Annotated in this window: 61 protein-coding genes and 2 tRNA genes (1 of these 63 running past the window's edge); 38 read left to right on the top strand and 25 right to left on the bottom strand. The window is 64.0% G+C overall.

From position 1 onward, the window contains the following. The first annotated feature begins 338 nt into the window (after positions 1–338). Positions 339–806: a DedA family protein gene (locus tag F0311_RS02180; protein WP_263406255.1), complete on the top strand. Its 468-nt coding sequence runs from the start codon at positions 339–341 to the stop codon at positions 804–806. Positions 807–924: 118 nt separating this feature from the next. Here F0311_RS02180 and F0311_RS02185 read toward each other — a convergent pair whose 3' ends face one another. From F0311_RS02185 to mbhE, 6 genes are read right to left on the bottom strand one after another with little or no spacing between them, the layout of a single operon-like run. Then, the gene (locus F0311_RS02185; RefSeq protein ID WP_150460333.1) at positions 925–1,305 is read right to left on the bottom strand and encodes a cation:proton antiporter; all 381 of its coding nucleotides are present in this window, start codon (positions 1,303–1,305) and stop codon (positions 925–927) included. Continuing rightward, entirely contained in the window at positions 1,302–1,634 is a 333-nt protein-coding gene (locus tag F0311_RS02190; RefSeq protein WP_150460334.1) for a monovalent cation/H+ antiporter complex subunit F, read from the bottom strand. Before F0311_RS02190 ends, F0311_RS02185 begins: the two co-directional genes overlap by 4 nt. Then, a complete protein-coding gene (locus tag F0311_RS02195) occupies positions 1,631–2,014 on the bottom strand; it encodes a Na+/H+ antiporter subunit E (RefSeq protein ID WP_150460335.1) in 384 nt (127 codons plus the stop codon). Before F0311_RS02195 ends, F0311_RS02190 begins: the two co-directional genes overlap by 4 nt. Further along, positions 2,011–3,582 (bottom strand): monovalent cation/H+ antiporter subunit D family protein, encoded by a 1,572-nt coding sequence (locus tag F0311_RS02200; RefSeq protein WP_223881077.1) that lies wholly within the window; start codon positions 3,580–3,582, stop codon positions 2,011–2,013. The genes F0311_RS02195 and F0311_RS02200 overlap by 4 nt, the downstream gene beginning before the upstream one ends. Beyond that, a complete protein-coding gene (locus tag F0311_RS02205) occupies positions 3,579–4,019 on the bottom strand; it encodes a sodium:proton antiporter (RefSeq protein WP_150460336.1) in 441 nt (146 codons plus the stop codon). Before F0311_RS02205 ends, F0311_RS02200 begins: the two co-directional genes overlap by 4 nt. Then, positions 4,016–6,850, bottom strand: a complete 2,835-nt coding sequence (gene mbhE, locus F0311_RS18670) for a hydrogen gas-evolving membrane-bound hydrogenase subunit E (protein WP_263406253.1) — start codon at positions 6,848–6,850, stop codon at positions 4,016–4,018. Before mbhE ends, F0311_RS02205 begins: the two co-directional genes overlap by 4 nt. Before the next feature lie 336 nt (positions 6,851–7,186). On the opposite strand from mbhE, the gene F0311_RS02215 reads away from it, so the two are divergent. From F0311_RS02215 to F0311_RS02255, 8 genes are all read left to right on the top strand, one after another. After that, entirely contained in the window at positions 7,187–8,572 is a 1,386-nt protein-coding gene (locus F0311_RS02215; RefSeq protein WP_150460337.1) for an MBL fold metallo-hydrolase, read from the top strand. A gap of 35 nt (positions 8,573–8,607) precedes the next feature. After that, on the top strand, positions 8,608–9,192 hold the full coding sequence (locus F0311_RS02220; RefSeq protein ID WP_150460338.1) for a rhodanese-like domain-containing protein: 585 nt from the start codon (positions 8,608–8,610) through the stop codon (positions 9,190–9,192). 5 nt (positions 9,193–9,197) lie between these two features. Continuing rightward, positions 9,198–9,962 carry a sulfite exporter TauE/SafE family protein gene (locus F0311_RS02225; protein ID WP_150460339.1) on the top strand — a complete coding sequence of 255 codons (765 nt, stop codon included), beginning with the start codon at positions 9,198–9,200 and terminating at the stop codon, positions 9,960–9,962. A 17-nt stretch (positions 9,963–9,979) separates the two neighbouring features. Then, positions 9,980–10,288 (top strand): thioredoxin family protein, encoded by a 309-nt coding sequence (locus F0311_RS02230; RefSeq protein ID WP_317982538.1) that lies wholly within the window; start codon positions 9,980–9,982, stop codon positions 10,286–10,288. A 130-nt stretch (positions 10,289–10,418) separates the two neighbouring features. Then, positions 10,419–10,697, top strand: coding sequence for a metal-sensitive transcriptional regulator (locus tag F0311_RS02235; protein WP_150460340.1), 279 nt, complete (start codon positions 10,419–10,421; stop codon positions 10,695–10,697). Between the two features lie 552 nt (positions 10,698–11,249). Beyond that, a complete protein-coding gene (locus F0311_RS18910; protein WP_396897408.1) occupies positions 11,250–11,396 on the top strand; it encodes a DUF3800 domain-containing protein in 147 nt (48 codons plus the stop codon). A 46-nt stretch (positions 11,397–11,442) separates the two neighbouring features. Then, positions 11,443–12,003: a transposase-like zinc-binding domain-containing protein gene (locus tag F0311_RS02250; RefSeq protein WP_150460341.1), complete on the top strand. Its 561-nt coding sequence runs from the start codon at positions 11,443–11,445 to the stop codon at positions 12,001–12,003. A 50-nt stretch (positions 12,004–12,053) separates the two neighbouring features. Next, a complete protein-coding gene (locus F0311_RS02255; RefSeq protein ID WP_150460342.1) occupies positions 12,054–12,251 on the top strand; it encodes a hypothetical protein in 198 nt (65 codons plus the stop codon). A 463-nt stretch (positions 12,252–12,714) separates the two neighbouring features. Here the strand turns inward: F0311_RS02255 and F0311_RS02260 are convergent. The 4 genes from F0311_RS02260 to F0311_RS02275 all read right to left on the bottom strand — a co-directional run bounded on the left by F0311_RS02260 (position 12,715) and on the right by F0311_RS02275 (position 15,403). Further along, a tRNA-Arg gene (locus tag F0311_RS02260) sits at positions 12,715–12,790 on the bottom strand. Positions 12,791–12,872: 82 nt separating this feature from the next. Further along, positions 12,873–13,187 carry an antibiotic biosynthesis monooxygenase family protein gene (locus F0311_RS02265; protein WP_150460343.1) on the bottom strand — a complete coding sequence of 105 codons (315 nt, stop codon included), beginning with the start codon at positions 13,185–13,187 and terminating at the stop codon, positions 12,873–12,875. Between the two features lie 20 nt (positions 13,188–13,207). Next, positions 13,208–14,278 (bottom strand): Rv2578c family radical SAM protein, encoded by a 1,071-nt coding sequence (locus tag F0311_RS02270; RefSeq protein ID WP_150460344.1) that lies wholly within the window; start codon positions 14,276–14,278, stop codon positions 13,208–13,210. Between the two features lie 78 nt (positions 14,279–14,356). After that, positions 14,357–15,403, bottom strand: a complete 1,047-nt coding sequence (locus F0311_RS02275; RefSeq protein WP_150460345.1) for a YeiH family protein — start codon at positions 15,401–15,403, stop codon at positions 14,357–14,359. A gap of 141 nt (positions 15,404–15,544) precedes the next feature. Between F0311_RS02275 and tgt the strand changes: the two genes are divergently transcribed. After that, positions 15,545–16,816: a tRNA guanosine(34) transglycosylase Tgt gene (gene tgt / locus F0311_RS02280; RefSeq protein ID WP_396897409.1), complete on the top strand. Its 1,272-nt coding sequence runs from the start codon at positions 15,545–15,547 to the stop codon at positions 16,814–16,816. Between the two features lie 51 nt (positions 16,817–16,867). Here the strand turns inward: tgt and F0311_RS02285 are convergent, their stop codons facing one another. After that, positions 16,868–17,836, bottom strand: a complete 969-nt coding sequence (locus F0311_RS02285) for a 2-hydroxyacid dehydrogenase (protein ID WP_150460346.1) — start codon at positions 17,834–17,836, stop codon at positions 16,868–16,870. Positions 17,837–17,953: 117 nt separating this feature from the next. Here F0311_RS02285 and F0311_RS02290 point away from each other — a divergent pair, with 117 nt between their 5' ends. The 14 genes from F0311_RS02290 (at position 17,954) to F0311_RS18915 (ending at position 32,856) form a co-directional block, all read left to right on the top strand. Beyond that, positions 17,954–18,658 carry an NUDIX hydrolase gene (locus F0311_RS02290; protein ID WP_150460347.1) on the top strand — a complete coding sequence of 235 codons (705 nt, stop codon included), beginning with the start codon at positions 17,954–17,956 and terminating at the stop codon, positions 18,656–18,658. Continuing rightward, the gene (gene nadA, locus F0311_RS02295; protein WP_150460348.1) at positions 18,655–19,929 is read left to right on the top strand and encodes a quinolinate synthase NadA; all 1,275 of its coding nucleotides are present in this window, start codon (positions 18,655–18,657) and stop codon (positions 19,927–19,929) included. Before F0311_RS02290 ends, nadA begins: the two co-directional genes overlap by 4 nt. Positions 19,930–19,976: 47 nt before the next feature. Next, the gene (nadC, locus tag F0311_RS02300) at positions 19,977–20,831 is read left to right on the top strand and encodes a carboxylating nicotinate-nucleotide diphosphorylase (RefSeq protein WP_150460409.1); all 855 of its coding nucleotides are present in this window, start codon (positions 19,977–19,979) and stop codon (positions 20,829–20,831) included. Next, positions 20,828–21,949, top strand: coding sequence for a cysteine desulfurase family protein (locus tag F0311_RS02305; RefSeq protein ID WP_150460349.1), 1,122 nt, complete (start codon positions 20,828–20,830; stop codon positions 21,947–21,949). Before nadC ends, F0311_RS02305 begins: the two co-directional genes overlap by 4 nt. 127 nt (positions 21,950–22,076) lie before the next feature. Then, entirely contained in the window at positions 22,077–24,761 is a 2,685-nt protein-coding gene (locus F0311_RS02310; protein ID WP_150460350.1) for a helix-turn-helix transcriptional regulator, read from the top strand. 129 nt (positions 24,762–24,890) lie between these two features. Next, positions 24,891–25,550 carry an LPXTG cell wall anchor domain-containing protein gene (locus F0311_RS02315; protein ID WP_150460351.1) on the top strand — a complete coding sequence of 220 codons (660 nt, stop codon included), beginning with the start codon at positions 24,891–24,893 and terminating at the stop codon, positions 25,548–25,550. 82 nt (positions 25,551–25,632) lie between these two features. Then, complete coding sequence (locus F0311_RS02320; protein ID WP_191089694.1) at positions 25,633–26,211, top strand: SipW-dependent-type signal peptide-containing protein; 579 nt, start codon at positions 25,633–25,635, stop codon at positions 26,209–26,211. Between the two features lie 129 nt (positions 26,212–26,340). Beyond that, entirely contained in the window at positions 26,341–27,795 is a 1,455-nt protein-coding gene (locus F0311_RS02325) for an RCC1 domain-containing protein (RefSeq protein ID WP_150460353.1), read from the top strand. Continuing rightward, positions 27,792–28,292, top strand: coding sequence for a signal peptidase I (locus F0311_RS02330; protein ID WP_191089695.1), 501 nt, complete (start codon positions 27,792–27,794; stop codon positions 28,290–28,292). The genes F0311_RS02325 and F0311_RS02330 overlap by 4 nt, the downstream gene beginning before the upstream one ends. Positions 28,293–28,385: 93 nt before the next feature. Further along, positions 28,386–28,682: a LuxR C-terminal-related transcriptional regulator gene (locus tag F0311_RS18770; RefSeq protein ID WP_317982539.1), complete on the top strand. Its 297-nt coding sequence runs from the start codon at positions 28,386–28,388 to the stop codon at positions 28,680–28,682. 316 nt (positions 28,683–28,998) lie between these two features. Then, positions 28,999–29,625: a TetR/AcrR family transcriptional regulator gene (locus F0311_RS02340; RefSeq protein ID WP_223881087.1), complete on the top strand. Its 627-nt coding sequence runs from the start codon at positions 28,999–29,001 to the stop codon at positions 29,623–29,625. Then, entirely contained in the window at positions 29,622–30,395 is a 774-nt protein-coding gene (locus tag F0311_RS02345; RefSeq protein ID WP_223881078.1) for an ABC transporter ATP-binding protein, read from the top strand. The genes F0311_RS02340 and F0311_RS02345 overlap by 4 nt, the downstream gene beginning before the upstream one ends. Further along, the gene (locus F0311_RS02350) at positions 30,380–32,233 is read left to right on the top strand and encodes a hypothetical protein (protein WP_150460357.1); all 1,854 of its coding nucleotides are present in this window, start codon (positions 30,380–30,382) and stop codon (positions 32,231–32,233) included. Before F0311_RS02345 ends, F0311_RS02350 begins: the two co-directional genes overlap by 16 nt. Positions 32,234–32,424: 191 nt before the next feature. Beyond that, complete coding sequence (locus F0311_RS18915; protein ID WP_223881088.1) at positions 32,425–32,856, top strand: transposase; 432 nt, start codon at positions 32,425–32,427, stop codon at positions 32,854–32,856. Positions 32,857–32,897: 41 nt separating this feature from the next. On the opposite strand, the gene F0311_RS02360 is transcribed toward F0311_RS18915, so the two are convergent. Next, positions 32,898–34,256, bottom strand: a complete 1,359-nt coding sequence (locus F0311_RS02360) for a stress response protein (RefSeq protein WP_150460358.1) — start codon at positions 34,254–34,256, stop codon at positions 32,898–32,900. Positions 34,257–34,623: 367 nt separating this feature from the next. Beyond that, positions 34,624–34,758, bottom strand: coding sequence for a hypothetical protein (locus F0311_RS18675; protein ID WP_263406254.1), 135 nt, complete (start codon positions 34,756–34,758; stop codon positions 34,624–34,626). A gap of 668 nt (positions 34,759–35,426) precedes the next feature. On the opposite strand from F0311_RS18675, the gene F0311_RS18920 reads away from it, so the two are divergent. The 4 genes from F0311_RS18920 to F0311_RS02385 all read left to right on the top strand — a co-directional run bounded on the left by F0311_RS18920 (position 35,427) and on the right by F0311_RS02385 (position 37,498). Next, the gene (locus F0311_RS18920; protein WP_150460359.1) at positions 35,427–35,891 is read left to right on the top strand and encodes a TetR family transcriptional regulator; all 465 of its coding nucleotides are present in this window, start codon (positions 35,427–35,429) and stop codon (positions 35,889–35,891) included. Next, entirely contained in the window at positions 35,794–36,126 is a 333-nt protein-coding gene (locus F0311_RS02375) for a TetR family transcriptional regulator C-terminal domain-containing protein (protein ID WP_150460360.1), read from the top strand. The genes F0311_RS18920 and F0311_RS02375 overlap by 98 nt, the downstream gene beginning before the upstream one ends. Positions 36,127–36,204: 78 nt before the next feature. Next, positions 36,205–36,855: a M23 family metallopeptidase gene (locus F0311_RS02380; RefSeq protein WP_150460361.1), complete on the top strand. Its 651-nt coding sequence runs from the start codon at positions 36,205–36,207 to the stop codon at positions 36,853–36,855. 268 nt (positions 36,856–37,123) lie between these two features. After that, entirely contained in the window at positions 37,124–37,498 is a 375-nt protein-coding gene (locus F0311_RS02385) for a SpoIIAA family protein (RefSeq protein ID WP_150460362.1), read from the top strand. A 70-nt stretch (positions 37,499–37,568) separates the two neighbouring features. Here the strand turns inward: F0311_RS02385 and F0311_RS02390 are convergent, their stop codons facing one another. Further along, positions 37,569–37,922 carry a hypothetical protein gene (locus F0311_RS02390; RefSeq protein WP_150460363.1) on the bottom strand — a complete coding sequence of 118 codons (354 nt, stop codon included), beginning with the start codon at positions 37,920–37,922 and terminating at the stop codon, positions 37,569–37,571. A 30-nt stretch (positions 37,923–37,952) separates the two neighbouring features. On the opposite strand from F0311_RS02390, the gene F0311_RS02395 reads away from it, so the two are divergent. The 7 genes from F0311_RS02395 (at position 37,953) to F0311_RS02425 (ending at position 40,604) form a co-directional block, all read left to right on the top strand. Then, entirely contained in the window at positions 37,953–38,150 is a 198-nt protein-coding gene (locus F0311_RS02395; protein ID WP_150460364.1) for a PLDc N-terminal domain-containing protein, read from the top strand. A 34-nt stretch (positions 38,151–38,184) separates the two neighbouring features. Next, positions 38,185–38,421 carry a hypothetical protein gene (locus F0311_RS02400; RefSeq protein ID WP_150460365.1) on the top strand — a complete coding sequence of 79 codons (237 nt, stop codon included), beginning with the start codon at positions 38,185–38,187 and terminating at the stop codon, positions 38,419–38,421. 264 nt (positions 38,422–38,685) lie between these two features. Next, positions 38,686–38,985 carry a hypothetical protein gene (locus tag F0311_RS02405; protein WP_150460366.1) on the top strand — a complete coding sequence of 100 codons (300 nt, stop codon included), beginning with the start codon at positions 38,686–38,688 and terminating at the stop codon, positions 38,983–38,985. A 55-nt stretch (positions 38,986–39,040) separates the two neighbouring features. Continuing rightward, the gene (locus F0311_RS02410; RefSeq protein WP_150460367.1) at positions 39,041–39,463 is read left to right on the top strand and encodes a hypothetical protein; all 423 of its coding nucleotides are present in this window, start codon (positions 39,041–39,043) and stop codon (positions 39,461–39,463) included. After that, positions 39,460–39,834, top strand: coding sequence for a P63C domain-containing protein (locus F0311_RS02415; protein WP_150460368.1), 375 nt, complete (start codon positions 39,460–39,462; stop codon positions 39,832–39,834). The genes F0311_RS02410 and F0311_RS02415 overlap by 4 nt, the downstream gene beginning before the upstream one ends. A gap of 67 nt (positions 39,835–39,901) precedes the next feature. Continuing rightward, entirely contained in the window at positions 39,902–40,159 is a 258-nt protein-coding gene (locus F0311_RS02420; RefSeq protein ID WP_150460369.1) for an ImmA/IrrE family metallo-endopeptidase, read from the top strand. A gap of 121 nt (positions 40,160–40,280) precedes the next feature. Next, entirely contained in the window at positions 40,281–40,604 is a 324-nt protein-coding gene (locus F0311_RS02425; protein ID WP_150460370.1) for a TM2 domain-containing protein, read from the top strand. A 310-nt stretch (positions 40,605–40,914) separates the two neighbouring features. On the opposite strand, the gene F0311_RS02435 is transcribed toward F0311_RS02425, so the two are convergent. Both F0311_RS02435 and F0311_RS02440 read right to left on the bottom strand, forming a co-directional pair. Continuing rightward, a complete protein-coding gene (locus F0311_RS02435) occupies positions 40,915–41,526 on the bottom strand; it encodes a tyrosine-type recombinase/integrase (protein ID WP_150460371.1) in 612 nt (203 codons plus the stop codon). Positions 41,527–41,706: 180 nt separating this feature from the next. Beyond that, a tRNA-Pro gene (locus tag F0311_RS02440) sits at positions 41,707–41,783 on the bottom strand. 219 nt (positions 41,784–42,002) lie between these two features. Between F0311_RS02440 and F0311_RS02445 the strand changes: the two genes are divergently transcribed. Together F0311_RS02445 and F0311_RS02450 are read left to right on the top strand one after the other, a co-directional pair. Then, positions 42,003–43,286 carry a serine hydrolase gene (locus F0311_RS02445; protein ID WP_150460372.1) on the top strand — a complete coding sequence of 428 codons (1,284 nt, stop codon included), beginning with the start codon at positions 42,003–42,005 and terminating at the stop codon, positions 43,284–43,286. A gap of 107 nt (positions 43,287–43,393) precedes the next feature. Continuing rightward, on the top strand, positions 43,394–45,175 hold the full coding sequence (locus F0311_RS02450) for a carbohydrate-binding protein (protein ID WP_150460373.1): 1,782 nt from the start codon (positions 43,394–43,396) through the stop codon (positions 45,173–45,175). Between the two features lie 31 nt (positions 45,176–45,206). Here F0311_RS02450 and der read toward each other — a convergent pair whose 3' ends face one another. From der to F0311_RS02495, 9 genes are all read right to left on the bottom strand, one after another. Continuing rightward, entirely contained in the window at positions 45,207–46,733 is a 1,527-nt protein-coding gene (der, locus tag F0311_RS02455; protein ID WP_150460374.1) for a ribosome biogenesis GTPase Der, read from the bottom strand. Beyond that, positions 46,733–47,458: a (d)CMP kinase gene (gene cmk / locus F0311_RS02460; RefSeq protein WP_223881079.1), complete on the bottom strand. Its 726-nt coding sequence runs from the start codon at positions 47,456–47,458 to the stop codon at positions 46,733–46,735. The genes der and cmk overlap by 1 nt, the downstream gene beginning before the upstream one ends. After that, positions 47,455–48,573, bottom strand: coding sequence for a prephenate dehydrogenase (locus F0311_RS02465; RefSeq protein ID WP_223881080.1), 1,119 nt, complete (start codon positions 48,571–48,573; stop codon positions 47,455–47,457). Before F0311_RS02465 ends, cmk begins: the two co-directional genes overlap by 4 nt. Then, positions 48,566–49,516 (bottom strand): pseudouridine synthase, encoded by a 951-nt coding sequence (locus F0311_RS02470; protein ID WP_150460377.1) that lies wholly within the window; start codon positions 49,514–49,516, stop codon positions 48,566–48,568. The genes F0311_RS02465 and F0311_RS02470 overlap by 8 nt, the downstream gene beginning before the upstream one ends. Positions 49,517–49,699: 183 nt before the next feature. Beyond that, entirely contained in the window at positions 49,700–50,347 is a 648-nt protein-coding gene (gene scpB, locus F0311_RS02475) for an SMC-Scp complex subunit ScpB (protein WP_150460378.1), read from the bottom strand. Beyond that, the gene (locus F0311_RS02480; protein ID WP_223881081.1) at positions 50,340–51,497 is read right to left on the bottom strand and encodes a segregation and condensation protein A; all 1,158 of its coding nucleotides are present in this window, start codon (positions 51,495–51,497) and stop codon (positions 50,340–50,342) included. The genes scpB and F0311_RS02480 overlap by 8 nt, the downstream gene beginning before the upstream one ends. 83 nt (positions 51,498–51,580) lie before the next feature. Continuing rightward, on the bottom strand, positions 51,581–52,468 hold the full coding sequence (locus F0311_RS02485; protein WP_150460379.1) for a ParA family protein: 888 nt from the start codon (positions 52,466–52,468) through the stop codon (positions 51,581–51,583). Between the two features lie 91 nt (positions 52,469–52,559). Further along, positions 52,560–53,360 carry a methyltransferase domain-containing protein gene (locus tag F0311_RS02490; RefSeq protein WP_150460380.1) on the bottom strand — a complete coding sequence of 267 codons (801 nt, stop codon included), beginning with the start codon at positions 53,358–53,360 and terminating at the stop codon, positions 52,560–52,562. A 24-nt stretch (positions 53,361–53,384) separates the two neighbouring features. Next, positions 53,385–54,653 (bottom strand): MFS transporter, encoded by a 1,269-nt coding sequence (locus tag F0311_RS02495; protein ID WP_150460381.1) that lies wholly within the window; start codon positions 54,651–54,653, stop codon positions 53,385–53,387. A 163-nt stretch (positions 54,654–54,816) separates the two neighbouring features. Between F0311_RS02495 and F0311_RS02500 the strand changes: the two genes are divergently transcribed. Then, positions 54,817–55,229 carry the 5' portion of an acetate--CoA ligase gene (locus F0311_RS02500; RefSeq protein ID WP_150460382.1) on the top strand. Its footprint extends 1,507 nt past the window's final position, so the window shows 413 of its 1,920 coding nt (coding positions 1–413); it begins with the start codon at positions 54,817–54,819; its stop codon lies off the right edge, out of view.

The raw sequence follows: 55,229 nt of genomic DNA on the forward strand, positions 1-55,229 counted from the left end.
ACCGGGAAGGGCCGAGCACGCTGGGCCACCCGCTGGAAGCCAGCCCTAAACGCCTTCGCCATCACCTTCGAAGGACGCCTCAACTAAAAAAGCGCCAGACCAGATACACCGTTAATCAGACACTCCCCACTGGCGCGCTGACTATGATCGTCAGTCTGTTCAAGCGGTTGTGGTGGGCCGCAGGTACCGGTGAAGCTGTTGCCGTGTCCGCTCTTGATTTCTCCGATTTCTACACAGAATGGGGTTTCTGGTTTTTCCTTGTGCAGGGAATTGCCGTGGCACTGACCGCTCTGGTGCCGCCCCTGCCTGCCGAGTTCATGGTCATCACTTCTGGTGCCATGTCCGCCGAGGGGATCTTGCCCCTCTCTGGGGCATTCGTGGCAGCGTTCCTCGGCTGTTTGGTCGGGGACATTAGTTTGTATGCACTTTTTAGGTACAAATTAATACGGATATTTTTACGATGGAAATGGGGACGCCGACTACACCGGCAGATTCTTCATATCTCATTGCACACCGGCGGGATCTCCACCTGGTTCGGCCTACTGCTGGTCTTCGCCATGCCGTTTGGCCGATCTGCTGCCATGGCTACTGCCGGGATGATGCAGATGAGCTGGGGGCGGCTACTCGGCCTCGCAGTCGTCGGAGGGTTTCTCTGGTCCTGGTGGCTGATCGGACTTGGCTACGTCCCCGCTATTGCTACGAATCTTCCCCCTTGGGGCAGCACGATTGCTGGGATTGCAGTAGGCACAGTAGCTGGTGCCGCTATCGCTTTCATCGGCACTCGAGGACACCGTATAAGACTCTAAAATTAAGATAAGGATCTCTGTGAGGCGATCCACGCCTCGGAGAACAACACGATCCAGTTTGCTGAGGTCCCCTTTTAGCAACGTGAGCATCCAGCGCGGAGCCGGCCCATGAGGGTGGCTAGCCCCTCTCGGCGTCAGCTTCAAGGGCTTTGCGATGTGAGCTCATTTCGTCGTACTGCAGAGGCTCCGGCAGGGCCGCCCCGGACCGGAATGTCCCGCGACTGAGGGCGAGTCCGCCGATGGGCGCGGTAAGCAGTTGCAACACGATGGACAGCCCAAGCTTGATGCCGGTGGCAAGGCTGGGGTCGGTGACCATCACACCCAGCAGCACGAGTACCAAACCGAGAGTTCCGGATTTGGTGACGGCGGTCAGGCGTGTATAGGGGTCAGGGAAACGGGTGAGTCCGACGCCAGCGACTACGAACAGTGCGATACCACCAGCCAGCAGCACTGCGCCGGTGGTAGTTTGGATCGTCTCCAGCAGCATGGGGGCGCTCATTCGGCATCACCTGCCGAGAGAGCGCTTTTTGGTGCGGGTCGGCTGCGGCCCAGGTAACGCCCCAGGATCAACGCGGAGATGAATCCGATCAGGGTAACAACTACGACTAGGTCCATCAGTAGGTGACGTTCCCAGAGCAGGCCGAGCATGGCCAGGGAAGCCACGAGCACGAAGAAGACATGGTCAGCGCCGATGGCTCGGTCGGCCTCAGCAGGGCCACGGGCTGCCCGGTAGATGGCCGGCAGGACTGTGGCGACCAGCAGTGCCAGGGCTGCCCAGCCAATCGGCACTCCGAGGATCTCGTAGGTGAGCAGTTCCCGAGGTGTCATCGGCGCACCTCCGCTCTGTCACCCTGGACGCTGATGCGGGTGATGTACAACAGTTTGTTCTCAAGCTCTCTGAGCTCTGTATGGAAGTCCTCCGGTTTGGCGGGTGCATAGAGGCCCAGGACGTAGAGGATCTGCCCTTGGCCGGGTGACTCATCGATGTCGATGGTCAGCGTGCCGGGGGTCAGGGTGATCAGGTTGCTCAGCGCTGTGATCTCCTTCGGTGTCAGCCCCCGGGTCTGGTAGGCCACGATCGCGGGTGTCAGCGCGCTTCCCGGGGTGAGGATGTCAGCGGCGACTTGCCAGTTCGCCCGGATCATCTCCCAAATGAACCACATCAGGAAACCGGGCAGCCGGATGAATCGTCTGAAGGTCTTGGTCATGGCTGCATCACCGCCTCGGTGTAGGCGGTGGTGTCGCTGAGCCCTTCTGCTGCGGTGGTGGCAAACTCCATCAGCACCTCTGCACCGAACCCGATGCCCACGGTGCAGAGAACCAGTACGGCTCCGGGGAGGATCAGCCGGCGTGGGACACGATCCAGGCTGGTGGGGGCGATCCTGACGAACTTGCGGCGCAGCCTCCCCGCGGCCGGGTCGGTGGCATCCGGTGCAGTAGCCGACGAGGCGGTCAGCACCCGCTCTCTGGGCGGCTCGGGGTCGGAGCCCCAGAAGGCGCCGTTCCAGATCTTAAGCATCGAGAGCAGGGTGAAGAGGCTGACCACCACGGCGCAGGCGGCGGCCAGGTAGAGTCCGGCCTCCATGGATGCGTGGATCAACGACATCTTGGCCACGAATCCCGACAGCGGCGGGATGCCGACCAGTGAGAGGGCGGCCAGAATGAACACCAGGCCCAGCCAGGGTTCCCGGCGGGCGTAGCCGCCCAGCTGGGCGAGCTTGCCGGTGCCGGCGTGGTGTTCCACGGCTCCGCAGGCAAGGAAGAGCGCGGCTTTGACGATGATGTGGTGGATCATATAGAAGATCCCAGCGGCCATCCCCAGGGGTCCGAAGAAGGCCAGGGGCAGCATGATGTAGCCGACCTGGCTGGTCATGTGGAAGCTGAGGATCGAGCGCATCCCGGATTCGCCCAGGGCACCGAAGACTCCGATGATCATGGTGGCCAGCAGCACCACCAGCCAGACGGTCTCCAGTCCGGTGCCGTCATAGACCAGCCCGTAGACCCGGAAGACCCCGTAGACCCCGATCTTGGTCAGCAGCCCGGAGAGCAGGGCAGTGACTGCTACTGAGGCGAAGGGGTAGGAGCGTGGTAGCCAGGTGTGTACCGGCACCAGGGCGGCTTTCGCACCCAGGGCCAGCAGCACCACCCCGGTGGCTAGTGCCGCCGCGGTCGATTCTGTGGCTGCCCCGGCCAGTTCTGCCAGGTTCACCGTCCCGGCGGTGCCGTAGACCAGGCCGACGCCGGCCAGCAGCACCGCAGAGACCAGCAGGTTGACCCCGAAGTAGATTCTGCCTGCAGTCATCGCCGGTGCCTTGCCGCTGCGGGTCAGCAGCACGTAGGAGGGGATGAGTGCGACCTCGATCATCACGAACAGGTTGAACAGGTCCCCGGTGAGGAAGGCTCCGTAGACGCCTGCGGAGAGCACCAGCACCAGGGGGTGGAAGTAGGGGTCTGTGTCATCACCGGTGAAGACAGCGAACAGGGTGCAGACCAGCACCATCAAAGCGGCCACTGCCAGCATCAGCCCGGCGAAGGTGTCCAGTACGAACGGGATGGAGATCCCGGGGATCCACCCAGAGACCTGCTCGGCAATCACTGTGCCGTCGCTGACCGCGGTGATGCCCGCCAGCGCCCCGGCCAGGGCCAGGGCATGGACTGTGAGGGCGAGGAACCGTTGCAGATCCTTTGACCTCTTGGTCAGCAGGGTGAGAGCGGCGATGAGGATCGGCAGCCAGAGGAAGGCCGGCAGCATCGCGGAGAGCACCTCGGGGTTCATGCGTGCTCCTTTCCGTCGGTGCGTCCGGTCGGCTGATCTCCGGTGCTGGTGGTGCCCAGAGGTTCCCCTCGCCAGGGTGGGGTGTCCACTACGGTGCCGTGGCGCTCAGCGGCGTCTGAGGGCTCGGCGTCTGAGGTGTTGCCGTCCTCGTCACCGCCGTGGCCGGCCAGGGCGAAGAGATAGACGGTCAGCGCGAAGGTGATCACGATGGCAGTGAGGCTGAATGCCTGCAGCAGCGGGTCGGAGAGTCCTTCCGTTGGCATACCCTCAGCGACGTAGGCGGGTTCCCGGTCCTGTTGGCCCCCAGCGGCGAGGATGATGATGTTGGCTGCGTGCCCTATCAGCACGAAGCCCAATGCGGCACGGACCAGCCCGCGCTGCAGGATCAGGTACACCCCTCCTGCTACGAGCACGGTGACGAGGACTGCTGCGCTCATCGGTGTCCTCCTTCCGCGGCAGTGGGTTGGTTCTGAGCGGGGTGTGTCGTCTGATCGGTGTGGGGTTCTCCCGCATCAGGCGAGGGTGCTGTGGCGGGGTCAAGGCGGTCGGTGTGCGGGACGGCGCCGCGGGTGAAGCGGTCCAGGGCGGCGACCACCAGGCCTAGCACGGCGAAGAAGACACCGAGGTCGAAGATCAGCGAGGTGGTCAGGCCCTGGTACAAAGCCCCGATCTCCAGGCTGCCGGTAATCGGGCTGAGGAAGGAGCCCTGGATCAGCCCGAGTGCTCCAGCTCCCACTGCCACGATGAGCCCGGCAGCCAACAGCACGGTGGGCCGCAGCCGGGAGGGGTACTCGGCGGAGCGGGGCAGCCGGGCGATCACAACGGCAAGAGCGGCCACTAGCGCGGAGACGAAGCCCCCGCCAGGCTCATAGTGGCCGCGCCACAGCAACCACAGGGCCACTGCAGCAATCAACGGCACCAGGATCATCCGGGCGGTGTTCAGCACCGTTTTGTCTCCGGGGAGGTCCATAGTGCGGGCCTTCTCATCAGCCGGGGCCTCACCGCGCAGCAGAGCCAGCAGACCGACAGCGGCCACCGCCAGCACAGTCATCTCCCCGAAGGTGTCCAGGCCGCGGAAGTCCACCAGGATCGAGTTGACCAGATTGGTGCCACCTGCGGCATCTTCGGTCTCATCGATGTACCACTGGGCGGCCTCGGTAGCCTCGCGCTGGCCGGTCAGTGCCCAGGTGGCTGCCCCCGCTGCCAGGCCCAGGACGACAGCGACCAGGGCGGCTCCTCCGCGTCGAAGCATGCTGACCGGGGAGAAAGTATCCGGGAGCCGTCGCAGGATGAGCACAGCCACCGCCACGGTGAGGATCTCTACCAACATCTGGGTCAGGGCGAGGTCAACTCCGCCGAGCAGGACGAACCATCCGGCGATCAGGAATCCGATGACCCCCATCATGGCCACCGCCCCGATCCGCGAACCAGTGGCACACAGTCCCAGCACCGCCACGGCGGTCAGGCCCACCACGAACCAGTCCTCCGGCCGCGACACTGGCGGACCGAGGACCTCGAGCCCTCCCAGGAGCGGCACCGCCAGGGCCAGGGCAGCCACTGCTCCCAGCGGCCAGAGCAGGTGCGGGGCCAGGGCCCCGGAGCGGGCCGGCCGGGCCACCCAGTCGCAGAACCTCAGCGCAGCAGCGTAGGCGGCGTCGTAGACCTTCACCCCGCTGACCGGCAGCACGAGTCGCTGCAAGGCACGGTCCACCGGCTCCCGGGCCGCGAACAGCCCAAGGCCGAGCACCACGGTGGCCACCGACATCCACAAAGCCGGAGAGGCGATCGAGCTGGGGAGCAGGCTGAGCCCGGCGTAGGCCTCCTCCGAGAGCACAGTGGCTTGAACGGAACGGTCGAACAGCGGATTGAGGTAGACCACGAAGAGGCCCAGCAGCAGCCCTGCCACAGCGGGTACGGCGGCGGGGGCCAGAAAGCTGGGGGCGGCGTCGTAAAGTCCTCGCTGCTGGGTAGGCCCGGCGAAGGCACCCCAGAGCAGCCGGAAGCTGTAGGCGAAGGTCACCGCCGCAGCGGCCACCGCCACCGCACCTACAACCAGCCCCCAGGAGCCGGGCAGCTCCAGGAAGGCGTAGTAGCCCTCCTCCTTGGAAACGAATCCGAGGAATGGCGGTAGCCCTGCCATGGACATGGCCGCCAGGGCGGTGAGCACCGCGGTGAAGGGCATCACCCGGTACAGCCCAGAGAGCTCGCGGATGTCCCTGCTGCCGGCCTCCTTGTCGATCACCCCGACCAGCATGAACAGGGTCGCCTTGAACAGCGCGTGGGAGAAGGCATGCAGGCCGGCCACCCCGAGCGCCTCGTGGGTTCCCACACCGATCAGTGCGACGATCCAGCCCAGCTGGCTGACCGTGGAGTAGGCCAGCAGGGCTTTCAGGTCATGCTGCTGCAGGGCGAAGACCGCCCCGATCACTGTGGTGATCAGCCCGACAGCTACCAGCACAGTGGTCCACCACCAGAAATCGGTGAAGGGCTCGGAGAAGCGCATCAGCACATAGATCCCGGCCTTCACCAGGGTCGCGGCATGCAGGTAGGCACTCACCGGGGTAAGCGCGACCATTGCGTCAGGCAGCCAGAAGTGGAAGGGGAACTGCGCGGACTTTGTCATTGCTGCGTAGATGATCAGCCCGCCGATCCACGGCGCATAGGGCGAGGAAGTGACGGTGCCGGCGTCGTCGAGAATCTCGGTGAGGTTGGTGGTGCCGGTGACGTGCCACAGCAGCAGCACCGCGGTCAGCAGCGCCAATCCTCCGGATGCGGTGACCACGAAGGCTCGGGTGGCCGGCCGGGCCTGATGCAGCCCCTGGGCGCCGATGAGGAAGAACGAGCACAGCGTGGTGATCTCGAAGAAGACGAACAGGGTGATGATATCGGCGGAGAGCACCATGCCCAGCATGGCGGTGGCGAACAGGCTCAGCAGCATGTAGAGCCGGCCGTGGTCGTACTCCTCGCTGAGGTAGCGGGCGCAGTAGGACATGATCAGCGCCCCGACCCCCAGCGCCAGGATGGCGAAGACCAGACTCAGCCCGTCCAGATGCAGCCGCAGAGCAATATCAAAGCTCTCGATCCACATCCACTCACCGGTGACCACCCCGCCAGCCAGCACCTCGGGAGCATCGCTCAGCACCAGTCCGAGGGAGACCAGGAAGAGCACCGCCACGTGGTACCCGGCGTTTCGGCCCCACCGGTAGGACAGCGGCCGCGCGAGAATCACTGCTGCGATCATCGTTATCAGGGCGAACAGCAGCGTCAACAGCACGTCCTTCCGTCAGCTTCGGCGGGGTGTCGTCCTGGTGGCGCTGCCCACAAGCAACAGCGCGTCAAAGATTCATCCAGGGAGTAACAAGATATAGCACCTCACGCAGGCCTTTTATTCCCGCCCTGATGACTAGGGCTCCTTCCTCCCGACACACTTACCTCTGGAGAAAGGAGCCATCTGGAGCAGTTCCCAACACTTAGGCCAGACGCATAGGGCATCGAATTTTCTAGCTTTCCCTGACACAGCCTTGCATACCCCCAGGGGTATATGGCAGTATCTCAAATATACCCCTGGGGGTATTTTATCAGACTATTTCAAAGGAGGCGTGTAATGCTGTTGGAACGTATCTATGACGAGGATTTGGCGCAGGCCAGCTACTTTGTCGGTTGCCAGGCCAAGAACGAAGCCGTGGTGGTGGATGCCCGCCGCGACGTCACCGAGTATCTGGACCTGGCTCAACGCCATGGCATGAAGATCGTGGCTGTCACTGAGACTCACATCCACGCCGATTATCTTTCTGGCACCCGGGAGCTGGCCGCCGCTACCGGCGCTGAGGTCTACGTCTCCGGAGAAGGGGATGAGGAGTGGCAGTACGGCTTCCGAGGACACCGTCTGCATGACGGTGATGTGATCAGCATCGGGAACATCAGCATCAAGGCCCGGCATACCGCGGGGCATACCCCCGAGCACCTGATCTTCGAAATCACAGACGGCGCATTCAGCGATGGCCCTGGGTACGTCCTCTCCGGAGATTTCGTCTTCGCCGGCGAACTCGGACGCCCTGACCTGCTCGACGAAGCCGCTGGCGGCGTCGATACCCGGTATGCAGGTGCCAAACAGCTCTTCGACAGCCTGAAGAATGTCTTCCTGGCCATGAAGGACCATGTGTTGGTCTACCCCGGTCACGGTGCGGGGAGCGCCTGCGGCAAATCCTTGGGAGCACTGCCGGCGACAACAGTCGGTTACGAGCGGGCCAATGCCTGGTGGTCTTCCTACCTGCAGAACGACGACGAGGCTGGTTTCGTCGCGCAACTGCTAGAGGGTCAGCCGGATGCCCACGCCTATTTCGGGCGGATGAAGCGGCAGAACAAGAACGGCCCCGAGATCCTGGGGACGCTCCCAGAGCTCACAGAACTTTTGGCCGACCAGGTCGCCGCGGCCGTGGAGACCGATGAACTGATCGTGGTCGACACTCGCTCGCACCAGGAGGTTCACAGCGGCACAGTACTAGGTGCCTTGAACATCCCCTCAGAGAAGCCTGCAAGCTTCGGCGCCTGGGCCTACGATCCCGAACAAGAGACTCGGCCATTGGTGGTCCTGGCCGTAGACCAGACTGAGGCTCACCGGCTGCGGAGCCATCTCATCCGGGTAGGAATCGACCGTTATGCCGGTTTCATCAGCAGTCTTGATGGATTGCCGGTGATCAGTCCCGCGAGCATCACCCCGGCGGAACTCGTCACCTCTGAGGCGGAGGTACTGCTCGATGTTCGCAACGCTACCGAATACGCCGAAGGCCATATCCCAGGTGCCCAGAACCTCAGCGCTGGGAAGGTCCTCTGGCACCTGGACAAGCTACCTAAGGACGCCACGATTATCTCCTACTGCCAATCCGGAAAACGAAACTCCGTGGCAGCCAGTGTCTTGCGACGCAAGGGTTACCGCGTCCACGAACTCGAAGGCAGTTACAACGGCTGGCTCGCACACCAAAACCGCTAATTCACACCTCATCTTTATACTGACGAAAGGTTCACATGACTATCACGCAATGTGCCCCCGATGAACTGCTCCAGAACAAGCGCCCTGCATCCCAAGCAGTACTCATTGACGTCCGGACACCGGCAGAATTCGAGACCGCTCATATCAATGGTTCCCGCAACCTGCCACTGGACTTGCTTCAGAAGAGCCCTTCCACGGTGGCATCCTCTCTGCCAGAGAGCGCCATATTGCTCTGTCAATCTGGTACCCGCAGCCAACAAGCTGCACAGACCTTGACCCAGGCCGGAGCTGAGCATTTCCAAACTCTCAACGGTGGCATCAACGCCTTCGTACAGGCAGGCGGGGAACTGTTGCGCGGAAGACAACATTGGGCCATGGAACGACAGGTCCGCATGGGCGCTGGAGCCTTGGTGACCACTGGCATTCTCGCCAGTCACTTCATCCACCCGAAGCTGAAGTGGCTCTCCTTCGGCGTCGGTTCCGGACTGGTTTTCGCGGCTGCAACCAACACGTGCGGCATGTCGTACGCGCTGAGCCGTATGCCGTGGAACAGGACAGAGTCAGATCCGACATTGGAATCTGTGCTCCAAAGTATTCCCGACGCCACCGGCACACTCTAAACTCCGTGGATTTCTTGACTCTGCTCGTCGTCGGCTTGGCTGTGCTCATCGGTATATCGCTGGGTCTGCTGGGCGGCGGTGGCTCCATTCTCGCTGTCCCCCTGTTGGCCTACGTAGCAGAGATGGAGCCGCAGGAAGCGATAGCCGGTTCCCTGTTCGTGGTCGCTGTGACCTCTGCGGTGAGTCTGCTCAGCCACGCACGCCGGGGAAACATCCAGTGGAGGATCGGGGCAATCTTCGGAGGTGCCAGCATGCTCGGGGCTTTCTCCGGCGGACTGATCGGGGGCCGCATCCCCGGCACAGTGCTGATGATCGCCTTCGCGATGATGATGCTAGCCACCGCCGCAGCCATGCTCCGGCGCAGAAAACCGGCAAGTGCATCATCGACACGCGAAGAACGCATCTCACACCGCTGGTGGCGGATCCTCATCGACGGACTGGTCGTCGGCCTGGTGACAGGCATGGTGGGTGCGGGAGGCGGCTTCCTCGTTGTCCCTGCAATGGTCCTGCTTGCCGGGTTATCTATGCCCGCAGCAGTGGGGACCTCCCTGATGGTCATCACCATGAAATCGGTCGCCGGACTGGGGGGGTACCTGACCACCGTGACCCTGGACTGGACGCTGATCGTAATGGTCACCGCCGCCGCCGTCGCAGGGGCGCTGCTGGGATCACAGTTCACCGACCGCATCCCCGAGACAAGACTCCGCAGAGCCTTCGGGATCTTCGTCCTCATCATGGGTGGACTAGTGCTGACCATGGAACTCATCTGAACAGAAAGAACACCACAATGACCACCAACATCCACGCCCTGAACCAACACACTTTCACTAGTACGATCCAGCAAGAGGGCATCGTCCTGTTGGACTTCTGGGCTGGATGGTGTGGCCCGTGCCGCTCCTTCACCCCAATTTTTGAAGGTGCCGCTGCCGAGCACCCTGAGATCACCTTTGCCACAGTGGACACCGACGCCGAAACTGCCCTAGCCACTGCAGCCAAGATCACCTCAATACCCACCCTCATGGCATTCCGCGACGGAGTTCTGGTCTACTCCCAACCTGGAGTCCCTGCCCCCTCCTGGACTCCAAGAACTCATTGAATCCGTCAAAAACATTGATATGAACGAAGTCCACACCCGACTTTCCCACGAGTGACCTCCTACACCTTTTCAGAATCGTGGGATCATTATCCGTCGTGTTCTCTCACCCAAGTCACCGGAAGGAAACCTCATGCGCAACGCGGACCCCGAAACCCAGCGCAAGATCATTAACAGGCTCAAGCGGGCCCGTGGTCAACTAGACTCCGTCATCAACTCAGTAGAGAACAACGGCTCATGCCGAGAAGTCGTGACCCAACTGGCAGCGGTCTCGACAGCCCTTGATCGCGCTGGTTTCGTCATTGTCTCCGGGGCTATGCAGTACTGCATCACAGATCCTGAGATCGCGGCTGAGGAAGAAGACGGCCTCACCATCGAAGAACTCGAAAAGCTCTTCCTCACCCTTTCCTGATAGCCCCAGCGCCAAGCAGAGGCGGGAGTGTCTACTGTGCACCACGGGATAGTCATCACACACGAGCAGCTTCGGCAACTAGAAAACGAGATCCACGGATTCATGGCCTGTGATCTCGGAGCGATACACGGAGTGAACGTTCCCATTGGCGCTGAACTCCACGCTCATCGCATCATGCACTCCGCCGATGAGTGGTCAGCCCTCGGAACGGACATGGGCAAGAAGTTGCTCATCTGCTCTCGTGTTCTCCAGGCCGCCAAGGATTGCGGGGCAGTGGTTATCATCGAAGGTGTAGACACTGCCGCCCTCAATAGACGCTATCGATACCCGGATCCACCCCACCTGGTCGCCTTTCGCTATGCTCTCGAGCGAATCGAGGGTCACGCAAGACGAGCGCAGCTTCCTCAGGTCAAGGTGGCGGGATCTAGTGGTGGTTGCAACGGCCTGACTTTCAGGAGCTGCATTGACCACGCCGCGAGGACCTCGGGAGCTGCACCGGAAGTACACCGAAGATGACCGCCGCACAGTGCTGGAACGTATCGACTGAACGGCATTCACCCTTCGATTTCCTACGAAGACTCGCGTGCCCACCTGGGGCTGCAAGTTGCGGACTTCGTGGCCTACTTCAGCAGGCGACACCTCGAAGCGCACAAGGGTTATAGGCAAGAATGTGTGTACAGAACGGCCGGGGATCGTTGATCTGACACCGATGTAGGGGTTTGTACATGCTTTGAAAGCATATGGGGTGACTCCTGCTTCAAATCAGCCGGTCTGTGGTGTATGTGGCACCAAGCTGGTGCGCAACGGTAAGACCAGTGCAGGCAGGACCCGGTGGCGGTGCAAAGCCTGCGGCTCCTCAGCCACTCAGTTCCGCACCGATGTGACCCGCAGAGCCCAGCTGAACGCGTTTTTGGGCTGGCTGTTAGACAAAGACAGCCAGAAGGATGCCGGCGGGGGTACGGGGCGGTCACTGCGCTTCTCCACCGGCTGGTGCTGGCATATCGAGGCCCCCCAGCCTGATCCCACCGGGGAGGTTCACCGGCAGATCATCGTCGATGGCACCTACGTCAACGGCTGGTGCGTGCTGATTGCCCACAACGGCACCCACATCATCGGCTGGCAATGGTGCGATAAGGAATCCAAAGCCGCCTGGGTGGCCCTGTTCAAGCGCATACCGGCCCCGGATGTGGTAGTCACCGACGGGCCACCGGACTCAGAGCAGCCCTGGACCAGCAGTGGCGAGGTACCAGGATCCAGCGGTGTTACTTCCACATCCGCGCCGCTGTTATCGGCCACACCACCCTGAACCCCCGACTTGAGGCAGGTCAAGAGATCCTGGCTCTGACCAGGGAACTCATGCGGGTCCAGGATCTGGATGCGGCGGCAGCATGGATGGGCGCCTACGCCTCCTGGGAAGCCAAATGGGCGGGGTTCCTCAAGCAGCGCATCTACGCAAAGAAAGGCATAGAGCGGCCCTCCTGGGCGAAACCGAACCAGCAGTGGTGGTTACCCACATCCGGCTACGCCGAGTCCAGGGCCTCTACCGGCAGCTGATCCGGGATAAGTCATTGTTCACCTTCCTCGACCAGGACTACACCGAGCAGGGTGTTAGGACCGTTGAGCGAGCCACCTCACGGCTAGAGGGCGGGCCAAACAGTGCGATCAAACACCTGCTACGCCACCACCGCGGCATGCCCGACCAGCACGCAGAGCAGTGGACTGGCTGCTCAACAGCCTCACAGAACACCCACATGACCCGTGGAAACTGGCGCAACGCCACCACCGGGCAGCAACCAAATCCGCAAAGCAGAAGCCCGAGCCAGTAGAGCCTCTCAACCCGGAAACCTATAGCACCGCTGCTAACGCAGAAGAAGGCCTATAGGCCCGCTCAGGCTGGGCAGCCAGGAGCTGACACGCCCGGACCATACACACATTTCTGCCTATAACCCAGTTACTGGCGAGTAGATAACGACATACAAATAGGTTCCGATCCCTTGTGTTTACTGGGATCGGGGCTTGGTGCCCCCGAGAGGATTCGAACCTCTGGCCTTCGGTACCGGAAACCGACGCTCTATCCCCTGAGCTACGGAGGCGGGGGTCAGCAGCACGTGGCGGCCGTCGAGCTGACCGATACAGATTACCAGCTGAAGCGCCAACAGCCCAGCCGGAATCGCATCATCCGGTGGTGGAGACGGTGTAGCTCCACAGTTCACTGGACATGCCCACCGGTTTCTTCTTCGGCGCGCCCTCCCCCTCCCCGTGGGACTTGGCAAAGTGCTGGGAGTTCCGCCAGTTCTCGAAATCCTCCTCGGAGTCCCAGCGGGTGATCACCAGCCACACATTGCGCTCATCTGTGGGCTGCAGCAGCTCGTAGCCCTGAAAGCCCGGGGTACCGTCCATGGAGCCGTGCCGTGCGGCGAATCGCCGGCCCAGCTCATCGTCTGAGTCCTGGGGAACTGTGATCGCATTGATCTTGATAACACTGCTCATAGCTCCCCATTCTCTCACTGTCAGAACAGCGCCGGCTGAGCGGGTCCGGCAGCAGCCTCCAGGCTCTCCAGATTCGGCTGCTCGTCTGCTGACTGCTCAGGCGAGGTGCGGCCGCGCCAGACCCTCTCCTCCCTGTTCACAAAGCCGTGGCGGCGTCGTGCTGCAGCAGCCCGGGCACCCAGCCACTTCTTGTACTCGGCGGAGGCGTAGCTGGTGAAACCGCCGCGTCTGCCCCGGTAGAGCCTGCGGTACTTGGGCACCAGTGCGGGGAACTCGGCCTGCAGCCACTGCATAAACCACTCGCGGGCCCCAGGCCGCAGGTGCAGCGCCCCGGTGGTCACCCAGCTGGCGCCAGCCTCAGCGAGTGCGGCGTGCAGAGTGTCCAGGTGCTCCTGGGAGTCGGTGAGCCAGGGCAGGATCGGCATCGCCAGCACAGTGCAGTCCAGCCCAGCATCAGTAATTGCTTTGACCAGACCCAGCCTGGCCCGGGGATCAGGTGTGCCGGGCTCCACCCGCTGCTGCAACTCGGTGTCCATGATCGCCAGCGAGACTGCCACGGAGACCGGCACCTGCTGGGCAGCCTCTTTCAGCAGGGGAAGGTCACGCTTGAGCAGCGGTCCCTTGGTGAGGATGGAGAACGGTGTGCCGGACTCGGCCAAGGCCTGGATGATCCCGGGCATCAACTGGTACCTGCCCTCGGCCCGTTGGTAAGGGTCAGTGTTGGTGCCCAGTGCCACATGCTCGCGCTTCCAGCTGGGTCTGGCCAGCTCGGCCCGCAGCACCTCGGCCACATTGGTCTTCACCACGATCTGGGTGTCGAAGTCCCGTCCGGAATCCAAATCCAAATATTCGTGCGTTTTCCTTGCAAAGCAGTATTTACATTGATGTAGACATCCGCGTGTTGGATTTATTGTCCACATAAATGGCATATTTGACTGAGATGGAACTTTATTCAAGGCAGTCTTGGCAGCCACCTCGTGGAAGGTCACCCCGTCGAACTCCGGGGTGCGCACGGAACGGACCAGCCCCTTCATGGGCAGCAGAGCCGGCTCCGCGGCGTCGTCGGTGATCCTCTGCCCTTCCCAGCGCATGCCGTTATTCGAACACAGTTTCTACTTCCCGGTCAAGACATATCAAGACATATATTCGAACAGCGGCGGGCTGAGGGCTCACAGAAGGATCACGACGCCGCCCAAGGCAGTGCCTGCCGTCAACAGGCTGCCTGCCCCGCCCAGCAGCAGGGCGGGCATTCCGGTAGCTGCCAGTTCGCGCAGGTTCACCTGGGAGCCGATGCCGACCATGGCGATGGTGATCAGCAGCTCGGTGGCCCCGGTGAGCAGCTGCTGCTGGTCTGCCGGGACCCCGAAAGCCGAGTTGAGCGCCACTGCGGCCAGGAACCCCATCACGAACCAAGGCAGCAGAGGGGGCCGCTTGCCGCGCCCCGGTGAGTCTGCGCCGTGGCGCCCTCTGCTCCCCAGGCGCAGGGCCACCACCGCGGGAGCCAGCAGCAGCACCCGAGCCAGTTTGACCATAGTGGCCACGGCCAGGGCTGTGGCACCGACCATGCCGCCTGCGGCCACCACCTGACCCACCTCATGCACACTGGCGCCGATCCAGACCCCTCCGGCGTGCTCTCCCAGACCCAGCAGCGGAATCAGAGCCGGCAGGGCGAGCATCGCCACCGTTCCCCAGAGCGTCACCACGGCCAGCGCCGTGGCAGTAGGTCCGCCCAGTGAACGACTCTGCCGGTCACGGCCGTCGCCACGGTCCAGCACCGCAGCTGCTGCGGCCACCGCGGAGGCCCCGCAGATGGCAGTGCCGGTGGCCACCAGGGAGGCGGTGGTGGCATCGGCACCGAACAGCGGGCCCAGCAGTCGGATCCCGACGAAGGTCACTGTGACGGTGACCAGCACGATCACCAGGACCTGCCAGCCCAGCCCGAGGATGTCGCTGAAGGCAAGCTGCAGGCCCAGCAGCACAATCCCGAGCCGCAGCGGAAACTTGGCGGCCCATCTGAACCCGGCCTCGCCCCAGCTGGGAACCAGTTCCAGGGTGCGCAGGGCAATACCGAGCAGCACGGCGATCAGCAGTGATGAGACCGGGATCCAATCATCCAGGAAGTAGTGGGCCGCTGCTGCGCCCACAAAGGCGAGGATCGCCCCGGGATAGATCTGTTCTGCGCGCTGGGCCCAGGCTTGATGATCGAATCTCGGCACCGGTTCAGTCTATGCGGCGCCTCCGGCTGCTGCGGCTGCTGCGGCGGAGGGGCGTTTCGGAGGGATGGCCGCCAGTAGACTGTTCCGGTGTCTGAACCTGATACTGCCGCCGCGGCGTCGTCGCTGCGCTCTGGCTCCTCAATCGCTTCGGGAGACTCGGAGCACACTCTGGTCTCCGCTCAGCTCAATCGGGCGTTCTCCTTCACCGTCCATGACCGGGTGGAGGGCGCGCTGGGCCGCACCGGCACCATCTCCACCCCGCATGGGGAGATTCAGACCCCAGCGTTCATCCCGGTGGCCACCAAAGCCACGGTCAAGGCGGTCCGCCCGGAGGAGATGTCCGAGCTGGGCGCGCAGGCGGTGCTGGCCAATGCCTATCACCTGAACCTGCAGCCGGGCACTGATGTGCTCGACGCCGCCGGCGGGCTGGGGCGGTTCATGAACTGGCCCGGGCCCACCTTCACCGACTCCGGGGGGTTCCAGGTGATGAGCCTGGGCGTGGGGTTCAAGAAGACCATCTCCATGGATGCCCAGCGGGTCACCGACGACGACGCCATCGCCGCTGAGCATGAGCGACGAGCCTTTGTGGACGAGGACGGGGTGACCTTCAAATCCCATATCGACGGCACCGAGCATCGGTTCACCCCGGAGATCTCGATGCGGCTGCAGCATGAGATCGGCGCGGACATCATCTTTGCCTTCGATGAGCTGACCACCCTGTTCAACACCCGCGCCTACCAGGAGGAGTCCCTGGAGCGCACCCGGCTGTGGGCTGAGCGGTGCTTGGCGGCGCATGCACGGCTGACCGAGGCCCGCAGCCACCGGCCCTACCAGGCGCTGTTCGGAGTGCTGCAGGGCGCCCAGTACCAGGATCTGCGCCGCAAGGCCGCCCGGGACCTGGCCGCTATGGAGGTGGCCGGCCAGGTCTTCGACGGCTTCGGCATCGGTGGGGCCCTGGAGAAGGAGAACCTGGGCACCATCGTCGGCTGGGTCAGTGAGGAGCTGCCGGAGAGCAAGCCCCGGCACCTGCTGGGGATCTCCGAGCCGGAGGACTTCTTCACCGCCATCGAGAACGGGGCCGACACCTTCGACTGCGTACAGCCCTCACGGGTGGCCCGCAACGGCCGGGTCTATACCCCCGATGGCTACTTCAACATCCCGCAGACCAAGTACAAGAAGGACTTCTCCCCCATCCAGGACGACTGCGGCTGCTACACCTGCCAGCACTACTCCAAGGCCTATCTGCACCACCTGTTCAAGGCCAAGGAGATGCTGGTACACACCCTGATGACCATTCACAACGAGTACTTCACGATAAAGCTGGTCGATGAGATCCGGGCCTCGATCGCTGCCGGGCGGTTTGCCGAGTTCCGCGACGAGACGCTGAGCCGCTACCAGGGCCGGATCGCTTAGGGGACATGTAAAGCAGTACGACGCCGCCTACCCACCTGGGTACCAGAAGTCTCAGCTGCTCACCGGGGTAAGTGGGTCTTCCCCGTTCAGGACCGCGACCATATTGCGGAAGGCCAGGGAGGCCATGTCGTAGCGGGTCTTATCGCCTGCAGAGCCGATATGGTGCAGCAGCACCACCTGGTCCATGGCGCGCAGCCGTGGGTTGGTCTCAGGCTCGAACTCGTGGACGTCCAGCCCGGCTCCGGCCAGGTGACCTGATGCCAACGCATCGGCCAGTGCTTCCTCGTCCACCAGGGGCCCGCGGCCGGTGTTGATCAGATGACTGCCGGGCTTCATCTGGGCCAGTGTGTCACCGTTGATGAGGTGACGGGTTTCGGGTTTCAGCGGGCAGTGCAGGCTCACCACGTTGGAGGTGGCGAGCAGGTCGGGGAGCTCAGCGGGGCGCACCCCCAGTGCGGCGGCGTCGTCGTTGTGGGCGCGGCGTCCGGTGGCGATGATGTCCATGCCGAAGGCTGCTGCGCGCTTGGCCACGGCCATGCCGATCCGGCCCAGGCCCACGATGCCCAGGGTGGCTCCGGCGGAGATCTGCAGGCCCACATAGTCCTGGGGTCCCCAGATCCAGGGCTCACCGGTGCGGATGCGCCGGTCGGATTCGACCACCCGCCGGGTGGAGGCCAGGATCAGCGCCAAGGTGAGGTCTGCGACCGCATCGTCGAGCACTCCGGGGGTATTGGTGACGGTGACGCCGCGCTCTGTGGCGGTATCTACATCGATGTTGTCATAGCCCACGCCCACATTGGCCACGATCTTCAGCTGGTCTCCGGCGGCGTCAAGGGTCTCAGCGTCGATCCGGTCGGTGACCAGGCTGATGATGGCTTCAGCCCCGCGGACCCCGTCCAGGAATTCCTCCCGGCTGGGCGGCGCGGAGCTCTGCGAACCGATGCGCAGTTCTCTGCCCAGCTGCGGGGTGAACTCTTCGACTGCATTGCCGACTGACCGCGAGAGATACACATGCCCCATGTGCCCCACATTACAGCCAGTCAGCCCTTCAGGTTGACGTGACCACAAGTAGGGGTACATAGTGTCATCGAAACCAAAAGCCTTTATCCGGGCGATCAACCTCATCAGGACGGTGCGATGACCGAAGACCCTCCGGCGCAGCATATGGTGCTGGCCGTCTCCACGGTGATCTTCTCCCTGCGGCCCCATCCGGACACCGGCGAGCTGACCCTGTGGCTTCCCCTGGTGCGGCGGATCCGCGAGCCCTTCCACCGCCGGTGGGCGCTTCCCGGAGGTCCCCTGCAGGACTCCCAGGACCTGGGCGAGGCCGCCCGGACCGCGATGCGGCAAACCACCGGACTGCAGCCGCGGCACCTGGAGCAGCTCTATGCCTTCGGCGATGTGGACCGCTCCCCCAATGTCCCGGAACGTGTGGTCTCCATTGTCTACTGGGCGCTGGTCCGCCGGGATGAGGATGCCCATGCCGTGGACGCCGAGAATGTGGCCTGGCACCCGGTGGAGGAGGTCCCCGGCCCGCTGGCCTTCGACCATGATCTGATCGTCCGGTATGCGGTGGACCGGCTGCGGGCCAAGGTCGCCTACTCCCCCATCGCCCATGCATTCCTCCCGGAGGAGTTCCCGCTGGCCGAACTGCGCCGGGTCTATGAGGCTGTCCTGAACCGGGCGCTGGACCCTTCGAACTTCCGCCGGCAGATCCTCTCCCAAGGCACAGTGGAGGACACCGGCCGGAGGATGACCGGCACCGCCCACCGACCGCCCCGACTCTACCGCTCCGCACCGCACAGCAGCCGCTACACACTCACCATTGAGGAGAACCCGTGACCCTGTCCGTCAACGACCGCATCCAGCTCACCCCGGCGAAGACCTGCAGCCCCAGCCTGGCCGCGGACCCCTGGAAGTTCGACCCGGTGCCCGGCTACGGGCCTGGATCCTCTCAGGCCGATCCGGTGCCCGAGCCTGCTGTCCACCCGGGTCAGCTGCCGGCGGCCTACCGTCAGATGCCGGAGGATGAGCTGCACCGACGCATCCTGGCTGCCAAGGCCCAGCTGGGTGATGAGCTGGTGATTCTGGGCCATTTCTATCAGCGCGACGAGGTGGTCCAGCACGCCGACTTCCTCGGCGACTCCTTCCAGCTGGCCAAGGCTGCGCTGAGCCGCCCGGAAGCCCGGAGTATTGTCTTCTGCGGGGTGCACTTCATGGCCGAGACCGCCGATATCCTCTCCCGGGGCGACCAGCGGGTGATCCTGCCGAATCTGGCCGCAGGCTGCTCCATGGCCGATATGGCTGATGAAGACTCCGTGGAGAGCGCCTGGGAGGAGATCTGTGAGGTCTACGGCGCGGATCCGCAGAACGTCCGGCCAGGTGCTGACGGCAAGCTGCCTGTGCTTCCGGTGACCTATATGAATTCCTCCGCCGCGCTGAAGGCCTTCTGCGGGCGCCACGGCGGGATCGTCTGCACCTCCTCCAATGCTGAGGCTGTCCTGGAGTGGGCTTTTGAGCGGGCGCACCGGGTGCTGTTCTTCCCCGACCAGCACCTGGGCCGCAATACCGCCAAGGCGATGGGGGTGCCGCTGGAGCAGATGCCGATATGGAACCCGCGCAGACCTCTGGGCGGGAACACCGAACAGCAGCTGGTGGAGGCCCGGGTACTGCTCTGGCACGGGTTCTGCTCGGTGCACCGGCGCTTCACGGTGGCGCAGATTGACCAAGCCCGGGCGGAGCACCCGGGCTGCCGGGTGATCGTGCACCCGGAGTGCCCCATGCCGGTGGTGGACGCCGCCGACGCCGCAGGCTCCACCGATGCGATCAGGAAGTACGTGGCGGCCAGCTCCCCAGGAGAGGTGATCGCCATCGGCACGGAGATCAACCTGGTCAACCGGCTGGCTGCCGAATACCCGGACCGCACCATCTTCTGCCTGGACCCGGTGATCTGCCCCTGCTCCACGATGTACCGGATTCATCCCGGGTACCTGGCCTGGGTGCTGGATGAACTGGTGGAGGGCCGGGCGCCCAATCAGATCACCGTGAACGCCGAGGTCGCAGAGCCGGCCCGGGTGGCGCTGGACCGGATGCTGGCGGCTGTGCCGAAATGAGCGAAGCGATGTTCTCCCCGGGCTCATCTGCGGGGCCGTTCGCCCCGGTGCTCAGCACAGCCCAGATCGACCGCGTGATCCGCACCGCCTTGGATGAGGATCTGCCGTTCGGGGATCTGACCACCGAGTCCCTGGTTCCGCAGACGGCTCAGGCCGCGGCGGTGCTCACCGCCCGTGAGCCGGGCATCTTCAGCGGCGGGCAGGTCTTCGCCCGGGCCATGCGCACCCTGGACCCGGAGGTCTCCGTGGAGCTTGAGGCCGCCGAGGGCGCCCAGTTCCTCGCCGGGGATCATCTGGCCAGGGTCAGCGGCCCTGCCCGGCCGATCCTCACTGCTGAGCGGATCGCGCTGAACCTGGTACAGCGGATGTGCGGGGTTGCTGCGCTGACCGCGCAGTATGCGGCGGCAGTGAAAGGTACCGGGGTACGGATCACCGACACCCGGAAAACCACCCCTGGGCTGCGGGTGCTGGAGCGGTATGCGGTGCGGTGCGGAGGCGGGCGCAACCACCGGTTCAGCCTCTCGGACGCGGTGATGGCCAAGGACAACCACCTGGCTGCAGTGGCGGCTGCCGGTATTCCGCTCGCCCAGGCGCTGGCGGAGGCCAGGACCCGGCTGCCGCATACGGCTCATCTCGAGGTGGAGGTGGACAGGATGGACCAGATTCCTGCCGCACTGCAGGGCGGGGCTGACACCATCATGCTGGACAACTTCCCCGTGGAGGACATGCGCCGGGCGGTGGAGCTGATCGACGGCCGCGCCCAGGTGGAGGCCTCCGGCGGGGTCTCCCTGGAGACGGTGGGCGCGATTGCGCGCACCGGAGTCGATGTCATCAGCGTCGGGGCTCTCACCCACAGCGCACGCGGGCTGGACCTGGGCCTGGACTTCAGGGTGGAGCCGTGATCTATCTGGATGAGGCCGCCGCTGCCCCGCCCCGGCCTGAGGTGCTGGAGGCGATGTGGCCGCACCTGACCCGCAGCTTCGCGAACCCGGCCAGCAGACACGATCCCGGGCTGGAGGCACATCGGGCGCTCGATGAGGCCAGGCGCCGGGTAGCCCACCAGCTGGGTGCCCGTCCTGCTGAGATCACCTTCACATCCGGGGGCACCGAGTCGGATAACGCGGCGGTGAAGGGGATCGCCCTGGCCGCACCCCGTGGCCGCCATGTGCTGGTCTCTGCCGTGGAGCATCCTGCAGTACTGGAGTCTGTGGCCTGGCTGGGCCGAATGGGATTCCAGGTGGAGCAGATTCCGGTGGATTCTGCGGGGGTGGTCACCGGTGAGGCGCTGGCCGCTGCCCTGCGCCCGGATACCACCCTGGTCAGCGTGCAGTACGCCAATGGTGAGGTCGGCACCGTGCAGGACATTCCTTTGCTCAGCGCGATGGCCTCCCGCCATGAAGTGCCTTTCCACACCGATGCGGTGCAGGCGGCCGGTGCGATGCCGCTGGAGGTGACGCAGCTCGGGGTTCAGGCGCTCAGCCTGGCCGGCCATAAGCTCGGCACGCCCAAGGGGGTCGGGGTGCTGTATCTGCGCCGGCGGACTCCCTTTGAGCCGCTCATCCATGGCGGCGGCCAGCAGCGCGGCCACCGCTCGGGGACGGAGAATGTGGCCGGAGCGGTGGGGATGGCCACGGCGCTGGGGCTGGCCTCCGGGCGTGATGTGCAGGCGTGGCGGCGGCGTCGTGACCTGTTCGTCTCCGCAGTGGAGCAGGCTGTTCCCGGGACTCGGCTGACCGGGCACCGCAGCCAGCGGCTTCCGGGACATGCCTCCTTTGTGCTGGAGGGCCGCAGTGGGGAGTCTGTGCTACTGGACCTGCAGGAGCAGGGGGTGTTCTGCTCCTCAGGGTCGGCCTGTGCTGCCGGCAGCAGCGAACCGAGCCCGGTGCTGCGTGCGATGGGCTACTCGGATGATCAGGCGCAGGCTGCTCTACGCTTCACTTTCGGGCCGGAGACACCGGAGGCAGATCTGGACCACACCGTGGAGGCCCTGCGATCCCGCGGCCCGGGATTGCGGGTTTGATTCCGTGACCTGGGCAGCAGAGACCTTCGGGGCACCAATTCCTGCACCAGCCTCCGATCCGCTCACGGCATGATCGGGACATTAATCTTCAATCTTCGTGCACACTCTGGGCTACAGTGGTGTCATCATGCTGGTAGGCCGACAGGACGATCTTGACGCTATCCGTAGCGCGATCGGGCACGCTGCATCCGGCTCCCCCCAGCTTGTCGTCATCGAAGGCGATCCGGGAATAGGCAAGCGTTCCCTGGCCCGAGCGGCTCTAGCTGGCGCCGGCGGCGCACAAATCGTCAGAGTCACCTGTGATCGTTCTGAAACCTCAGTCGCCTATGCGGCCCTCGACCAGCTATTGCGCGCCGCCGATCTCGACCCCGGACCTCCGGAGGCCCTCGGCTCGACTCTTCCAGCTGCCCGCCGCCTGTTGAACGCCCTGAACCAACTCGACGAGACCATCAGTCCGCTGTGCGTTCTCATCGAGGAAGCTCATCTGATGGACGAATCCTCCGCCGAGGTGCTGGCCATCGTCGCACGGCGCCTGTCTGCGGAGTGCCTCCTGGTGATCGCCACATGCGAACCAGCTTCGGGCGGGTTCGCAGACGCGGCCAAGGGCTTGTCCGGCGGACAGGTCCTGCGATTGGACGGCCTCAGCTTCGATGACCTCGTCGTTCTGACCCGCCACCGGGGTCTGACCGTTCCAGAACGGCGGCTCCGACACTGGCTGGAGACCACCGGAGGCAATCCCGCCTACCTGACGGCGATCCTCGAGGGATACAGCGCTGCCCCAGCTGGTCAGGCCGAAAACGTCCCCCTGCCTGCCTCGCTCACCGAAGCTGCCTCGGCACGGATAGCGGTGGCTTCACCCCCCGCCCGCGCGCTGTTGGAGTTGCTCTCCGTCGCCGAGAATCCGATGACTGTGGCCCAGGTCTCCGCGGCAGCCGCCAGTGAAGGAATAGAGGTCAGTGTCCCCGAGGCTCAGGAGGTCGGATTGTTGGACACCGGGCAGGGCGGACAGCTACGCACCCTCCGCCCTGCTTCTAACATCTTGCGGCATACCGCACGTGTCCTCATGCCGCCTGCCAGGCGCCGCGATATGCACCGAGCCGTGGCCGGAGTAGTCAACGGCGAGACACGCCTGGTCCATCTCGCGGCCTCGGTGGAAGACACCGACCCTGAGGTAGCCCGGCTGCTGGTGCAGGGGGCGGAAGAAGCACTTGATGGTGGCCGGTACCGGCGTGCCTGCGAGCTGCTGCTCAGGGCCGCTGATGTCACCCCCGATGCCAGCATTTTCGAGAATCTCGTGCTGCGTGCCGGTCTCGTCATCGCCTACGCGGAGGATCCGGGCATGACAGCCGAGATCAATCCGCTGGTGCGGCGCTGCCAACCTTCCCCGCTGCGCACGATGCTCCTGGGCATGGAGGCGTTCCTCGCCCAGGATTACGCCAACGCCGAGCATCAGGCGACAACCGCGCTTGAACAGGCCGTCCGAGCCGGCAAGGACCAGACCGCCATTGGCGCGGCGGTCCTGGCTGGCTCGCTGCGCGCCCACAGCACCGAACCCGCCTCAGCCCTGGAGGCCTTCGATGCCGCCCGTCAGGCCACCGAGCGCCTTCCAGATGCCCCTATCACCCGGGCCTACCATGTCCAGCGAGCCTGGGCCGAGTGGATGAATGGGCGGTTCGAGGCCGCCCTGGAAGAGCTGGAATGGCTGGATAGAGACCCCCGCCCGCTGCCCGAGCGCACCGATACACACTTTGTCCGAGCCCGGATCCGGTTCTACCAGGGCAATTCCTCCGGTGCGGCCGAGGATGTGGCAGCTGGCCTTGCTGTCATGGACGACCTGTCCATCCCCACCGGTGTACTTCGCGGACTCGGTGAACTGGCCCTCCTGGACTGGCATGCAGGACGCTGGGAGACAGCCCAGGAGCGCGCCCGGCTCGTGTTGGACACCGGAAAGGACGTGCGCCGCAACTACGGGCTCGTCGCCTCACGGGCCACCCTGGCCAACATCGCCGCCGCCCAAGGCTCATGGTCTGAGGCTGAGCGGCACCTCGCAGCGGCAGCAAAGGTCCCAAGTGAGCTGGCTGCCATCCAAACTCGGGTTCATCTCGCTTCTGCTTCAGCGGGCCTTGAACGGGCCCGTCGTAACCCCGCTGCAATGCTCGCCGCCCTGGATCCCCTCAGGGAAGCACCCTTCGCCCTGGCGGCCGCCAGGATTAATAACGGCTGGTGGAGAGCCTTTGAGGTCGAAGCCCTCGTCGCTCTGGACAGGCTGACCGAGGCAGCTGATGCCCAGGAACGCTTCCGCGAGGAAAGCGGGCACCAGCCGACGCTTGCCCTGCACGGACACCCCGACTGGACCGGGGCGTTGCTGGCCCGCGCCCGCGGTGAGCATGACACGGCCCTAGAGATATCGGCACGATCAGTCGCCGCCACCGCACCGCCGCTGGTGCACGCCCTGCAGATGCGAGACCATGCGAGTCTTCTCAGCGGCTCTGGACGTCACCAGGAGGCTCGGCGGGCGCGTGAGCGGGCGGAGAGCCTCCTGCAACGCCTCGGTGCCACTGCCTACCTCGGTAGTGCCGCAGACGACCCAGACCAGCGCGCAGACGGACTACCGGCGCACCTCACCTCCCGAGAGCGAGAAGTGGCGCGCCTTGCCGCCGAAGGCTGGACGAATAAGGAGATCGCGGCCCGGCTCTTTGTCACTGCGAAGACGATCGAGTACCACCTGGGCAACGTCATGGCCAAACTCGGGCTCCGCAGCCGCCGCCAGCTCCGGCCCCTGCTTGCCAGGTCCGCGGCAGTGCAGCCTTAGCCGCACCCTGTGGCTCCTGTCCGAATTCGAACCCAGAACTAGGGAAAATCCCTAGGGACTTCGCCTGTACCGCCCTCTAGCGTGGTTTCTTGCGGCTGATCGACCGCGCCCCGAACGCGAAGAGGTGTTATGTCCACGGCGGAAATCTGTGTCCTGGAAGTAGCCAGCACTCCCGGCGACGGCGCCGGCAGTGCCCTACCGGACACCGGCACCGACCTCACCGTGTTGCTCGTCCTGGCCGGCGTGCTGGTGATCCTCGGCCTCATCGTGGTCCGCCGGATCCCGGGCACGCGCAGCCCAGAGGGCTCGGGCCGAGGTGGCGGCGCGGCCGTCCTGGCCGTGGCTGTCCTTAGCCTGGGTCTTTTTGCCCCGTCCACGCCGGCCGCCGCGAGCGAGGGCTCCCCGTCGGATGAGGACTGCCGCCTGATCGAGATCGAGGGGATCACCATCGACCTCGAGGCCGGAGACGATCTCATTCCTGGCGATTCCCGTTCGGCGCTGTCCTTCACGGTCCACAACAGCGTGGACTTCCCCATCGAGTTGAGCATCGGCTCCGAGGTCGTCCAGGACGGCGACGGCCTCGCTCGCTGGATCCTCACCGATCTCACCGCCGGGGCGCGCAGTGTCCAGGAGAGCCTCGGCGCTGGCCCTGCGCTCGCCCCGCAGACGCTCGAACCGGGTGAGAGCGCCGTTGTCGACTACGTCCTCAAGCTCGACCCGACCGCCGGCAATGACACCCAGGGCGCCGAGCTGGCCTTCGTCTCAATCATCGACGTCCGCCAGAGCTAGACCATCCCCTCTGTCCATCCGTCCCCGACCCCAACCCGCGCCTGTCCCGATGGCAGGTAACCCACCAAGGAAGGAAACACCCATGTCCGAGAACACCACCACCGCTCAGGCGACCACCCGTCGCCCCTGGCGCACTCGTGCCGCCATCGCCGGCGCCGGCGTCCTCGCTTTGACTGGTGGTCTGATGGCCACTAACGCCTATTTCACCGACCAGGAGACCATCGGCCCGCAGAACGTCGGCACCGCCACACTCAGCATCGGCGAGACCAGCAGCCCCTTCGCCGTCGAGGATCTCCTGCCCGGTGTTTCCCAGAGCGAGACGCTGTCCTTCGAGAACGACGGCAGCGTGCCCTTCGCCTACTCCATCGAGCTGGACGGGATCGACCCGGTCTTCGACCCTGATGACCCAGACGCCGACGTCGAGGATCTGCTCGGCTGGGTGACCATCTCGGTCGAGGTCGGCAGCGAGGTTGAGACCGGTACGTTGCTGAACCCGCCCGACGCCGTGACCGGCACCGTTGATGAAGGCGAGGATCTGGACATCGACGTGGCGGTCGGCCTGGTCTCGGACGCCACCAACGCCGCCCAGGACGAAGAACTCCAGTTCGACGTCGTCATCGACGCCACTCAGGTGCCTCAGTCTCCTCCCACCGGTTCCTGACCGTAAGAACTGATGACCGGGTCCTTCCCCTCAAAGTCCCCCGCCCCTAAGCGGGAGGATCCGGTCATCGATCACTGAGATCGCCTGACGGCCGTCGAGCGAGAACCGACTTACGAGGAGCCCCTTCATATGCGTGCACGGACGAGACTGTCCCTGCTGGCCGCCACAGCCCTGGCACTGCTGCCCGGCCTGGCGGTGACCTCGGCCTCCTTCACCGACCAGGCCGTCATCGACGGCAACCAGGCCAGCACCGCGACTCTGACCCAGGAGCGCCCCATCGCAGAAGAGGTCACCGCGACCTCGATCGAGCTGTCCTGGAGCGCCGACCCCGCAGGCGGCCTGACCCCGGGGTACGTCGTCCAACGCTCCCTGACCACGGGCTTCGAGGATCCCGCCACCGTGTATGAGGGCGATGCCACGAGCGTCCTTGATGACGAGATCCCGCCGGTGCCGCCGGAGCTTGAGGTGACGGCGGTCGCGGCCGGGTCGTTCCACTCGTGTGCGGTGGCCGACAGTGAGGTGTACTGCTGGGGCCAGAATAGTAATGGCGAGGCGCCGGGCGGTGGCATGGATCCGGTGCCGATCGGCGACGGCACAGCAGAGGCCACAGCGGTCGCCACCGGGCTGAGCCACTCGTGTGCGGTAGCCGACAGTCAGGTGTACTGCTGGGGCTCGAACAGTGGGGGTCGGGCACCGGGCGGCGGCGTGGATCCGGTGCCGATCGGCGACGGCACAGCAGAGGCCACAGCGGTCGCCGCAGGACTGAGCCACTCGTGTGCCGTGGCCGACAGTGAGGTGTACTGCTGGGGCCGGAACAACTACGGCCAAGCGCCGGGCGGCGGCGTAGATCCGGTACCAATCGGCGACGGCACAGCAGAGGCCACAGCGGTCGCCGCAGGACAGCTCCACTCGTGTGCCGTGGCCGACGGTGAGGTGTACTGCTGGGGCCTGACCATCAATGGCCAGGCGCCGGGCGGCGGCGTGGATCCGGTACCAATCGGCGACGGCACAGCCCCGGTGACGGCCACAGCGGTCGCCACCGGAGACAACCACTCGTGTGCGGTCGCCGATGGTGAGGTGTACTGCTGGGGCCTGAACAATGGGGGTCAGGCGCCGGGCGGCGGCGTGGAACCGGTACCGATCGGCGACGGCACAGCCCCGGTGACGGCGATCACCGGCGGGCAGTGGCACTCATGTGCGGTGGCTGGGGGCCAGGCCTACTGCTGGGGTTTTTACACCGAGGACGAGCCGGCCGGAGATGGTACGGATCCAGTGCCGATCGGCGACGGCACAGCCCCGGTGACGGCCACGGCGGTCGCCGCCGGAGAGAGCCACTCGTGTGCGGTCGCCACAGGCCAAATGTACTGCTGGGGCCTGGACAACCACGGTCAGGCACCGGGCGGTGGTGCGGTGCCGGTGAGCATCGGCCCGTGGTGCCCGCCTGATATGGTGCTCGCCTCTGACGAGAGTGCCTGCACGCTGATCCCCGGCACCGACTACCACTACCGCGTCAGCCACGGGATCGGGAGCTGGACCTCCCCCTGGTCCGAGGCGCTGACCGTGACCACGGAGCCGGCGCCGTGAGCGTGCACAGCGGTCTGCGACTGCTGCGCACGCTCGCGGTGGCGCTCCTCGGCGCCCTGCTTCTTCTCCCGCTCGCGATCGTGCCGCTGGACCACCGGCTCGTGGTCGTCGACGGCGCCTCCATGGCTCCCACCTACCAGGTCGGCGACGTCATCCTTGTCGGCCCGGCGGATCAGGACTTCGAGGTCGGTGCGGTGGTGACCGCTCGCGGAGTAGGCGGGCTGTACACCCATCGGATCGTGGACGTCACGGAGGAAGACGGCCAGCCGGTGGCCACCACCCGGGGCGATGCCAATGCCTACGACGATGCCGCCCCGCTGCACCCTGAGAACGTCGAGGGCACTGTCCGCTTCCACACCAGCCAGCCCTGGGCCGGGCTCATCGGGATCACCCAGAGCATGCCCGGGCGCATCACCCTCGCCGCGCTGATCGCCATCGTCCTGCTGCTGCCGATCCGCGATAGAGAAGCCACCACGGCGACCCTGAGGAACCGTTGAACAGAGTTTAAGAACATCGTCGTCTTCATGCAGGACAGTAAAACACTCAATCCATCAAGAGACCGGGGCCGGCCTATCCCGGAAAGGAAGCACATGATTCGATCCCAGAAGAACACCCCGACGGTGGCAGATATGGTCCGCCACCAGCCCCAGGGAGTCACTGCACCAGCAGAGGATCCCGAACTCCGGGACAAGCTCTCAAAGCTCACAGGACGTGAAAGAGAGATCTCTCTGCATATCGCGGAAGGTAAGACCAACTCCGAAATTGCGGAGGACCTCTGCATCTCCATCCGAACAGTCGAACGACACGTCGCCAACATCTTCAATAAGCTCGACGTCTCATCTCGAGTCAAAGTCCGACAACTCCTGCGCTCCAGAACCTCCCTATGAGGGTCGAATACCTTGGAGGGTCCGGTGGATCTCCGGTCTCCCCAGCTCGTCTCGGGAACTCGGGGATTCCCTTGTGTTGACAGGGAACAGGGTTGTTCTCCTAGTCAGAATGGAGCGGGTTGGTGACGATCTGTGGCGGGCGATCAGGACGGGCTCGCAGGTCTCGGTGCGTCAGGCCTCCTTGGTGACACACCTAACCTACCGAGTGGGGCCAGCCGTCTGACCAGTGCAACCGGCCTGCCTGGGCAGCGCAGCGACCGCTGTAAGCGAAGAAGGATTGCCACATACTGACACCATGCCTTAGAGTTTGACAGTGATGTCAGCAAATGGTCAAGAGCGCCAGCCGTCGCGCTCATTCATCGAGGAGGCGCGTCGGGAGCAGATCGTGGCGAGCGCTATTGCGGTGATTGCCGAGCACGGCTACCCCGCGGCAACGATGGGACGGATCGCCCAGCATGCCGGTGTCAGCCGAAGTCTGATCAACTATCACTTCGCCGGTCGCGAGGACCTGATCGGTCAGCTCGTCGTGGATGTCTTCACCCGTGGCGCGCAAGCCATCGTTCCCAGGGTGGAGACTGCGTCCACACCCGCCGAGAGACTGGCCGCCTACATCGGAGCCAACCTGGACTTCATCGCCGGCAACCGTCGTGACATTGTCGCGTTGGTCCGTGTGGCTGCGGCCCTCGACACTGCTGACGGGTTGCCGGGGGTTGATCCGGCGGGGGCCGACCAAGGACTGGAGTACCTGCGCCGGATTCTGCGCGATGGTCAGGACGCCGGGCAGTTCGCGGCTTTCGACGTGCATCAGATGGCTGTGGCGGTCCGCAATGTCATCGACGGAGTCTCCACCCAAGTGGCCACCGACCCTAACCTCGATCTGGCCATGGTGACCCGAGAGGTCGCCGCCCTTTTCCATCGCGCTACCCGAGATACCGGAGAATGACCATGGACCACCTTCGCCCACCCGCACTGTCGATTCACGGCCTGCACAAAGCCTTCGGTGAGAAGGTCTCGGTCAACCAGGTGGACCTCGAGGTGCCCCAAGGCTCCTTCTTCGGTCTGGTCGGCCCGAACGGCGCCGGCAAGACGACACTGCTTTCCATGGCGGTGGGGCTGCTCCGGCCCGATGCGGGCGCCTCAGCCGTCCTGGATGCCGACGTCTGGACCGACCCTCTGCGAGCTAAGACCTACCTGGGTGTCCTGCCCGACGGCCTGGCCATGCCGGAGTTCCTCACCGGACGTGAAGCACTCACCTTCCTGGGCAGGCTGAGAGGCCTGGAGGCAGAAGTGGTCGACACCCGCGCCCAGGAACTGCTGGAGGTGATGGACCTCCTCGGAGCCGAGCGAACCCTGATCGTGGACTACTCCACAGGCATGCGCAAGAAGATCGGGCTGGCCACCGCCCTGCTGCACAATCCGAAGGTGCTGGTCCTGGACGAACCGTTCGAGGCCGTCGACCCGGTCTCGGCACTGACCCTCAAGCGCATCCTGACCCGATTCGTCGTCCAGGGCGGCTCCGTGGTGCTCTCCAGCCACGTGATGGCTCTGGTGGAGCAGCTTTGCGACACAGTGGCGGTGATGTCCGACGGGGTGGTGGTGGCCAGCGGGCCGGTGGCACAGGTACGTGGCGAGACCAGCTTGGAAGAGACCTTCGTTTCGTTAGTGGGAGCCGGAACGGGAACCGTGGATGGGCTGTCATGGTTGGGGACCTGATCCGGTTGAAACTGGCGCTGACGCGCAACGCGGTCACCGGAACCCGGGCCGTATGGGCCTGGACCGGTGCAATCGTCGGCGCGGTGCTCGCAGCAGGCGTGGTGGCGCTGGCGGCCTGGCCCCTGCAGCCGGCATCGATCGTGCCAGACCTGCTCGCGGCCGCCTATCTCACCTGGCTGATCGGCTGGGTGATCGGGCCGGTGATGTCACCGGCCCCGCCGCTGCGCCCGGCCCACCTGGCGATGCTCCCGCTGACGCGGAGCCGGATGGCGGCCGGGATGCTGGTGGCCGGCTTTGTGGGGTTGACCACCGCTGTCACCGTTCTGCTGTTCAGCAGTCTGATCGTGTACGGCGCGCGACTGGGCGTCGTGCCGGCCCTGCTCGCCGTCCCGCTGGCCGTGCTCCAGGTCTGCCTGCTGGTGCTGCTGTCGCGAGTGGCGCACGTGGGCTTCGGCCGTCTTGCCCGAGCCCGATCCGGTGCCGCGCTCAACGGTGTGGTGCTGGCGATAGTGCTGGTCCTCAGCCAATCCGGCTGGATGCTGCTGGTCGGCCTGCTGTCCTCCGGCGTTCTTGAGCAGGGCTTCCCGGAGAACTTCTCCGCCGCACTGCGATGGGCACCATCCGGATGGGCGCTGGCGGCAGTGGAAGCGGCAGCCGCCGGCGCCTGGGGCCGCACGGCGCTCATCGTGATGGCGATGCTCGTCCTGGCCGCGATCCTGCTGGCCCTGTGGGGCACCAGCCTGGGTGAGGCCCGTGGTGCCAGGGTGGTGGTCCGCGGCTCGAGTCGACGCCCCACACCACGCAGCGCACTACTCCGTGGTCCCCTGGGTGCCATCGTCGGCAAGGAACTGCGCTCCTGGTGGCGTGACCCGGCCCGGGCCGCAGCGCTTTCGGCACCGCTGGCCTGGGGAGTGCTCACCGCCGTCCTGCCACTGACCTTCGGAGCGGTCGAGCTTCTGCCGTGGGCGGGAGCACTGATCGCGGTGATGGCCGCCACCTGGATGGCCAACATGTACTCCTTCGACGGCACCGGCCTGTGGCTGACCCTGCAGACCGGCACCGCACGGCACGACGTCCGAGCCCGGCAATGGGCCTACCTCATCATCTACGGACCAATCGCGCTGCTGGTCACCATCGGGTTCACCGCCTGGAGCGGACTGTCCTGGGCCTGGCCCTGGGCGCTGGCAGCGGTCACAGCAGCCCTCGGTGGCGGCGCCGGCCTGACCGCCTACACCTCGGTGTTCATGCCTGCACCCGGCCCTGACGCACAACGGCGGGCCGAGAACCCAGCCGAAGGCAACGAGGAGATAGGCGCAGCCTTCCTGGTGTTCTTCGCCGCTCTCCTCCCGCCGCTCGCCGGCATCGCCGTGGTCTACCTCGGTGCCACTCAGGACAGCCTGGCCCTGCAATGGGCAGGCGTAGGGATCAGCGTCCTCATCGGTGCGCTGCTCAGCTGGGGACTGGGCCTGGCTGCCGCCATCAAACTGGAGCGCACCGCCACGGAGATGCTGCTGCTGATGCGCACCGGCCGGTCCATCGCCGAGAGCGACCCCGACCAACCGACACTCACCTGGCGAGAGAGCACTGTGGAGACCATCTGCTGGACCCTGGGGATTCTCGCCCTCATCCCCCAGGGGTTGCTGACCATAGTGTTCAAACTCACCGGCAACCACGACGTGCAGGTGTGGTTCCTCGCGATGTACCTGCCCGAACCATGGGGCTGGCTCACCAGCATCGTCATGGTTCTCCTCGGTGGATACCTGATCTGGTCCGCCTCCCAAGTGCGCAAACGCACCGCAGCCCAATCAGAGAAGGCCGCAGTGCCGCTCGACGGGTGATGGCCTGGGCAATGGTGAGGAAGTGCGCGATGTCGTTCGAAGCAGGAAGACAGTCCGGGCTTGGCCCCTACTGACGCGCTCCAAGAGCATCGAGCCAACGCTCAGGTTAGTTCTCGTCGGAGAGACCGAATTCCCTGGGCGAATTCAAGAACCCAGTACGATTCGCAACAGCTTCGAAGCCTTATTGGCTGATTACGGGATCACGCAGAAGAAACGGGGCACCAGGACACCCCCGAACCCAGGGCAAGATCGAACGGCTCCACCAGAGCCTGAAACGCTGGTTAGGCGTACCGCCTCACACCCAGACTCTGAGCCAGTTAAAGCTCATGCTGGATGAATTCATCGGCTGGTACAACCATGACGCCCGCACCGGGCCTTGGGCCGGAAGACCCCAGAAGAGGCCTACTAAGCCTTGTCGAAAGCGACCCCTCCATCAACCACCGGGGGAATACCGGAACCACGGTGACCGGGTCGATGCAAGTGGGAAGGTCATCATCAGATACGTAGCCCAGGCGCACTTTCGTATGTACTTCTCACGCCCCCTGAAGTCGGTCAAACCCTGGTTCGCCGTGTTCTCGAGGGAACTGACCGATCAAGAACGACGCGTTCAGATTATTGTCTGATGACTTTGCTGACAGGGGCCAGGAGAGAACGTGAGCGAAGACTACTCAGAGCCCTCTTTTGACAGATCCTCGCCTGAAGCGATTTCTTCTGAGGAGAACGTCTCTTGTTCCGCGGGTTGTTCCCCCGCTGCGGGCTTGTACTTCGGGGCGGGCGGCGACCAGGGCCTCTGCCTTTGCAGAATACTCACATAAAATTCGTCAACAGCCCCAATCACCGACGTAATGAAAGAGGACCGCCCTGCGACAGTCTTCTGTAATCCCATTGGATGCATCTGCGACACAGTAAAACGAGTGATCTCTGGAAAACCTGGAGGAAGAACCTCCCTGAGGTCTTCTCTGAACTCAGCGATGCCTGCGGCATGGCTGCGTCTTGGCCCATGGACTTCGATCACTACATCCGTCAAACTTTCTTCCAGCGGGCGAAGGAGCCAGTTCACACGTGTTTGGTTACGCGCCTGACCCGAGGCGGGAACAACGGCGAATGTGCTGATTTGGCGAGCACGCATGTCGCACCGAAGCTGAAGATCGGCCACTGTCCCAGGGATGTGGATCTTCGCCGACATTGTGTAGTCCTTCTCTAGCTCCTCAGCGAGTCCGCGAGTCCGCTCTTCGGGGTTCTCAAGCTCTCTCCGGGTAAGACGCGGACTAACCTCTACGCCAAGACGCTGGCCCAGTTTTAGACAGATGTAACGGATCAGACCGTCAAATTTTCCGGCAACATCTATCACGTCGTCGCTGTCTTTTCGGACGATCCCCTGGCGAACAGCATTTACCACTGGGGTCCAGGAGGGTCCCATATCGGTGAAGTCCAGGGCACCGGACTTCTCATGTTCCAAGTACCTAATCAACTCACCAAGAATCCACGATTGCTCAGGGTCTTCGATTCCATGAACTTCTTTTTCCATCACAGCAATGGAGATCAAGCGTATCCAGGAGAAGTGATAGACAGGTGTCCGACGTAGTTTGTGTCCTGACAGACTAAGTGGATGCGCTCCCAATACAGGCGGGATCTCATTCGAGATTGTAATAACAGCATCGAAATCTCTTTCTCGGGCTACGTCCATATAGCTCTCTACTTGCTCTTTGCTAAGGGCGTTCGATTCTGTTTTGACTTCTACCAGTGCAGTCCACGTCGTACTGCCGCGTGATACACGGATCAATCCGTCTGGGCGAGGAGATCGTTTGCTCTTCTTGTCCTCGAACGCAACCTCCACGAAGGATTCCACGTTGGCGCGAACCCTACCCAATGGTGCTCCGCAAGGTTTCAGCACCGCATGGGCGAAGCTCGGGACGATGCTGAGGACTGACAGAAGTGCGGAAGTGGCTCGCGCCTCTTGCTCGGCAGCCCCTCTGATGCCAGAGGTCGGGATGAGACGGGCTTCTCGCCATTCTTCAGCCATACTGCGACCTTTCTCACAGGATTCTTTCAGTAATCGTAGCCCAACCTGGACTCTTGCTGGGGAGGCGCTCAAGTTTGCTGTCTCTCCGTGTCTGGCCCTGCCCCTAGCGCGATGCCTCAGTATCAGAGTGAGTGATGCTGCAGGTGTTGCGATGGTTGGATACTTTTCACCTGATGATTGAGTCATAGTGTGGATGCTGCCCCTGGTGCGGGGTTGGACTGCATACGTAATGCCGACCCCGGGTGGAAGGACCGGCCGGGGTGGCTTGAATAGGAACGTGTTGGTGCCCCACTGAGGTTTGTCCCGACCGGCCCAATCTGCCAATCTCAGTATTGATCGAGGTAGGAATGTCAGTCTGAAGGGTGCGCTACATAGTCTTCCAATTGATGAGGTCATCGCCGTGCAGCACCTTATTGGTGAATCTTCTGACCGAATCGTTGACGTAGATGATCACCGTATTCGACTGCATCAACACGAACTCCAAGGAGTTCTTCCAACTCACGATTAAGCCTTGCATCCTCGAACATGGTGAAGCCCTCACCTGAGTCGATCAGCAGATCCAAGTCACTTCAGAATCGTCATCTCCTCGTGCCGCTGATCCGAACACACGGGGATTTTTAGCGTGGTGAGACTGCTGGTGGATCAATCTGTTGTCTGGTCGTCGCGCAACATGTGATCGTACCAGCCGGTGCACGCAATCTCGCAGGGCGATGTCTGGCATAAGTCTCCTTAAAGCATAAATGCGCCCTGGGCGGAACCTGGGCACTGAGCGTCTATTAGGGCTAGGTGGGCGTAGTGTCAGGTGGTGGATACTTTTTTAGCGGTCTGGGACTTTGCATCTCAGTGGTCACCTGTAGTCGGTTCGGCTTTTCTGTTGCTCGCGGCGACTCTTGCCTGGGTTCACTTAGCCCGTGAGCGTTCGCGGGTGTATATCGTGGCCTAACAGCGCCCTCTCAGAACTCTCGGGTGGAGGGGTGGCTAGTCGAATTCTTCGCCGTTGAATGGCGCGCCCAGAGCAATGGGATGACAGAGCGACGGCGCCTCGCTTCTGCCTCCGGACCCTATGAATCAGCAGTCCCCGCCCCGATCGCGGCCCTGAGGATGACCCTTCCCCAGAGCTAGCGGCGGATCTGGATGAGGCCACGATGGCACTGAGCCGGTTCGATCACCATGCCCAGAAGACCCTGCCCACCGCAGGATCGCGCCGGTGAGGCAGCAGAGCGCGAGGGCGAGGAAGACGCCCTGGTACCCCAGGATGTCGATCAGGACGAAGACGGGGATGAACACGGCCCAGCTTCCGGGCGATACGAAGTAGCTCAAGCCGTGTGGCGCGTGATCCTCCGGTCAGGGCTGGCCCGGGCGTCGGTGCGCGCGGTCGCCCAGGAGGCAGGACTATCGGTCGGATCGTTGCGCCATTATTTCAGCGAGCAGCGGGAACTGCAGATCTACGCTCTCGAGCTCATCAACGAGCGAGCACACCAGCGCTACATCGCGGTGGACAGGAGTCTGCCTGTCCGAGAACGGATAGAGAGTTCCGATGTGGGCCGTGCTGCCGGTGACCCCAGAGCAGGCCAAGGAAGATCAGGTGTGGCTCGCCTTCCGGAACGAGTCCGCCACCGATCCCGAACTCGCTGAGCTGGTCGCTGAGGACCGTGCCATGTCACTCGGCCTTGCCCGCCACACAATCACCTCGCTCCGCGATGCCGGTCAGGCCAATCCAGAGATCGACGTCGACGCTGCCGCTACTGAACTCGTCGCCCTTTTCGACGGCCTGTGTCTTGCTGCCGTACTCACTCCCTCCGATATGCCTGCGGCTAAGCTCAAAGACACCGTCACCAGGTGGCTCGATGCCCTTGCCACACGCCAGTAGGAGCGAGACCCACGCCGAGCGATGCCGTGCTATGTTCACCAGTGGATCGACGGTCGCCCGCATCGGGAAGGGAACAGCATGAGCACCTCCATCGACTTGGCCTATCCATTCACGGGCCGCTGGCTCATCCAGAACAGCCCGGCCAATCGGGTTCCCAGCCACGGCACGCGGGTGCTCGCCACCTCGTTTGCCATCGACTTCGTGGCGGTCACTGACACCGGACGCACCGCACCGATCACCCTTAATTCTCTCCTGCGGCCTGAACCCGCCGACAGGTTCCCCGGATTCGATCGCCCGATCCTGGCACCCATAAAAGGCATCGTCACAGCCGCACATGACAGTGAGCCCGATCATCCGGCCCATCGCGGACTGCCCTCGATCCGCTATGCGCTGACTCAGCGTCGCCGAGCTGCGGCGGGCTGGGTGGCTCTCGCCGGCAACCACGTCATGATCGAAAGCGGCGGCATTATCGTCGCGCTCTGCCATCTACGCCAGGGCAGCATCAACGTCCATACGGGTCAGCAGGTGCAGGCCGGAGACGTGCTCGGTGGCTGCGGGAACTCCGGCAACAGCACTGAACCCCATGTCCATGTTCAGGCGATAGACAACCGCGACATCGAGCGCGCCAACGCAGTGCCTCTGACATTCGACGGGGCCCTACCGGTCAACGGCGAGGTCATCCACGTACCAGAACCGCACAACCAAGTAGACCAAAATCGCAGCGGATAGCTGATCAAGACCGAGGAGGGTCCCATAGCGGTGAAGTCCGGGGCACAGGACTTCTCATGCTCCACGTACCTGATCAACTCACCAAGAATCCACGATTGCTCGGCGTCTTCGACGAAGTGGTTACGTGGAAGGTGGTCATGTTCACCACGGGAATCTCTCCTCCTTTCTGAGTATAGGAAGACCCCGTGCACAGGCGGGGTCATGGTTGGCTAGGTAGGTTTCAGGGGTGATCGCGTAACGCGGGATACCCCTCTATGGAAGGTTCGCCATGATCGAGGTACTTTCAACAGCCGATGGACTGGTGTCGATCCGAGTCAGCGGCAAGGTCGAAAAGCAGGAATGGGAACAGGTCACAACGGCAGTCGAGGAGGCTCTATCTGAGCACGAGCAAGTCTCCCTGTATGCCAACCTCTCCGAGCTTGAAGGCATGAGCGCAGGAGCAATCATCGAGGACTTGAGGACCTCACTAAAGAACCTCACCAACATGGATCAGGTGGGCCGTCTGGCGGTGGTCACCGAATCTGCGTGGATCGAGAAGATGATCGATGCAAGCAAAAAGCTCTTCTCCGACCTGGATGCACGAGTGTTCAGTCAGGACGAGGTCGCTGAAGCGCGCCTGTGGGTGGAGCCCCAGCCCACTTGATCTCTATACCCTCGGTGGTCACGAGCAGGCCCCCACCGTGTGATGAGGGCCGGATAGTCGGGGTTGGAGGTTATGTGGTGGCCTCCGGTACGTAAAGGATGGTCAGGGGCGCCAGGTGCTTCACAGCATCCTCAAAAGTTGACCATTCCTCCCACCAGACCATGCGATCACCAGTTATTCGCCCTGTCTCTGCAAGCTGACCAGTACAAGCACGCATGACCGTATTGTCTGGCAGCCCCTCCAGCTCTTCCACGGTGCTCATGGTCTCTCCGACCCGGCCACGCGCCCAGAGGGCGCCCCTGGTGAATCCGTGCATCCATGACAAGCCGCGCCGGTTATGCCGATCAGCCATCGACTCAGCATCAGTCCAATGCGGGCCCCACTGCCGTTCAGCCTCGGCGTGCGCTTTTTCTTCGAAGCTCATGCCCTGTCCTTTCGTTGGTAGCCTCAGGGTATGGAAATTTTTGCAGTTCTCGTAAGTGCCCTCATCGGGTTGGCATACATTGCTTTCGCGATAGCTGCCATCCTGTCGATCTTAAACTCACGCAGCTACACCAGCGGCCTCAAGGCGCTATGGGTTCTCGCAGTACTAGCTTTCCCGTTCCTCGGGTCGCTGGTGTGGTTCTTGGTGGGCCGAAACTCAAGCGGCTAAGAACACTGGAGTGCCACTTCGGTAGGGTTGAGATATGCCGCTGTGGATTCTGTGGGCTATAGGGTTGCTGTTGATTGTCGGCGGCGTGCTGCTGTTCATCTATCGCAATCAGGCCTTCAACGTCATCTACAAGACCAACACCTTGGGGCGCAAAGACCCTGAGAAGGCGTTCGGGGATGGCTCGTTCCTGATATTGCCCGCCATCATGGCCCCGCTTATGGGTGTCGCATTTCTGTTCTTCGCTGCTTCCGAAACCTTCGGCTGGGACTAAATCAATCCGCTGGCTCTCCGGGAGGCGGGCCCAAACTGGTCGGGATAGCCGGATTTGAACCACCTAAGCACTCTGTCACAAATGCCCCTGCATCCGCATGATTCCGGATTTTTCGGAAGATCGGCTGCTCTAACTCCATTGGCAACCATGGACCCGCAAATCCGGGCATGGATTTACATGGTTTCCCCATTGGGGAACGGCGTGTCGCCCCCTCCCCCAAGGCTCTCCAGGGCTGAGGTCACTCCCCACGACTACCCTGTCCTCATGGACGAGCGCACCCGCCCCTACGGCACCATGCTGCAGGCCCGCACCGACGCCTTCGGAGCCCCACCGGCGGAGCAGAAGCGCTACCTGTGGGGCCTGGCCGGAGAGCTCGTGGAGTGTGAGCAGCTGCGCATCGTCTCCGGCACAAAGTTCCCCGGCTCCACCGGCCCGACCCGTGAGATACTGACCAGGGATCCTGCGGTAGCTCATGTACTCGGTGATAACGCCGCGACTCAATCCAGACTCTCTAGCGAGGCGAGACTTGTTCCATCCGTCACGATTGTCGATTTGGGCTTGTAGGTACCGGGCGAACTCGGTCACAGACACAACCTTTGATGGGCGGGCTGAGGAGTTGATGGGCAATGCTGAGCATCCCGCCCCCAATACCCAGGCCCCAGGGAGTGGCACCGGAAGCGCCACCGCCAAAGTCCCGCCATTCCTCGCCGCGAAGAACCTCCAGAAGTACGCTTCGGATGACCTGAGGTCCAAGTGGGGAGCTGTGCGCTATCGACTTCCCAATGGTGGTCAGGCATATGGTTATAACGCAGAGATTCTCCCTGAGGTCTGTGAGATTTACTTAGCCGCCAGTGAAGATGAGGCCATTCTGTCGAGCCAGAAAGCGTCCGCCAAAGCAGCCGGGATTATCATGCGCGGATTGGCGCGAGTGGGCATCACTGCACTCGTGGACGAGGCTACCGGGTACCAGGAAGTGCGCGCCCGGAACGAACTCCAGTTGATCCTGGAGGAATTCGTGCAGGCTGAGCTCCGCCCTGGATGAAGCGGTTCCCCGATGAGTTCTTCGAGCAGATGTACCGCCTTCACGGTTGGGAGTACAAGCCTGGAACCTCTCAGCGGACACCCCAAGCGGGAAAGCTGGTCAACAAGTACATCTATGACCAACTAGCCCCAGGCGTCCGCGAAGAGATGGAGCGCTTGAATCCCAAGAACGAGAAGGGGAACCGCTCGCACAAGCATCGCCAACATCTGACCGATGGGACGGGGCTTACTGCGCTGGATCGACAAATCTCGACAGTAACCACACTGATGCGGATCTCCGAGAATAGAGAGCACTTCGAGGAATTGTTCAATCGGGCTTACCCGCCACGACAGGCGAGGCTCCCGCTCGTCCTGGATGTTGATTACGCTTAGCATCTCCTGCCCTGCCTCTAGGATCTGGGTGTAGGTCGCATCTAGAGGGGATAGCGCGCCGGCTGGGGTGCGCATTGAGCATCAGGACCACCTGCCGCAGGGCCGGTGGGGTGAGTATAGGCACCACCACCGGAGGATCCGACTGCTGTCCTGCCTGGCACCGGTGCAGTACCGCTCCACCCTGGCTCATGAGCTGGGGCACGCCGTCTATGGGCACAGGCGCTCGACGGCACGCACAGAGCTGGAAGCTGATGCGTGGGCCGCTCGGTACCTGATCCGCCCGGAGTGGAGACACGGGCCACGGCGGCCTATGATGACGTTCTGACGGTCGCTGATGAGCTGCAAGTGCTCCCACAGCTAGTGGTGGTCTAGGCAGAGCACCTAGCGCGACACCCGGCTATCAGGCAGTATTGAGGAATCACTCAAAACCTTGAGGAGGGAAGATCATGACAGAGCAGCACCCGCAGCAACCCGAGTATCCGCAGCAGCCCCAACATCCGCAGCCCACGTATCAGCATCCCGGACATCAACAGCATTCCGTACACCACTACTACCACCCGACCGGCGCCCCGAAGAGTCACATTGCCGCGATTCTGCTCTCATTTTTCCTCGGCACCCTTGGGATCGACCGCTTCTACCTGGGCCACGTCGGGCTCGGCATTGCTAAGCTGTTGCTCAGTTGGGCAACGTTCGGAGTGTGGCAGCTCATCGACTTCATTCTGATTATTCTCAAGGGCACGAACGGGCTCAAGCAGATCAACTGGCAGTGACATAGCTCAATACAGTCGCTTCTCAGGACCCACTCTGAGGACCGCACTGGAGGCGAGAACTACGCAGTGATTGCCAGTCGAGTCCCGGGCCCGCTGAGGAGCTTCGAGGCTGCGCTCTCCCGCGCTGGCACCAGGCGGCCGTAGAACCTTTATCCGTAAAGGCCGACGACACGTGCCCGAGGCGCCGTGAGAACTCATGCAGGGGCATTTTTCCCAAGGCGAGCATATGCGAGGCGTGAGAGTGTCGCAGAGAGTGAACCGTGGGGGCTTTGGTGAAGCCGGCCGCCTGTGCCCTGCGGATCGCAGGCTTTCACATCGACTTATTCAACGCTGCCGAGTGCCCAGGCTTCGGGTAGGTGAAGATCTTGTTCCCGTGTCCCGCCGCCCGGATCAGCGGCCACACCTCAGACATGGTGCCCTCATCCACATCAATGCGCCGCCGGGATCGCTCCGACTTTGGCAGCCCGGTGATCGCACTCTTGCCGTCGCCACCCGTCTTCACGTTCTTGGACACACTCACGTAGGTCACACCATCTGCCACGGTAAAGTCCTCCGGGGTCAGCACCAGCAGCTCACCAGCACGCAGGCCGGTGTTGAACAGGAAGGTCACATAGGGCCGATATCGGGCCTCGACATGCGGCATGAGCGTGGTGACTTCCTCGGCGGTGAGGAACTTGTTTCGGTCGTCGGTGACTGACTTCTTCGGCAGCCGGGTCTCAGCGGCGGGGTTGTCCATCCTGTGCCCACGGCGCACGGCCCACTGGAAGATGCTGTAGAGGAAGCTGTGGGAGTTCTTGATGGACTTGGGGCTGTACCCGCTGCGGGAGATGACTTCGCCATTGTTGCGGCTGCGCTTCGCCTTACCCTCGGTGGCTATCCATGAGACCCATCGGGCCACGTCGTCCTCATCTATGGAGTCCACGGGTGCCTCAAGTGGTGCGAAGTGATCCCGGACGGTCTGCCGGTAGGTTTTCAGCGTGAAGGGCTCGCAGTCGATCAGGCTGTCGACATACCGGGCCGCGACCTCAGAGAGCGCTGGGGCTGTGGAAGATGACTTCAGCAGCGCCTGGTCTCCGAAAGTCCTGTTATTTCAGGGCAAAATTGGTCGGGATAGCCGGATTTGAACCGACGACCTTCCGTCCCCCAGACGGACGCGCTACCAAGCTGCGCTATATCCCGTGGCCGTGCTCCGGAAACCGATCACCGGCCGGAGCACCGGAACAGTCTACATCATTCCGGCCCCCTCACACCGCACTGACTGCCCCCCTCAGAAAACCCAGGTGAGGCGGCGTCGTGTGCTAAATCCTGGGCCAGCACACACTGCCTGTAACCAAACCGTGACTGTGTCTCGGCACGGATTTCCACAGATCCGCGCCCGCTGCTGGTTACCGTTGCCCCATGCACCTGCGCCTTCCCCTGATTGCGGGTGTGCCCGGACGAGCCTGCGCGGCTGCGCTGACTGTGGCGCTGCTGGCCGCCGGATGCACACCCAACTTCCATGCCCCTGAGCCTGCCGAGATCCAGCCGGCCAGCGCCTCCGAGGCTCTCCCTGCGGCTGTCCACAACTCCGCCGAAACCACCATGCGCGATGCCGCCACCGTGGTGGTCCATCAGGTCGCTGAGTCCCGCCCACCGGAGGAAACCGCACCGGCAGGTCAGGTGACAGAGGACGACGCCGCCACCAGCCAAGAACCCGGAGCCGACTCTGAGCCCGCCGAGACCGACCAGGAGGCGGAGGAGGCCGCGGCAGCAGAAGAGTCCGAGCCGAAGATCTCACAGCGCCGGCAGAGCCTGGATGCATGGTCTGCCTCGCTGACCCGGGCCTATGAGTCTGCCCAGGAACACGAGCAGCGCCAGGCTGAGCAGGAGGCTCAGCGGCAGGCGGAAGCTGAAGCCGAAGCTGAGCAGCGCCGGCAGGCCGAAGCCGAGCGCCAGGCCGAGCAGGAGGAGCAGCCTGAACCGGAGCAGACCCAGCCTCCCGAGCCGCCGGTGCAGAATGTGCACTTCGACGGGGATCTCAACGCGCTGCTCGGTCAGCTCGCGGCTCAGCACCCGGGCCGGATCTCGATCAGCGTCCAGGAACTGGGCGGACAGAACCGCAGTGCCTCCACCGGAGCGGCAGATTCCTTCGTGACAGCCAGCACCTACAAGATTTTTGTGGCCTACAGCATCCTCCGCGAGGTGGAGGCCGGTCTGCGCAGTTGGTCCGATCCCGTGCTCGGAGAGCGCGATCTGGCCCAGTGCTTCCACGACATGATTGTGCTCAGCGACAATCCGTGCCCGGAGAAGCTGGGCCCAGAGATCGGCTGGGGCAATATTTGGACTGATGCCTCTGCCCAGGGTGCGGCAAACACTCGCGGCGGTGAAGGCGGCATCCGCACCAATGCCCAGGATCTGACCAACTTCATGACTAATCTGGCCGCAGGAAATCTTGCGATAAACGGGCAGGGGCATGACCGGCTGCGAAATGCTCTGGGGGCGAATGTGCACCGTCAGGGAATCCCTGCCGGCTCGGCTGGCCAGGTGCTGAACAAGCCGGGATTCATCAACGGCAACCTTCATGACACCGCCATTGTGCACCACCCCTCCGGGACCTATGTGCTGACTATCCTGACCCAGGGCTCCAGCTGGTCTTCGGTGGCTGCCATCACCCGGGAGATCGAGGCTGCCCTCTACGGCTGAGCTGCCAGGCCAGCTACCATTGCCTTGGGCAACAATCCTGTAACACGATGATCGTGTAATTTCGGTAACACCCAGGATCACTCTGTTCACTTGATGAGGATACGGACATGCCCACAAGCTTCCGGGGCTTAACTGCTCTGCTGCTGGCCTTCTCGATGCTGTTCATCGGTCTGCTGCCAGCTGCCCAAGCAAACACTGGAACACTTGATGTCGACCGGATCACCACAGTCGCCGAGTGGAACCGAATCGCCCACGGCGAGTCCTTCGAGTTCACCTCCACCATCCATGTTTCCGGGGCCGCAGCGGAGCTGCCGGGCGAAGGTCAGGTGGAAGTCTATGAGACCGCAGACGCACAGCGCTCCACGCCACTTGGGGTCGGTGAGGTGAATGAGGACTGGACCGCGGACATCACGGTATCCGGACTGGACGTTGGCACTTACCATTTCACCTTTGTCTACACCGGAACTGACCAGTTCGCAGGTGCCGAGCACAACCGCCTGCTCTCCCATGTGGTCCATGACCCCGCAACGATGGATGCCATCTCCATCACCTCAGTAAGCGCAGAGGGACCGGTGTTCGTCGGTGATGACCTCCTGGTCGACATTATTGCCGATGTAGACGGCATCTGGCGCAGGCCGGTGCTGTTCGAGATCTACTCCGCCGATGATGTGAACTTCGAGAACCCTGTGGCGACCTATGAAGACTCCTCGATCGGCCGGAGCGGAGAGCGTGAGGCCTCCCTGACGCTCGGCAATCTCGACCAGGGAAGCCACGAGTTCGTAGCCCGGGTAAGCAACGACGCCGGCCCGGTCGGCCGGGTGCCCATGCTCCCCGACTACACAGAGTTCAGTGTCGAGGTGCTGGCACCGGAGATCACCCCCGAGCTGAGTGTCACGAACCCCACAGGCGAAATCTGGCGCGGCGAGACGGTGACCGCCACCGTTGAGATCGTGCTGCCTGACGGGGTTGAACCGGAGGACATCACGGTGGATGGGCGCATCGAGATTTTCCGGCCCTCTGCCTTTGCTGGTGGCCAGGAGACCATCTACTCCACCGCTGAGGTTGACGGCGAGCTGCTGGTTGAGGTTCCGTTGGACACTACGGTCGGCACTTCGTGGAACGGCAGCTTCTCCGCCGCCGTCCGCCTGGTCGAGGCCACCGATCTGGCCGATGTATGCCTTGGATGCGGGCGCAATGAGTGGCAGATGCCCATCGAGTACACCGCCCAAGATCCCGAGATCCTGGTCACCCCCGTGGAGCAGACCGTCGCCGAGGGTGCCGACGCCGCTGTCACCCTCAGGCTGGGGCTGCCCGAGGACTATCCGCTCCCACCAGAGGACCTTGAGGGTCAGTTCGAGGTAGTCACTGGCGGAAGCCTGGAGCACGTCCTCTTTGCAAACCTCTCGGAGATGAATGAGGACTACCAGGTTGAGGTCAGCGTCCCGGCCGAGCACTTCAACGATCCGGACTTCCCGCTGGCCGCCCGCTTCGAGGTGCGCGTGGTGGACTCGATCTACCAACGCCTGGCAGTGCAGGGGAACTGGCCTACTTTCAGCGTATGGACCGAGGCTGAGCCGGAGCACCCAGCCTGGGATGCCTCCACCGTCTACACCGGTGGGCAGATCGTGGAGTACGACGGTCGGGTCTTCGAAGCCCTGTGGTGGACCCAGAACCAGCAGCCCGGGGCTTCCCCGTACAGCGCCTGGTCCGAGATCGGTGCACCCACCGTCTGCGCGTCCGGCACCTACCCGGCCTGGGCAGCCAGCACCGAGTTCACCGGCGGGGAGACCGTGGTGTTCAACGGCACCGTCTACACCGCCAAGTGGTACAGCCGAAACCAGGAACCGGGGGACCAGTGGGGCCCCTGGGAGGAGATCGGCGACTGCTGATCTGCCGGCTCCAGCCTGCTGCGGAACGAACTCAGCGGCGTTTGCGCTTCTCGCGCACGCGCATCTGGACTTCGATAGGGGTGCCGGTGAAGTCGAAGGTCTCGCGCAGCCGGCGGGTGATGAACCGCCGGTAGCCGGGATCTAGGAACCCGGTGGTGAACAGCACGAATTTCGGCGGCCGGGTGGCGGGCTGTGTCCCGAAAAGTATCCGGGGCTGCTTGCCGCCGCGCACCGGATGCGGGTGCGCGGCCACCAGTTCGCCCAGGAACGCGTTGAGCCGGCCGGTAGGAATCCGCTGCTCCCAATTCTCCAAGGAGCGCTGCAGTGCCGGAGCCAGCTTGTCCTTGTGCCAGCCGGTCTTCGCCGAGACATTGACCCGCGGGGCCCAGGACACATGCGCTAGGTCCCGTTCGATCTCCCGCTCCAGGTAGTAGCGGCGCTCCTCGTCCAGCAGATCCCATTTGTTATAAGCCAGCACCAGAGCCCGCCCGGCATCCAGGGCCATCTGCACAATCCGGATGTCCTGCTCACTGACCGGTTCATCAACAGCCAGCAGCACCACAGCCACCTCGGCTTTGTCCACGGCGCGCTGGGTGCGCAGCATCGCGTAGTACTCGGAGCCGGAGGCCATATGCTGCCGGCGCCGGATCCCGGCGGTGTCCACGAACCGCCACTGCTCCCCGCCGAGGGTCACCAGCTCGTCCACCGGATCACGGGTAGTGCCGGCCACTTTGTCCACCACCACCCGGTCGGCCCCGGCCAGCTTGTTCAGCAGGGAGGACTTGCCCACATTCGGCCGGCCCACCAGGGCCACCCGGCGGGGTCCGTCCAGGGGGACCAGTCCCCTGTGCTGGGCGGTCTGAGGCAGGTGCTTCAGTGCGGCGTCGAGCAGGTCACCGGTACCGGTGCCGTGCAGTGCGGAGACCGGATAGGGTTCGCCCAGGCCCAGGTTCCACAGCGGGTAGACCTCGGACATCTGGGCCGAGGAATCGATCTTATTGGCCGCCAGCAGCACCGGTTTCTTCTTCCGGCGCAGCATCTTCACCACGGCCTCATCCACCGCGCTGGCACCGACCAGTCCGTCGAGCACGAACACCACCGCATCGGCCTCATCCACTGCGAGCTCGGCCTGTTCAGCCACCCGTTTATGGATACCCTTGGCATCGGCCTCCCAGCCGCCGGTGTCCACCAGGGTGAAGTCGCGGCCGTTCCACTCCGCCGGATAGGAGACCCGGTCGCGGGTGACTCCGGGAACGTCCTCCACCACAGCTTCGCGGGAGCGGATGATCCGGTTGACCAGGGTGGACTTGCCCACGTTTGGCCGGCCCACAATGGCGAGCACTGGTAGGGCGGGCACATAGGGCAGTCCGGCGTCGTCCTCCTGTGTTTCCTCCAGCAGCGCGGCATCAGCATCATCGAGCTCATAGTCCTGAAGGCCGGCGCGCAGTGCGGCGGCGCGGGCCTCAGCCTCATCCTCGGTGATCTCGGCAAGGCGAGCTGCTACCCGGTCCTCACCGGTGGGGACGTACTCCTCGCCGCCCTGGGCCTGTTGGCTCATCAAGCGCCAGCTTCCCGGGCCAGCTGCACGCGGCCGATCAGCGAGTCCACGGTCTCCTCGAAGCTCAGCTCTGAGGAGTCCAGCACGGCCACCCCGTCGGCGGCCTCGGTGAAGTTCGACGCCGCGGAGTCCTTCTTATCCCGCTCCAGCACCTGACGCTTGAGCGCCTCAGCATCCTGACTGCCGCCCAGCTGGGCGCCACGGCGGCGCAGCCGGGCCTCGGCGGAGGCGGTCAGCAGCACCCGCACCTGAGCATCGGGGGCCACTACGGTAGTGATATCGCGCCCTTCGGCCACAATGAACCCCTGTGCGTCGATGATCCGGCGCTGAGCGTCCACCAGCAGGGCCCGGGCCCGGCGGTTTGTGGCCACCTCGGAGACCTTCTCGGAGATGCGCGGCTCACGGATCTCCGCGGTCACATCGGTCTCCCCCACAGTGATGGTCTGGTGCTGCGGGTCGGTGGAGATGTTCAGCGGCAGCTCCTCCACCGCTACGGCCACCGCGTCCTCATCGTCCAGGTCCACCTGCTGGTCCAGGCAGTACCAGGTGGCGGCACGGTACATGGCCCCGGTGTCCAGATAGGCGGCACCCAGCTGAGTAGCGGCAGCACGGCAGACGCTGGACTTCCCGGAGCCGGAGGGCCCGTCCACGGCGATCACCAGGCGCAGCGCCGGCTCCGCGGGGGAGCCCGTGACCGGAACCGCCTGATCTGTGTGTGTGCTCAATGCAGTACTACCTTCCATCCCATCTCGGTCAGCGCTTCGGCCAGCTCATCACGGCGGCCGGGCAGCACTGACACCTCCAACATACCGACTTGGTGGCCGGCGGAGTGCTCCATGCGCAGGTCCTCGACATTGACCCCGACTTTGGCCACATCGTTGAGCACCGCAGAGATCTGCCCGGGCCGGTCGTCAACAATAACAGTGACCACCGCGAAGGACTGCGGCGGGGCTCCGTGCTTGCCGGGCACCCGGGCCACCCCGGCATTGCCGGCCTCGATCAGCCGGGCGATATCAGCCTGTCCCCCAGGCACTTCAGGGTCCTCCAATGTGCCGATCAGCTGCTGAATATCCTCACGCAGCCCGTAGAGGATCTCCACTACGGGCCGGGCGTTGGCGGAGAGGATCTGCACCCACAGGTTGGGGTCGCTGGCAGCTATCCGGGTGACATCGCGCAGACCATTTCCAGACAGTGCCAGTGCACCGGCTGCTGCGTCCTGCAACCGGGAAGCCACCAGGGAAGCGGCCACCTGCGGCAGATGTGAGATCAGCGCCACCGACTCATCATGCTTAGCGGTATCCATCCGGTGCACACTGGCCCCCAGGCTGCGCGCCAGGCTGGTGGCCGCCTCCACCGCGGCCGGGGCGCAGTACTCATGCGGGCAGATCACCCAGGGCATCGAGGTGAACAGCTCACCGCGGGCGGCCACCGGCCCGGACTGCTCCCGCCCGGCCATCGGGTGGGTGCCCACATACCTGCTCAGGTGCTGCATGGTGAGCGGGGCGGCGTCGTCATCTGTCTGCTTGAGCAGATCGGTGAGGATCGCCGCCTTGACCGAGGCGATATCCACTACGACGCCGCCGGGGAACCTCACCAACGCATCTGCTACCTCAGCTGCGGTCACCTCGGGCGGGGCAGCGATGACGATCAGCTCCGGATCAGGTGTGCCCTCCGGTTCCCAGACCGTGCCGGCGCCGATGTCCTGGGCGATCCGCTGGGCGGTGGGCGAGGGGTCAGAGAGGTGCACCTGGTGGCCGGCCGCCCGCAGACCGAGCCCGATACTGGCGCCCAGCAGACCGGTGCCGCGGATGAGCACGGTGGCCTTGGCCGGTTCAACCACGGACGCTCCCTGTTGTCGGAGCCCCATTGGCCAGGTCCTTCAGATGGCCGATCTCCTGGAGCTCCAGGTCACGCAGGGTGCCCTGGGGCTGGTCGCCGATGACGATCTTGCCGATGGCGGTGCGCACCAGCCGGGTCACCGGGTGGCCCACATGTTCCAGCATGCGCCGGACAATCCGGTTGCGGCCGGAGTGCAGGGTGATCTCCACCATGGTGCGGCTGCCGGTGGAGCCGACCACCCAGGCCCGGTCGGCGGCGATCGGTCCGTCGTCCAGCTCGATGCCGGACTGCAGCTGCTTGGCGGTTTTGACGCTGAGCTCCCCCTGCACCTCAGCCAGGTAGGTCTTGGGCACCTCGTAGCGCGGATGGGTGAGCCTATTGGTGAGCTCGCCGTCATTGGTCAGCAGCAGCAGCCCCTCAGTCTCGTAGTCAAGCCGGCCCACGTGCACCAGTCGGGCCGCACGCATGTCGTCGTCCAGGAAGTCATCCAGGCTGCGCCGGCCTTCGGGGTCGTGCATGGTGGTCATGACTTTGGCCGGTTTGTTGAACATCACGTAGCGGTGGGTGATGTCCAGAGTGACCCGCACCCCGTCCACATGGATGGTCACCGTCTGCGGATCCACCCGCACGCCAGGCTCCACGATGACCTTGCCGTCCACGGCAACACGGCCCTCGGCGATGAGGTCCTCGCAGACCCGGCGGGAGGCCACCCCAGCTTGAGCCAGGAGCTTCTGCAGACGGACCCCGCCCTCGGTGTGCACGGCCCGGAAATTGGCCTCGGCCTCATCAGCACGGATCTTGACCGGCTTGGGCTGGGCTGAGATCAGCCGTTCAGGTTTGGCGTCGGCGAACGGCCCACCCTCGGCGCCCGGTTTGGGGGTGCGGGCGGCCCGGTTGGCCCGCGGCGCAGGCCGCTTGGCGCCGCGCTTCCCCTGAAAACTCATGCGGATCATCCTACCGGCCTTCCGCGGCGGTGCTTTTCATGTACTTCTTGAGTTCTCATGTACCTATAGGGCAATGATTCTCCAACAACCCCATGAAAAGCGGCGGAGGCGACGACTGAGGGACCGCGGGCCGAGGCAACGGCAGGGCACTAGGCGGCGGCAGGCGGAGGCAGCGGCAGGGCACTAGGCGGCGTCGTGGTTGTCCAGCTCCTCGACCCCCGGCAGGTGCGGACTGAGTTTGGGCAGCTCCTCAATCGAGTCCAGGCCCAACCGCTCCAGAAATTCTGGCGTGGTGACATACAGGGTGGCCCCGGTGACCGGGTCGGTGCCAGCGGTGTCCAATAGCCCGCGCTGGACCAGGCTGCGCACTACACCGTCCACGTTGACCCCGCGGATGGCCGCCACTGCGGAGCGTGCCACCGGCTGCCGGTAGGCAATCACGGCCAGGGTCTCTAGGGCGGCCGGGGAGAGCCGGGAGGTTTGACCGTCCAGCACGAAGACCGAGACCTGCTCGGCATAACGTGCCCGTGAGTAGTAGCGCCAGCCCCCGGCCACCTCACGCAGCTCATAGCCGCGCTGGCGGGGGGCGGGCATCGGGGCGTCACCGGGCCAGTTCTCGACAACACCGTCTGCCTCGGCACGCAGTTCGTCCAGCAGTGCCTGCACCTGATGCTGGGGCAGGTTGACCGCTGTGGCCAGCTCGGCCGGGGTCACCGGCTCCTCGGCCACCATGAGCACTGCTTCGACAGCGGCCAGGTAGTCCTCATGGGAGACCAGGTGGGAGGATTCAGCCTCCTCCAGGGCCGGGTTGACGGTGTTGCGCTCAGTCATCGGCACTCTCCTGACCTGGGGCACTCTCCCCCGCTACGGCGTCATTTCGCGCACGCTCCTCAATCGCCTGCCCGCATTGCGGGCAACCCTCAGTCGCCTCGGACATAGCCCCGCAAGCGCCGCATTTCGCTCGGCTCAGCTGGGTCTTGGAAGACTCGGAGCCCGCCCCGGTCTTCGCTGGGCTGAATCGGGGGTCGTTCTCATCCCATTCTGCCGCAGCCCGGTCCAGGGTGTCCTGGGAGGTTTCGGCCGGCCCGGACCAGGTGACCCTGAGCTCGCCGAGCGGTACCTGCTGGTCGAACTCCACGGATCTATCCCGGAAGAGCTCCAGCAGTCCCAGAAAGCGGACCACCACAACCAGCCGGTTCTCCGCGTCAGCTACCAGCTCGGTGAAGGTGCACTGGCCTGCTGCGCAGAGCTGCTGTGTCATCGCGGCCATCTCCTCACGAACGTTGACCGCATGGGCGTGCAGATGCGCCAGACCCACCTCATCCGGTTCGGCCTGCTGGCGGGCCAGAGCACGCTCAGCCAGTGCTTTGAGGTCCTCGGCGGTGGTGTTCCACACCAGTTCGGGCAGCAGATTGGCCATATCCGGATGCTGACCGGTGCGGCGGGGGAACCGGCCGGTGTTCTCGGCCGCAGCCTGGCCCATCTGCTCGGCGATCTGCTTGAACGCCTTGTACTGCAGCAGCCGGGCGAACAGCAGGTCCCGGGCCTCCAGGGCGGCGATATCCTCCTCGGATTCCACCTGTGAGCCCGGCAGCAGCTGCACCAGCTTCATGTCCAGCAAGGTGGCTGCGACAAACACAAAGTTGGAGGACTCGTCCAGGGCCCGCTGGGCGTCCAAGGTGCGCACATAGCTGATGAACTCATCGGTGACTTCAGCGAGGGCAACTTTGGTGACATCCAGCTGACGTTTGGCGATCAGTCCCAGCAGCAGGTCGAAGGGCCCGTCGAAGCCGTCCAGGCTGACGGTGAAGCCCGTGCGGATCTCCTCGCCGGTTTCCTCCAGCATCACGCCCGATTGAGCCGAGTGAAGACCGGAGCTGGCTCCGAGTCCTCCGAGGCGATTGCGGGGCGTGAGCGAAGCGACGCCACCGGGTTCGGTCTCCGGTACCGACGCCGTCTCCGCCAGGGAAGGTTCAGCCACTACGGTGTGCCCGTTCCCTCGCTTCCCGTGCTGCGCATAGCACAGTACGGGTACCCGGCTCGTTCTCTTATCCGTCGTCGCACCTACGGTGCTCCTCCTCGCCCGATGAGCTCCCGGGCCACCTGGCGGTAGGCCTTGGCGCCGTCGTGCTTGTCCGCGTAGTTGGTGATCGGCTCTGCTGCCACGGTGGCGTCGGGGAACTTCACCGAGCGTTTGATCACGGTCTCGAAGACTTTGTCCCCGAAGGCCTCCACAATCCGCTGGACGACTTCTTTGGCGTGGGTGGTGCGCAGGTCCACCATAGTGACTAACACCCCGTCGATCTCCAGGTCCGGGTTGATCCGGTCCTGGACCTTCTCAATGGTGTCCTTGAGCAGAGCCACTGCGCGCAGGGCGAAGAACTCGGCCACCAGCGGGATGATCACTCCGTGGGCGGCGGTGAGCGCATTGACGGTCAGCAGTCCCAAGGAGGGCTGGCAGTCGATGATGATCACGTCATAGTCGTTGCGGACTAGGCGCAGGGCGCGCTCCAGCACCTGTTCGCGGCCCACCTCGGTGACCAGCTGGACCTCGGCGGCGGAGAGGTCGATATTGGCCGGCAGCAGGTCCACCCCGGGCACGTGGGTGGAGATCAGTGCGTCGGTGACCTCCACATCCTTTTCCATCAGCACGTTGTAGACGCTGGTCTCCAGATCATGCGGGTTCGCGCCCAGTCCTGCGGAGAGTGCCCCCTGGGGGTCGAAGTCCACCATGAGCACCTTGCGCCCGTATTCGGCGAGTGCGGCAGCCAGGTTGATGGCGCTGGTGGTCTTGCCCACTCCGCCTTTCTGGTTGACCATGGCGATGATCCGTGCCGGGCCGTGGGAATCCAGCGGCTCAGGCTCGGGGAACTCATGCTTGGGGCGGCCGGTGGGGCCGATGATCACGTCACCGTGGACGGTGAAGAGCTCCTTCGGCTGCTCGGCGTTCACGTGCGGCCCTCCGGTCTGGTATCTGCAACAGCGGTCGATGTTCTGACCAGATTACCCCGTGTGGTGTGGCGGGCAACCGCAAACCTTCCACTTATGAACGCCGGGCGATGAAGAAGATGCGCCGGAACGGCAGTACCGTGCCCAACGACGACGCCGGGTAGGCGTCCCGAAGCGCTGCCTTGTACTCTGCCACGAACCGTTCGCGTACCCCCTCGGGGAGCTGCTCGAGCACGGGCTGGGCTCCGGTGGCGGAGATCCAGGTGAAGACCGGGTCCTCCCCCTGCAGAGTGTGGTAGTAGGTGGTCTCCCAGGCCTCCACCTCCCAGCCGGGCTGGGCGATGTCGTACATATAGTCCTGCGGGTCCGCGGTGGGCTTCAGCAGCTGGGAGAAGTCCACGTACTGGGCGTAGGGCTCGGCGCCCGCGAACTCGTAGAGCAGCCGGTGGCTGGGGTTGGAAAAGTTCCCAGGGACTTGGACGGCGAGGACTCCTCCAGCTGCTATCAGGTTCATCAGTCCCGGCAGCAGCTCCCGGTGATCGGGCAGCCACTGCAGGGCGGCATTAGAGACCAGCACATCCGGCTGCTGGCCTTCCGGCAGGCCTTCGGCGGCCATGGTACGGATATCTGCTTGGAGGAATGAGACCCGCGCATCATTCAGACTCTGCCCAGCACGTTCCAGCATCTCTGCGCTGGAGTCGATACCCAGGATCTGCGCCTGCGGCCAGGCGGTGCGCAGCACCGGCACCCCGTTACCGGCCCCGCAGCCGAGATCCACGATCCACTGGGCCTGCGGGTGCCGAACCCGGGCTACCAGGTCCACCAGGGGCTGGAGTCGCTCGGAGCTGAAGGTGAGGTAGACCTGGGGATTCCACCCGGTGCGCTGGTCTTTCATAGCCGAATTATCCCCTAATCCGGATCAGCCGCGGCCGCGCACTGCCTGCAGGGCCTTCTCAGTGCCTGAGGCGCCCAGCAGCAGGCAGGTGAACCAGATGGCCCCGGCCGGACCGATCGGTGCTGCCACCGCCCCGGCTGCCAGCGGGATGACCACCACGCCGAGCCGGTTGCCGGTCAGCCGCACCGCCAGCGCTGAGGAACGCCAATGGTCGGGGACTGACTGGGTGACCAGGCTCATGGTCAGCGGCTGACCGAGGCCGGCGAAGAAGCCGGCCACCCCCAGGGTGAGGAAGGCCAGCCACAGATGGTGCAGTGCCAGGGGCGGGACGAAAAGCGCAGCGCCGGTGACCAGCAGTGAGGCCAGCACCAGAACCTCCCGTGAGAAGTGCCGCCGCAGGAAGGAGAGCATGGTCCGCGAAAGGATGGTCATGCCGGCTCGCAGCGCCAGCAGGAGCCCCACCCAGAAGGGCGAGACGCCGGCCTCATTGGCCACCAGGGGCAGGAATGCGGTCAGCACATCCATAGTGGCCACCAGGGCCATCGAGGCCACCAGGTGCGAGAGAATCCCAGGGCGCTTCAGAATCTCTGCTGCGGAGGCCCTGCTGGTGTCCTGTGGTTGGTCTTGGCTGCCAGCCTGTGACTTCTGCAGCTGGGTCTGCCGCCTGTACCGCTTCCCGGAGAACTGCAGCAGCAGAATCGCCGGCACTGAGATGGCGGTGCCCACCCAGAGGGCCTGGTTGATATCAGGCATCGAGAGTCCCAGCTGCGGGTCTGCGGGAGCTCCTACCGGACCGCCGCTGAGCAGGATCCCACCCAGCAGGGGTCCGATCATCTGGCCGGCGGCGAAGCCCGCGGTGAACCACCCGAAGCTCATGTCCAGCTGGGAGTTGCTGGCGAATCGGGCCACCGCCGACTGGCCACCGATGGTGAAGATCAGCTGGCCCATCCCCATCAGGGCGGAGGCCGCCAGGATGGTGGCGAAGCTCTCTGCCCAGGAGACGGCGGCTGCGCCCAGGGTGGTCAGCACCGCTCCGCCTACCAGCAGGGGTTTGAGTGAGGGCAGCCGCTGGGCGAGCCCGCCCAGATACAGGGCCAGGATGAGAGGAAGCACTGCGTAGCCGGCAGTCACCGCACCCACCATGAAACTGTCAGCACCGAGCTCGATGAGCTTATAGGTGGTGGTGGGGCGGACCAGATGGACAGTGACCTGGTTGAGCACTGCAGCCATGACCAGGATCCAGAGCCAGCGCTGTGATCTGTTGCCTGGGGTGCCGCTGAGACTGCCGCCCATTCTCCTCCTTGGTTCTGCCGAGCGCCCTCACTCAACATTTATGAATTCTTGTATACATTAAGCAGCCCGCGTGACCCCAGGCCGTGATGTCAACTGTGATCACGCTCTGAGGCGCTTCTCGGTTTATCCTGTGAGAAGCACACCCGGACAAAGGAGTCTGATTATGCCACCTGTTGCTTTTGGCAACTATCGCGAGACGCACGCCCAATCTATCACTGACCCACAGAGCTTCTGGCTGCAGACCGCCGCCCAGCTCGAGTGGGATGTGCCGCCCACTCAGGCAGTGGACGGCTCCAATGCCCCGCTCTACCGGTGGTTCCCCGACGGCAGGCTGAACATCACCCATAACGCCCTGGACCGGCATGTGGCCGCCGGCAACGGGGAGCGCACCGCGCTGATCTACGACTCCGCGGTCACGGACAAATCCCGCAGCTACACCTACGCCGAACTGCGCGAAGAGGTGGCCGCAGCTGCCGGAGCGCTGAGCGCACTGGGCGTCTCCGCCGGCGACCGGGTGCTGCTCTATCTGCCGATGATCCCCCAGGCGGTGATCGCCATGCTGGCCTGTGCCCGACT

The organism is Nesterenkonia ebinurensis (assembly GCF_008711175.1).
Classification (GTDB): Bacteria; Actinomycetota; Actinomycetes; order Actinomycetales; family Micrococcaceae; genus Nesterenkonia; species Nesterenkonia ebinurensis.

What these genes read in the sequence shown, in the direction of transcription:
- F0311_RS02180 (WP_263406255.1), top strand. Translation starts at nt 339, where the DNA reads ATGTCCGCCGAGGGGATCTTGCCCCTCTCTGGGGCATTCGTGGCAGCG.
- F0311_RS02185 (WP_150460333.1), bottom strand. Translation starts at nt 1,305, where the DNA reads ATGAGCGCCCCCATGCTGCTGGAGACGATCCAAACTACCACCGGCGCA.
- F0311_RS02190 (WP_150460334.1), bottom strand. Translation starts at nt 1,634, where the DNA reads ATGACACCTCGGGAACTGCTCACCTACGAGATCCTCGGAGTGCCGATT.
- F0311_RS02195 (WP_150460335.1), bottom strand. Translation starts at nt 2,014, where the DNA reads ATGACCAAGACCTTCAGACGATTCATCCGGCTGCCCGGTTTCCTGATG.
- F0311_RS02200 (WP_223881077.1), bottom strand. Translation starts at nt 3,582, where the DNA reads ATGAACCCCGAGGTGCTCTCCGCGATGCTGCCGGCCTTCCTCTGGCTG.
- F0311_RS02205 (WP_150460336.1), bottom strand. Translation starts at nt 4,019, where the DNA reads ATGAGCGCAGCAGTCCTCGTCACCGTGCTCGTAGCAGGAGGGGTGTAC.
- F0311_RS02215 (WP_150460337.1), top strand. Translation starts at nt 7,187, where the DNA reads ATGCTGTTGGAACGTATCTATGACGAGGATTTGGCGCAGGCCAGCTAC.
- F0311_RS02220 (WP_150460338.1), top strand. Translation starts at nt 8,608, where the DNA reads ATGACTATCACGCAATGTGCCCCCGATGAACTGCTCCAGAACAAGCGC.
- F0311_RS02230 (WP_317982538.1), top strand. Translation starts at nt 9,980, where the DNA reads ATGACCACCAACATCCACGCCCTGAACCAACACACTTTCACTAGTACG.
- F0311_RS02235 (WP_150460340.1), top strand. Translation starts at nt 10,419, where the DNA reads ATGCGCAACGCGGACCCCGAAACCCAGCGCAAGATCATTAACAGGCTC.
- F0311_RS02255 (WP_150460342.1), top strand. Translation starts at nt 12,054, where the DNA reads ATGCGGGTCCAGGATCTGGATGCGGCGGCAGCATGGATGGGCGCCTAC.
- F0311_RS02265 (WP_150460343.1), bottom strand. Translation starts at nt 13,187, where the DNA reads ATGAGCAGTGTTATCAAGATCAATGCGATCACAGTTCCCCAGGACTCA.
- F0311_RS02270 (WP_150460344.1), bottom strand. Translation starts at nt 14,278, where the DNA reads ATGCGCTGGGAAGGGCAGAGGATCACCGACGACGCCGCGGAGCCGGCT.
- F0311_RS02285 (WP_150460346.1), bottom strand. Translation starts at nt 17,836, where the DNA reads ATGGGGCATGTGTATCTCTCGCGGTCAGTCGGCAATGCAGTCGAAGAG.
- F0311_RS02290 (WP_150460347.1), top strand. Translation starts at nt 17,954, where the DNA reads ATGACCGAAGACCCTCCGGCGCAGCATATGGTGCTGGCCGTCTCCACG.
- F0311_RS02310 (WP_150460350.1), top strand. Translation starts at nt 22,077, where the DNA reads ATGCTGGTAGGCCGACAGGACGATCTTGACGCTATCCGTAGCGCGATC.
- F0311_RS02315 (WP_150460351.1), top strand. Translation starts at nt 24,891, where the DNA reads ATGTCCACGGCGGAAATCTGTGTCCTGGAAGTAGCCAGCACTCCCGGC.
- F0311_RS02320 (WP_191089694.1), top strand. Translation starts at nt 25,633, where the DNA reads ATGTCCGAGAACACCACCACCGCTCAGGCGACCACCCGTCGCCCCTGG.
- F0311_RS02325 (WP_150460353.1), top strand. Translation starts at nt 26,341, where the DNA reads ATGCGTGCACGGACGAGACTGTCCCTGCTGGCCGCCACAGCCCTGGCA.
- F0311_RS18770 (WP_317982539.1), top strand. Translation starts at nt 28,386, where the DNA reads ATGATTCGATCCCAGAAGAACACCCCGACGGTGGCAGATATGGTCCGC.
- F0311_RS02340 (WP_223881087.1), top strand. Translation starts at nt 28,999, where the DNA reads ATGTCAGCAAATGGTCAAGAGCGCCAGCCGTCGCGCTCATTCATCGAG.
- F0311_RS02345 (WP_223881078.1), top strand. Translation starts at nt 29,622, where the DNA reads ATGACCATGGACCACCTTCGCCCACCCGCACTGTCGATTCACGGCCTG.
- F0311_RS02350 (WP_150460357.1), top strand. Translation starts at nt 30,380, where the DNA reads ATGGTTGGGGACCTGATCCGGTTGAAACTGGCGCTGACGCGCAACGCG.
- F0311_RS02360 (WP_150460358.1), bottom strand. Translation starts at nt 34,256, where the DNA reads ATGGCTGAAGAATGGCGAGAAGCCCGTCTCATCCCGACCTCTGGCATC.
- F0311_RS18920 (WP_150460359.1), top strand. Translation starts at nt 35,427, where the DNA reads ATGCCCAGAAGACCCTGCCCACCGCAGGATCGCGCCGGTGAGGCAGCA.
- F0311_RS02375 (WP_150460360.1), top strand. Translation starts at nt 35,794, where the DNA reads ATGTGGGCCGTGCTGCCGGTGACCCCAGAGCAGGCCAAGGAAGATCAG.
- F0311_RS02380 (WP_150460361.1), top strand. Translation starts at nt 36,205, where the DNA reads ATGAGCACCTCCATCGACTTGGCCTATCCATTCACGGGCCGCTGGCTC.
- F0311_RS02385 (WP_150460362.1), top strand. Translation starts at nt 37,124, where the DNA reads ATGATCGAGGTACTTTCAACAGCCGATGGACTGGTGTCGATCCGAGTC.
- F0311_RS02390 (WP_150460363.1), bottom strand. Translation starts at nt 37,922, where the DNA reads ATGAGCTTCGAAGAAAAAGCGCACGCCGAGGCTGAACGGCAGTGGGGC.
- F0311_RS02395 (WP_150460364.1), top strand. Translation starts at nt 37,953, where the DNA reads ATGGAAATTTTTGCAGTTCTCGTAAGTGCCCTCATCGGGTTGGCATAC.
- F0311_RS02400 (WP_150460365.1), top strand. Translation starts at nt 38,185, where the DNA reads ATGCCGCTGTGGATTCTGTGGGCTATAGGGTTGCTGTTGATTGTCGGC.
- F0311_RS02405 (WP_150460366.1), top strand. Translation starts at nt 38,686, where the DNA reads ATGGACGAGCGCACCCGCCCCTACGGCACCATGCTGCAGGCCCGCACC.
- F0311_RS02410 (WP_150460367.1), top strand. Translation starts at nt 39,041, where the DNA reads ATGGGCAATGCTGAGCATCCCGCCCCCAATACCCAGGCCCCAGGGAGT.
- F0311_RS02415 (WP_150460368.1), top strand. Translation starts at nt 39,460, where the DNA reads ATGAAGCGGTTCCCCGATGAGTTCTTCGAGCAGATGTACCGCCTTCAC.
- F0311_RS02425 (WP_150460370.1), top strand. Translation starts at nt 40,281, where the DNA reads ATGACAGAGCAGCACCCGCAGCAACCCGAGTATCCGCAGCAGCCCCAA.
- F0311_RS02445 (WP_150460372.1), top strand. Translation starts at nt 42,003, where the DNA reads ATGCACCTGCGCCTTCCCCTGATTGCGGGTGTGCCCGGACGAGCCTGC.
- F0311_RS02450 (WP_150460373.1), top strand. Translation starts at nt 43,394, where the DNA reads ATGCCCACAAGCTTCCGGGGCTTAACTGCTCTGCTGCTGGCCTTCTCG.
- der (WP_150460374.1), bottom strand. Translation starts at nt 46,733, where the DNA reads ATGAGCCAACAGGCCCAGGGCGGCGAGGAGTACGTCCCCACCGGTGAG.
- F0311_RS02470 (WP_150460377.1), bottom strand. Translation starts at nt 49,516, where the DNA reads ATGAGTTTTCAGGGGAAGCGCGGCGCCAAGCGGCCTGCGCCGCGGGCC.
- scpB (WP_150460378.1), bottom strand. Translation starts at nt 50,347, where the DNA reads ATGACTGAGCGCAACACCGTCAACCCGGCCCTGGAGGAGGCTGAATCC.
- F0311_RS02490 (WP_150460380.1), bottom strand. Translation starts at nt 53,360, where the DNA reads ATGAAAGACCAGCGCACCGGGTGGAATCCCCAGGTCTACCTCACCTTC.
- F0311_RS02495 (WP_150460381.1), bottom strand. Translation starts at nt 54,653, where the DNA reads ATGGGCGGCAGTCTCAGCGGCACCCCAGGCAACAGATCACAGCGCTGG.